Below are 57,671 nucleotides of genomic sequence, written 5' to 3'. Positions count from 1 at the left end.
TCTTACTCGTTCTTGGCATTTATGAAGTTGTGCGCGAGAGGTTGCTTGCCAGAGGTTGTGCGCAGGCCCCCTTTTATCTAGAAGTTTCTAGAGATTTTTAAGGTCGGGAGTAGTAATAGGGGGTGTGCACATTGTGAAATTACATGATTCCCGCTGGTCTTCACTGATTTCGCGCTGTGGATAACCAGTGCGTCTAACTGTGGATAACTTGGGGTGTCTGTGGATAGTGTTCGGGCTTCATCTTTCATCCACAAAATTTAGGAGTTGTCCACAGCTCTGTGCACGGAAAAACCGCAGTTAATAACAAGAATTCCGCACGCCGAACCCAAGGATTTTAAGCCGTGCCGCGAGCTCGGTCACGAATGCGTGTAGTCAGGTCGTTGACCTGGTCCTTTGAGGGCTTTTTCTCCTGAATTTCCTTAACAATCTTGCGTTCAGCGTGCAAAACCGTCGAATGGTCACGATTTCCGAACTCTCGGCCAATCGACGGCAACGAAAGCTCGGTGAAGGACCTCGTCAGGTACATAGCAATCTGGCGTGCATGAGCGACCGGGCGAGTCTTACCCGGGCCCACCAAATCCGCAACCGTTAGGTCGAAGTACTCAGCCGTGGTGGAGATGATGATCTCCGGGGTAATCTGCACCTCGATTTCGTCGGCACCGAGGATCTCCTGCGCAAACTTCAAGGTCACAGGCTCATGAATCATGGATGCGTGAGCACTAATCTGCAGGAGACGCCCCTCGAGCTCACGAATAGAAGACGAGGTGTTCTCCGCGATGTACTGGAGTACATCATGCGGAACGACCAGATCAGACAGCTGTGCCTTCTTCGACAGAATTGCGATTCGTGTCTCCAAGTCCGGGTATTGCAGATCCGGATTGAGCCCCCACTGGAAGCGGGTACGAAGGCGATCCTCCAGGGTCTTAAGTTCGCGTGGTGGGCGGTCCGACGACAGCACAATCTGGTGGTTGGACTGGTGCAGGGCATTGAACGTATGGAAGAACTCTTCCTGTGTACCTTCCTTGCCCTCCAAGAACTGGATGTCATCGATGATGAGCATGTCCAAATCGCGGTAGCGACGCTTGAAGGATTCCTGGGCGTCGTCACGCACGGAATTAATGAAGTCGTTGGTGAACTCTTCCGAGGAAACGTAACGAACCCGCAGGTTAGGGTACAAATGCTTGGCGTAGTGACCAATGCCGTGGAGCAGGTGCGTCTTGCCAAGACCCGAACCGCCGGAGATAAACAGCGGGTTGTAGGTGCGCCCCGGAGACTCTGCAACAGCGACGGCGGCTGCGGCGGCGAATTTGTTCTGCGGACCAATAACGAAGGTCTCGAAGGTGTAGTTCGGGTTGAGGGTGGGCTCCTCGAAAGGCATGCTCATCTCGGTTGGAGTGCCGTGGCTCTCGGAACGGAAAGGACTTGTGACCTGGCGCTGATCAGCAATAGTCATCGGATTCTCGGCAGATGAGTGCGAAAGCCCCTGGGCCATCGAATCTACGGCGTCCATCGATCGGCGTTGTGACTGGGCACTCTGCTGATTATGGACATTCGGCTGGTGCGTCTGCGACACCTGTGGCGTCTGCGTCGATCCCTGGTGCTGCTCGTGGAGATTGAAGTCGTTCGTATCTGCACTGGGGAACGGGTAGTTACGGCCAGACTGCTGCTGGTGCTGCTGGTTTGGCTGTTGACGCTGAGCTTGCTGCGAACGCGAAGCTGCAGATGGCATCTGCCCCGAGTGCTGTGCAGATGGTTGAGTGGTCTCTGCTGCCTGGCTATCTTCAGCGTCGTCAGCAGGATCGGCAACGGTGATGACTGTTTCCAACTCCTCGCCGGTCAGCGAGGCTAAGACGGCCTCGATAATGCCCTTGAGCTCTTCTTTTACCAGTGCCTGCACCACTGGCGATTGAGTGCTGAGCAGGAAAAAACCTGGAAAGTCACCAGTGTGCGTCACTGACCGCAGCAGTGCCTTGTGTGGCGGGCGTAGTGGTGCAATGCCCAACTCCGGCGCACCTTCTGGTGAAGTCAGGATAGAAACGACCTGCTCCCAGAGTCCACCTGGCAATTCTGGTTGTTCGCTCACTGTGTGAATGTCCTTTTACATGTTTACGTTCATCAAATTTATCGAGGCGACCTGTTTTTGTGGAGTGTTTTTGGCATGGCGAGAGCGCCATATCTGCCCATTTGGGGGCTATTTCTTGTAATTCGCCCTGTGGGGTGTTTCTACACAAGGTGCTATACGCCCCGAGCAGGACTTCCACATGTTTGTCCACACCTGTGGATAAACCTTGTCGCTAATTGACTAACAGTTTATCCACAGTTTGCCCACAATGAAAAATAGCCCCCTAGTCTGCGTTTACCTAGGTAAACACGTTATTTCCCCTGCTCGCTGTGATTCATGGTGTGGAAGTTATCCACAGCTAATGGGATAAACACCCTGTGGATTGCAGTGCATAGGTCAGTATTTCCACAGGTCAACATCGGTACCGTCGGAAAACTTGGAAAATGATTCTCCAGGTAAATCCGGCGTGTTGATTTGAATTTCTCGCTCGATTCGACGTAACCTATCTGGGTGTTTCATATCCATTGAGATATGAGTCCGAGCTTGTGCTTGGACCCGACAGAACGCATGTAGCTTTCAATCTGTCGGTAAGTAATTTTTCCGTGCATCACGGGAATGCGTCAGACGCATCGCTGCCTCGCACTCGAAGCGAGGAGTTTACTGCGGTGTGTTCAGCGTGGACTCGTGGTCGTTTGAGTTTCAAGGAGTGTCAACCGTGTCGAAGCGGACGTTCCAGCCGAATAACCGCCGTCGTGCACGCGTGCACGGCTTCCGTACCCGTATGCGTACCCGTTCCGGTCGCGCCGTTGTGGCAGCACGCCGCAGCAAGGGCCGTGCCCGCCTGTCCGCTTAAGCAAGAGGACACCGATTTCGGTGCTCCCTCAGAGCAATAAGCTGCGTTCTTCGCGTGACTTCACGGTCACCGTACGACGTGGACGCCGAATCGGACGCAAGACCTTGGTCTTGCATATTCGTGACACCGCCGCTTCTGGCGGTGAAGATAAGACCGATACGCAGATTGCCAGGTTTGGTGGTCCGCGTGTCGGTCTTGTCGTATCTAAAGCTGTGGGCAACGCCGTGACTCGTCACGCTGTATCCCGCAGGCTCCGCCATGTTATGGCCGCGGCCGCGCAGAATCTTCCGTCCACCATGGACATTGTCGTTCGCGCGCTGCCTGCATCTGCCACAGCCACCAGCCAGGAGCTGTCCCACGATGTGCAATCGGCACTCGCCACATACGAACGTCGGCGCTAATTCGCTTGACGACGGCCCCCTCGCTCAGACCCCCGGCGCACGTGTGGCTGAGAGGGCGATTCTCTTCTACCGCCGTCGTATCTCTAATCTGAAGCCCACGAGCACATGTCGTTTTGAACCGACGTGCTCCGCATATGGTCTTGAGGCTGTGCGCCGTTTCGGAGCTATTCGTGGCCTGTGGCTGACTTTCTTGCGCATCTTCCGTTGCGCACCCTGGCATCCGGGTGGCTGGGATCCAGTTCCTGCCACATTCCCCGGCCTGGGTTCGTGGTTGAGGCGAATGCACAGGTAACCTCTAGTAATGCTTAGCCTTTGACGGGGCTTTGTAGACGAAGGCGCGAGTGCGCTGTCCCCTAAAGAACGGAGTGATCTTAGACCGTGCTCAATTTCGTGTATGTGCCGATTTCGGCCATCCTGTGGTTCTGGCATAAGGCCTCAGGTTTCCTATTCGATCCCTCCTCGGGTATCTCCTGGGTGCTGGCCATTATTTTGCTTGTGGTCACCATCCGTATCCTCCTGTTTAAGCCGATGCTGAACCAGCAGCGTTCTGCCATCAAGATGCAGCAGCTCGCTCCTGAGATGCAGGCCATCAAGGAGAAGTACAAGAACGATCAGCAGGCTCAGGCTCTTGCTATGCGCCAGCTACAGAAGGAAATGGGTGTCAACCCGCTCGGCGGCTGTTTGCCGATTCTGGTTCAGATGCCTGTGTTCATTGGCCTTTTCCACGTGCTGCGTTCGTTCAACCGAACGGGTACGACGGGCAATGCGCTTCGCATGTCGGTGGAGCAGAACTGGAATACGCCTAACTACGTCTTCGGTGTAGATGAGGTGCGGTCCTTCCTGCTGGCTCGTGTGCTCAATGCTCCACTGTCCAGTTCGGTTGGTATGGGCGAGGATCAATACGCAGCCTTTACTGTGCCTGGTACGCCTGCGGACTTCACCCGCATGGACATCATGATCGTTGCCATTCCGCTGATTGTTATCGCGGCACTTGCAACGCACTTCAACGCTCGCATGTCTGTTGACCGCACGCGTGCCCGCCAGGAAGCCGGTCTGGTGAAGCGCCAGGAAGGCGTTATGGGTCAGCAGATGGACATGATGAACAAGATGATGCTTTGGTTCTTCCCAATCATGATTCTTGTTACCGGTGCTTTCTGGCACATCGGCCTTCTTGTCTACATGGTGACTAACAACGTCTGGACCTACTTCCAGCAGCGCTACATCTTCGGCAAGCTGGATGAGGAAGAGAAGGAAGCTGTCGCAGCTAAGAAGGCTGCCAAGCGCGAGGCACAGGAGAAACTCGCTCCGAAGGTTGGCCAGAAGCCAATCAATCCGAAGAAGGGTGGCAAGCGTCAGGCAGCGCAGAATGCGCAGCAGGCGCAGTCCGGTCAGGCCTCTGCAGCGAACAAGGCTTCTAGCCATCTTCCGGATGGTAATTCGGGGAAGGGACAGCAGGGCCCAGCCTCGAAGCCAGCGCCAGGACAGAAACCCGCAAATCGGAAGAACCGGAAGCGGAAAAAGAAATAGCTGAAGTGGAATCGCCCTTCGTCTACATAAGTTAATTAATCGAAACGCCCCGCAGTTGATGCGGGGCGTTTTTGCTTGCCTTGGTGCTCTATCGAGCAAACAACGTCACTGTTATTACAGGCATGTAATTTTCTCCGGGGCCTGGAGTTTGGCATCCAACTTTGATCAATGTTTCACGTGAAACATCGCTGTTGCACTGTCGTACACTAGGGGTAGTGAAAAGCTCGACGGGTGACGGCACAGCTGCCCCATTGTGCAAGAAAGGTTAGTGGAACTGTTGAGTAACCCCGAGAAGGACGTCGATAAGCAAGAAGCCTCCGCCGGTTTGGTCGATGCTGATTTGCGTTCGGTGATAGATACCGTGTTTGGAGAGAATGCCGATCGAGCATACCGCTACCATTCCTGGTTGGCTGAGGAGGCTACAGTCCGAGGTTTGATTGGGCCACGTGAAACTCCAAAGCTGTGGGATCGGCACATTATCAATTCTGCGGTAGTTGGAGAAGCGATAGGCAAGGGGCTTGTAGTTGCGGACATTGGTTCGGGGGCAGGCTTGCCCGGGATTCCGCTTGCTCTTGCACGACCAGATTTGAAGGTGGTTCTTGTAGAACCATTGCTGCGCCGTACGACTTTTTTGAACGAAGTTGTGGAAGATCTCGAGCTGGACAATGTGACCGTGGTTCGCGGCCGCGCTGAGGAGAAAGTGGTTCGCGCTGAGGTTGGCCAAGTAGATGTCGTCACTTCTCGCGCTGTTGCCCCTCTTGGGAAATTGGCGGGCTGGTCGCTTCCTTTAGTTAAATCCGGAGGCGCGATGGTTGCACTGAAGGGTGGAACTGCGCAAGAGGAGATTGATCGGGACGCAAAGCTTATTGCCAAGGCGAAGGGAACTAATCCCCGCGTTGTAGAGGTTGGCGGTTCCGTGTTGAGAACTTCGACGTACGCCGTGATTATTCAGAAGAAGTAGGTTGTAAGTCCCCCTCCCCTACTCCACTGCCGGTTCGCTTGTGTTTTGGTTTCGACATTGAGGCGCGTAGTGCCGTCGGGCTAGAGTGGGATAAGTATCGCGGTATGGCAAAGTCCTACCGGCCAAGGTGGATGTTTCACGTGAAACATTTCCACAATCGTCGGCGTCTAACGCTTGTTGGGGCTTGATGATTACGCTTTTGCAGATAGTTACTAAGTTTTTATTCGCACTCCAGTGGCCATGATTGGTGATTGCTGTGCTTGTAAGGGGAATAGTTAATGAGCCGGAAGTCCTGGCAAGACACACCCATCGCTGCGGCAGCTCAACGGGCAGCGCAAGTTAAGGCCCCGAACCGTTTATCGCTTCCACGCCCCGAACGCCCGCGCCGTATTACTATCGCCAACCAGAAGGGTGGCGTGGGCAAGACCACTTCGGCAGTCAACATCGCGTCGGCGCTCGCGCGACATGGTCTAAAGGTGCTAGTCATCGATAATGACCCGCAGGGAAATGCTTCTACGGCCCTGGGGATTGAGCATGTTTCCGGGACCCCGTCGACGTATGAGCTTCTAATTGGCGAACTACAGATTGACGATGTCATCCAGCGTTCCCCTGAATCTGAGAATCTCTTTTGTGTGCCAGCGACGTTGGACTTGGCGGGCTCCGAGATTGAGCTGGTCTCGCTCCTGAACCGTGAGCGCCGACTTCTCGATGCAGTGTCAGATCAGTACCTGATTGACAACGGCTTTGACTTTCTCATTATTGACTGCCCTCCTTCGCTCGGTCTGTTGACTCTGAATTCGATGACTGCCGCCAACGAGGTTTTGATCCCGATTCAGTGTGAGTTTTACGCCTTGGAGGGTGTGACTCAGCTGATGAATAACGTGCAGATGATTCGTCAGCATCTCAATCCGGAGCTACATATTTCTGCTGTGCTGCTCACTATGTTCGATGGCCGCACCAAGCTTTCGGAAGAAGTTGCCAATGAGGTTCGTAACTACTTCGGTGAGGTTGTGCTACGTAATCTCATCCCTCGATCCGTGAAGGTATCGGAGGCTCCGGGATATTCGCAGACCGTAATTTCCTACGATCCAGGGTCTCGGGGCGCAGTTGCTTATCTTGACGCCGCGAAGGAATTGGCAACGCGTGGCGACTATTCAGCAGTTCCGGGTGGAAGTGCGATTGGGCAAAAACCAGCTTCCTCCCCTACCCCGTCCAATTCCACTGAGACAAATTAAAGCCACTAGGAGTAGTAACCGATGTCGAATCAAAAAAAGGATCACCGCAAGGGAGGGCTCGGTCGCGGTATCGCCGCGCTGATCCCAACTGCTCCGGCGGCTAACCCCTCGGTAGGTGAGAGTGCCGCGGATATTATCTTCGGTCCCCGCCGTACCCAGGGGACGAAGCAGGCCGGAAGTAGCGGAGTTGCCGACGTACTGGGAACAGCCGCGACGGGATCCGGCACCTCGTTGACTGAAGGGAAAAACGCCGGAAAATCTGCAAAATCCGGCCAGAGCAAGCCTCATACCGACGAGGCGCAGAAACGTCACAGTGACGATAAGGCTATTGGTAAGTCTAGCGATGTTTCACGTGAAACATTGCCCTCGGCGACGTCGGGAGTAGTGGACCATAGCAGCGCGGAGCCGACCGATGTTGACGCTTCGGCCGCAAACGAGTTTGGCGCGACCTATCGCGAGATCGACTTGAAGCTGATCACGCCGAACCCGAAGCAGCCACGAGAGGTCTTCGATGAGGAGCCCCTGAATGAGCTCGCTCACTCTATTCGTGAGTTCGGTTTATTGCAGCCGATTATCGTACGACCAATCTCTGAGGATAGTCGTGCGGCCGCACTCGAGGCAGCGCGCAAGGAAGATCCGAACGCGCCGCAACCCGAGTTTGAAATCATCATGGGTGAACGGCGCTGGCGTGCTTCTCAGCGAGCTGGGGTCGACACGATTCCCGCCATCGTTCGCGATACTCCAAACCAGGACATGCTTCGCGATGCCCTACTAGAGAACATCCATCGCGTTCAGCTGAACCCACTCGAAGAGGCCGCTGCGTACCAGCAGCTACTCGAAGAGTTTGGTGTAACTCAGGCAGAGCTGGCGGATCGAATCGGTCGCTCGCGGCCCGTTATTACCAACATGATTCGACTCTTGCAGTTGCCGGTGGAGGTACAGCGACGAGTAGCGGTCGGTGTTCTGTCGGCTGGTCACGCACGTGCCTTGCTTGGAGTTAAGGCAGGTAAGGAAGAACAGCAGCGCCTCGCCGAGCGAATTGTTGCTGAAGGACTATCCGTCCGTGCGACCGAAGAAGCAGTGACATTACTCAATGCCGGCGAGCGACCGAAAAAGCAGCACCGCGAGCCCACTCCGCAGCCGGAGGTCCTTCACAATTGGGCTGACCGCCTGTCCAATTCTTTTGATACGAAGGTGACTGCCCAGATGGGCAAGCGTAAGGGCAAAATCGTTATCGAATTCGGCAACCTCGAGGACTTTGATCGCATCATGTCACTGATGCATCTCGACGAAGAGTAAACCCGGTTACTGTGACTGAAGTATTCATCGAGAAAATTTCGCTGGCCGACATCGAAGGAATCTATCCAGAGACGATGTTAAGCCTGTTTTGGGAACAGGGCATGGAGCATATCCGTACAGCAACTGCCCTACCCCAGTTCTCGACTGAGCCGCGCGAACCTAATTTGGACCCCAGCACGCCAGAAGAGGATGAAGCGCTCAACGGTGATTTAAAGCATTCGGACGGCCAACCCCCTACTCGGCCAGGCGGAGCTAGTGAAAGCCTCTTAAATGGCGATTTAAGCCCTGATTTAGCCGCCCAGGTGCGCTTGGAGAAGGAAGCATGGCTCAATACCGTCTACCTTTCCTGGGGACCGTGCGGATATTCACTACGACGAAAGCCACCGGCATCACTTATCGATGGGAAACTTGAGACCGTCGGCACGCTGCTCTTTGCTCCGCCACGCTTCTGCCCGACGACATTTTCCATGCCTTCCGGACCAATATCGCCGGATGCGATTGCGCTGACGAGTCTGCATTACAACGCTTTAGAGGTTGACGATGACATGCTCCGCGTGCTCATTGTGACCGCTCTGCACAAGCTCGCGCTGCGCGGGATTTCAGCGGTAGAAGCGTTTGGTTGCAGTGGCACGGCGGATTCTATGTCGGCATCCACGCCGTCGTCGCCAACGCCTGACGACGGTACGGAGAATCTAATCGCTGATTTCGAAGCGCAACTCGAAGAAAAGCTGAATCCAAAGCCGTGTATTTCAGATTCGTTGGCGGCGATTAACCATAACGCCGGTGATTTGATTCGTACGCGAACCCTTCTTGACTCCGGGTTTCGGGTGGTGACTCCACATCCGATTCATCCGAAACTCCGTATCGAGTTGGATGCGGAATTGGATTGGGACGAAGAAATCGGCCATGCGTTGGATCTAAGTGCGAAAGAACCCTTTATGCGCTCAAAGCTGTTCAGTCTTTAGCGCTGGGTTTCATTGGTCAGCCGTGTTTAGGCTTTTTCCTCTTCAATCAGCTGCGCAAAGCTGTAAGCGCCGGTCATTGGCTGCTGCTCTTCATCGCCCAGGTACAGACGCTTTACAGCGACAACGATAGATTCGGCAATTACGTCCCGCTGATCTGGGGAAGAAAGAATTGCGACGTCATCCTCGTTGGTCAGGTAACCAACGGCGACTTCCACCGTGGGCATCCTGGTCAGACGGAGGAGATCCCAGGTACGGGCGTGCGAGCGGCAGTCTACCAGGCTCGTACGGGCAACAATTTCTCGCTGGATAAGGCCAGAGAGCTGTTCGCCCAGAATGGAGTTGGAGCCCTTCATCGAGCCAAAGTAAAAGGTCGCAATACCGCTGGCGCGGTTGTTGTGATAGTGGTCAGCCTGCAGGGAGATGAAGACGTCAGCGCCAAATGCGTTGGCCATCTCAGCGCGATCCTCGATGGACGGATTGTCGGTACGAGGACGAGACAGAATAGTCTCTGCACCTGCCGCGACAAGGCGACCCTCAATGCGAGAGGCCAAATCCCAAAGAATCTCTTCTTCAGAAATCTGACCGTAAGGGCCGTCGACCACAATGCCGGGCTCCCCTGCCCCAAGACCTGGATCAATGACAATGCGCTTTCCAGAGAGCTTCGGCCCCATCGTGCGCAGTATTTCCTTCTCGTGGAAGGCGTTTACAGAGCCACCAGTAACCCTCCTGCCCAAGTAGCTGAGCGCCCGGAGAGTAACGGGACCACAGATACCGTCGGGCTCCAGCCCGTAATTGAGCTGGTATTCACGTACAGAGGCATCGGTCTTCGGGCCAAAGTGGCCGTCTACTCGGGCATCGTGGAAGCCGAGTTCCTGCAAGGTAGCTTGGAGAACGCCTACGTCCTCACCGGTCATTTGTGACAGTGGATCGTAGGACAGTACGCGGGTGCCCAGAGTGTACGAGGCTTCTCGCAGTAGGCGCAGGGTGCTGTCGCGGATAATCCCGTCGGCATAGACACCGCGGGACTGTTGGAACGCCAGAAGAGCGTTGCGCATGTCCTCATCAAAGAGGTCATCGTCACCAGACCACTGAGGCGAGTTCTCCTCCGCGGCTGAGCCCTCCCAATTGGGCAGAAGCCCAAGACGAGCCAGGGTAGAACGTACCTCGGCTACACGAGGTGACCTATCGCCCACCTTCAGAAACTCTGGCACGAAAACTCCCTTCCGAACTCCACAATTATGTTTAGGCCGTTGTGGGTCCTCACAACACTTAATCAGTATTACTGGCCAGTGAGCTAAACGAAACTTCAGTTAAGAAATCCCGCGCACTCTCAGAGGATATGGTCAGCAATACCTCTCAAGTTGGCGGCAACCTGGTTCCTTCACGGTATTAAGGAAGACGTAAACCGCCATTTCCAGCAAGATTACCAGGTCGCAGGCGCGAATTGATTGTTACGAGGGCGCGTCGGCTAGCCCGACGGCAGAACCCCAGGACTAACTCTAAATCACAACCACAACTTCAGTCACATCATAATGGGGTGTGTCCAACGAAGGTGGCAGTAGCGAAGTGACGGGTGGGCAGTCGTAACCTCGTATCGGATAAGGAGCAACCCCAAGTTCTTTTAAAGGTGCTTTTCGATGAGCGACGTGATTTCGCCCTTCGGGCGGACTCCGCGAATCTCTTCGACCTTCTTGCCGTCCTTGAATAGGAGCAGGCTTGGGATGGACATAATCTGGAACATGCCAGCCAGTGCACGCTCCTCATCGACGTTGACCTTGGCGATGACGGCCTTGCCATCGAGCTCGGTCGCAACCTCGTCCAAAACGGGAGCAATCTTCTTACACGGGCCACACCACTCTGCCCAGAAATCAACAAGCACCGGCTTATCGGATTCGAGGACATCGGACTTAAAGGTGTTGGCGGTGACGGTTACCGGAGCCATGAAATTCTTCTCCTTAGAATGAGCTCGTTTGAGTTCTTAGTGGTTTTGTTTTGTGGTCTTGATTCTAATTTTTCAACCTAGCTTCTTCAGCCTCGCGTACGGATTTGGCGCTCAAGGCGTCAAAAATTAGGGCTTCCGGTGGTGCGAGTGAAGTACTAAATTGTTAATTAATGGTGTTCTTGAGAACGCTGCAAGTGCTCGATGAGTACGGGGCGTACCGGGCTATAACACGTCCCGCTGCACCCTGATTGAGCTACAGCTAACAACAATTGGGCTTACCGACTATCGGATATTCCCCATAGTTGGATATCTGCAATCGTAGGGCTTATCCAACAATTGCGATACCCCAACTATTAGGTGTTTATCCAGCTAGTGCGACTGCCCTGCTGTCATCTACCGAGTAACAGTTTCCAAGTAGTGCTCAGCATCCAGCGCAGCCTTGCAGCCAGAACCAGCGGCGGTAATCGCCTGCTGGTAATGCGAGTCAACAACATCGCCCGCCGCAAAGACGCCCTTGAGAGAGGTCTGGGTGCTCGGAGCGGCTACCTGAATGTAGCCATTCTCATCGCAATCCAGCTGATTGCGAACCATCTGCGAACGTGGCTCGTGGCCAATTGCTACGAACATGGCAGTCACATCCAGGACGGACTTCTCACCAGTGACGGTGTCTTCCAGCTCGAGACCGGTAACCGAACCCTTGTCCTCACCAAGAACCTGGGACACAACCTTGTTCGTCGCAAAGCGAATCTTGTCATTGTTCTGCGCGCGCTCGACCATGATCTTCGACGCACGGAACTCATCGCGGCGATGGACAATCGTCACCGAGCGGGCGAACTTGGTAAGGAAGGTTGCCTCTTCCATTGCGGAGTCACCGCCGCCGATGACGGCGATATCGTGGTCGCGGAAGAAGAAACCATCACAGGTGGCACAGGCGCTGACACCATGACCAAGCAGCGCCTGCTCACCCGGAGCACCGACATAACGCGGAGCGGCACCGGTTGCCAGGATGACAGCGTGAGCCTTGTGCTCTTCTTCGCCAACCCAGACAGACTTGATATCGCCGGTGAGATCCATGCGATCGACAATCTCCATGCGCAGGTCAGCGCCGAAGCGCTCTGCCTGTGCGCGCATCTGATCCATCAGCTCTGGGCCCATGATGCCCTCGGAGAAACCTGGGTAGTTCTCCACATCGGTAGTCGTCATAAGCAGGCCGCCAAACTCGATGCCCTCGAACACCACAGGCTTCAGGTCGGCACGGGCTGCGTAGGTGGCAGCCGTGTAACCGGCGGGACCGGAACCGACGATGATCAGGTCGTGAACGATATCGCTCATGAAGACTCCTATAATTTTTATCTCTCACATCACATGGCGCACAGTGATGCTCAGTAGTAAGCAAATTTTTCAGCTCCGGGAAAGAAATTACCGGAACCAGCCACCTCAACCAACGTGAGGTTAGCCATCTCTATTCCCCCAGCCTCTCCCCTGCTCCGCAGTTGTTAGGCCACCTGCACTTCTTCCAATTGTCGCCGAAGCGTACGACGCGCCCGCGCCCGCCGAGACTTCAACGTCCCGCTCGGCTGCCCAATACTGCGAGAGGTCTCCTGCAGCGAATATCCAAAGATGTCCAAGTACAGCAGGGCATCCCGTTGATCCGTTGGCAGCTGCTCCAATGCGGCGGCCATAGTCACACGTAGCGGAACATCCGGGCAGGGAATCGGCTGTGAACTCATAAACGTCTCAAAATCCTCCTCCTTATCGCAGAGAGGGATCTCCCCGAAACGACCGCGGTTGTGGTCAATACACGCATTCTTCACGATGCACGTCAGCCACGTCGCCACCGTTGAACGCCCGCGAAAGCTCGCCGCCCCCGCAATTGCCCGCGCCAGACCCTCCTGTACCCCATCCAAGGGATCGAAATCATCCCGACGATAGCGCCGCGCCATTGCTACCAACTGCGGATAATAACGCCGTGCCAACACCGCGAACGCGCGACGATCCCCCGCCAGGTGCGCCTTCAATAATTCACGATCGACCTCGTCCGCAGATGCATGCTTTTGCATACCGACGACGCCACAATCCCCCAGTCGCCGACCCATGCGGGCCTTACGGTGACTGTCCCCAATTCGATTTCTTCCCCCAAAGTTCATGGCTCCTATGCAAACACGAAACCCGCGCTCTCCGCTTGGCAAAACTGCCGTGGAGACCGCGGGCTGTGGATGAATTTCAAAACGTCCCAGTAGCTGTGGATAACTTGGGACAACTTGAACTGTTGCCACCTAAGGCAAGCTCAGAGCGTTATTCCGTACCACGCACCTGAATGTCGCCAATAGCAACTGGCAGCAACGAATCCGGAGATTGCTCAGCCAGATTGCGGTCGCCGACAAGTGGGTTGTCCGCATCGGAATTCTGCGACTCAGCATCAGCATCAGCATCTGTATCAGCGTCAGTGTCTGAGTCGCTGTCGGCTACCGCTTCCGCAGCCGTCGGCAAGCCGGAGATCCAGACAACAAGGTTCTTCCACTCAGTGTCGCGGCTATCGATTTCAATGGTCGTCGTATCTGAGGTGGCAGTAGCGCTTCCGAGAACCGTTGTGTCATCCAAGTTCGTCGAGTCAGCATCTCGTAGGCCGCGAACTTCAATGTGTGCGCCCGGGGTCGCCGCGACCTTAAGTTCTCGAATGGTTGCCGGTTCATCCAGAGTGACCCGAATACCAACGCCAGGTTTGAAGTCCTCTGGACGATTGCCGAACTGGCTGAGGTAAGTCGAAGTTACCCAGAAGCTTTCCTCGTCACTATCGATGGTCAGCTCAGCCATGTCCGGATTGTCTGGACCGGCTGCCGGGTTGTCGCTGTCGGCCTGCCACTCGTTAGCGTCGGCAAGCGAAAGCGTCGTGATCGGAGCCGGGCCGCGTCGTACGGACTCGGAGTTAATCGGTGCGTCCGAGGAACGGTTAACCAGACCAAAGATGCCCGCGGCGACAAGTGCACCGACAATGACTACACCGACAACGACTGCGCCGGTGCTGAATGCGCGGGTGCGATTCTTGGTGTGGCGAGCGTTTGATTGGGCTACACCGTCGGCATCGACGGATTCGCGCGCACCGGTGTCGGGGTCGATTGCGAGAAACTCCGAAGAGTCGGGGCCGAGCGCTGCAGTGCGCAAATCCTCCGCGAGTGTGCGAGCTGGCGACTCCTGTTGGTTGAAGTTCTCCGGGCGAACCTGCTTCGCGCGGTCGATGGCAGCAGAAATATCGGAGGGGATATTTGGCACGTTGTAGAACAGCTCGTCGATGACAGAAAGCAACGCGTTGTAGTCCGAACGTTGCGAGCTATCGGGCAAAACGACGGGGAAAGCGTCGTAGATGTGGCCGTCGCTGCTGATGCGCAATTGTCCAGGCTTGTTTGTCAGGCCAAGGCAGCGCCCAGATTCGTGGGCGTCGGCGATTGTCTCGGCAAGTGATGCTATTGCGAGTGCCAGGGCATCCGGGTGGGCGGCCTGATCGAACCGCTCAATACCGATACTGCTGGTCCAGTCGGCGACGATGAGCACCTCGGTGCGTGTCTTCGCCACACTATGAATGCGGGACATCCCGGTGCCAGCCAGGTCACGCAGCTCATTGGTCGTCGTGGCAATCTTCTGGGCGGCAACCGATGGCGAAGTGTCGTAGTACGGCAGTGCAATCGTGTCGACGAAGACAAGTGCGACATCTGAGTTGTCGGGATCGCCCATATCCATGGCACGCCACAGGCGCAGACCTGGGTAGGTTGCGACTTCAGAACGCAGACGGAAACGACCACCTGAGACCATCTCGCCGGGTACATAGCGGGTTGGGCGAGAACCCTGCGTCGGCATCGGCGGCAGCAGCGGCGAAGCGGTGAAGCCCTCGTTTGCCAGACCCGTGGCCTCGCCGATCAGGTTCGACGGGGCAATCGAGAAAGCATCAGCGGCGAAGCCACGTTCGCGCTCCATATCCTCACGGTCGGCGACGGCATTGTCGGCTGCATGAGGCTGCGGAGCAAAGCGGCGTAGACCCGGGATGCGGCCGAGGAAGCCACCCAGAACGCGGACCTCTTCCAATGGAGCCTGAGCGAGCACCAGGCCGGTACCGATGAGGAAGACCACGCCGGTGACGATGGTCTGCAGCAGCACGCCGAAGGAACCGAAGAAATCGAACAGCACAAGGTCGGTCAATGCGAATGCGCCCCAGGCGACGGCGACACCGACGAGCGACGCCCCCAGTGCCCACAGCACGGTGTGGACGGTCGCCTTACTGTCCAAGTGTCCGAGAGTGCGGCGCAAGAGCAAGAAGCCAATTACCGCGCCGGCGACGAAACCGAAACCGTTGGCGGCACCGAGCAACACGACGACGGTCTCATCGTCAGAAGCCAGACGAGGAGCGAAGAACGACAGAATCACCTTGACGGTGGTAATGCCGAGGATGATGAAAGTCGGGGTCCAGGCCTCTTCACGGGCGTAGAAAACACGCAAGTGCAAAAGCACAATGGCGTATGGAATAAGCGAGAACGCCGAGAAGGACAGCGTCCAGCCGAGAATCTCTGCGGTTTCGCGGGGGAACTCCAGATACGCAAAAAGACCGACGGCGATGGGGCGGCCGAATGCGGTGAAGAATGCGACGATCGGCACCAGCGCAATCATGGTCAGGCGCGTACCGATGGACAGATCGCGGACCACTGCCCCATCATTGCCGTCGGCTGCATTGCGGGACAGTCGCGGCATGATGGCGGTCAGCAAGGTAACGCCGATGATGCCGTAGGGCACCTGCAACAGCAGCCACGCCTGCTGGTAAATCGTCGGCGCGGCCTTGGAGGCAGTCGAGGCAATATTGGTGGTGATGAAGTAACCAGCCTGGGAAATTGCCACGTAGGTAATAATCGCGACACCCATGCCGGTGAACTGTTTGATGCGGTCGTCGATACCCCACAGCGGACGCAAATCAATGCCCGCGCGCTTGAGGTAGGGAATCATGATGGCTGCCTGAATGACGACACCCAGGGTGGTACCAAGACCCAAAAGCAGGATGTGCGGATCGGAGAGTGAACCGTCCGAATCCGGACTCAATTGGCCGGGCAGGAACAGATATAGCAAGAGCGTGGCAATGGCCACGACGTTGTTGGCGACAGGTGCCCACGCACCGGGTTTAAAGATTCCCTTGGTGTTTAGCACCGCCATGAGCAGCGCAAATATGCCGTAGAAGATAATCTGCGGCAATAGTAAGAACGCAAATGACGTTGCCAGCGGAACGTTGACCTTACCGGCCTCGTTAAGGCTCAATCTGGTCAACAGTGGCGCACCTATCACCGCCAGCACCGTCACCACTGCCAACAGCGTCATAGAGACAGTCAAGAGACGTCTAATGAAGGCGGCACCGTGATCTGGATCCTCCTTCTCCGCGCGCACCAACACTGGCACCACCAGAGAAGTCAGCACTGCGCCGAGGACGATTTCCGTAATCAGGTTCGGCAGTGTGTTGGCGACGTTGAAGGCTGAAGCCACAGCCGGACCCAGCGTCGCGCCGATGAGCAGGTTTCGCAAAAAACCCGTAATGCGCGAAATCAGGGTAGCGATTGCCATCGAGCCCGTGGAGGCGACGATGTCCGAGTTCGACTGTCCCTGATTTGCGTCCGCCGTCGAGCCTGCGGAGGAATCGCTGGAAGCGGTTGCTGTCGCAGTTGCCGCCTTTGCTGGCGATGGTGATGCCGATTCCGTCATCGCGTCAGTGGCGGTATCGGCATTTGCCTTATGGCCGGATACGCGAGTTAGGTCCGGGGCCGCTTCGGCCGGCTGAGATTCAGCCGTTGGCCGCGCCGCCGGAACCGGAGCCGGTGGCGCGGGGCGACGAATGCGGCCTCGAAGTCCAGATTTATGCGCGTCTGAGTCAGTCACATGTCCTATTGTTGCTTAAAAGGGGGTCTATTTCCGAAAGTACTGTGACCGTTTTGCGGCAAAAAACCCACCAACAGTGACGATGACGAGGGTCACGATAGCCAAAACCCCAACCGAAGCGCCCGATTGCACGGAAATACTCACTGATCGGGAAATGGGCGTGCCGCCAGGTGATTCGAGCCACAGCAACAGATTGTGGGAGTTGTCTCCACTATCCCGTGGCCGGTCTCCCTCTGGAGCATTGGTTGCCGGAGTAGATTCTGCATCATCACCCGACTTCGGAGTGAACTGAACAGTCACCGATCCCTTGGCAGGGATGGCGGCCTCATACTTCTCCTCCATCACCGAATCTCCAGAGCCGACGCGCACGAACGCGGGAACCGGCAGTGGCAGACCATTGCGAGCCAGCACCGCAATTGGCGACAGCTGCGTTGCGCGGGTGTAGACACCGCCGGGAGCTACCAATGTCACTGAATTGCGCAGACGTCGAGTCATAACCAGTGCCTGGTCGCTGAGTTCTTCGCTCCGCCGCTGCACGTCAGTTGACTGCAGCTGATTTCGCCGGCCGAGAGTGGTAAACGAGCGCAGTAAGTCGTGCCGCAGGGGGCGGGTGAATTCATACCGCGTCAGCGCGACGTTGGGATCGTTGGACATGATTGTGGTCAGGTCCGTGATTTCGCGGGAGGCTATCCGAGCCTTCTCCACGAGCGCTTCACCCACCGGCGCGGGATCGGCGAACTCGGCAACTGGGGTAACCGAGCCCGCATCCAGGTCACGAGCTGCGGCGGTGATGGAGTCCATCAGCGGAGTCAGCTCAGCCAGGTTATCGTCCACGGCTTTCCGAACCGCGGCCATGAAATCTTCAGCGTCGCTAGCGCGTGGATCCCAACCGGACGGTGGTGCTGCCACCACAGCCGCGCGAGGGGCATCCGAATCAGTCAGTGATTGGAACAGAGTGCCAATCGCTGTCTGCATCCGTGCAGCCTCGGAGTCGATTCGGAAATCGTAGCGTCCGAGCAGATTCGAATACGCCACAGTCTGGGGAGACCGTCCTGTTACAGCCAGAGAGGCTGTCAGTGCCCCAGAGAGGGCGAAGGCGCGGCTACCGTCGGCAAGCACGCCACTGTGGCCAGGCCGTAGTGTCTGACCATCGGCGGTGATAGTGGTGTTGTCCGCGACTAATACGGTGGTGTCGTGCGCGGCTTCGCGTGGAGTGGGCGAGGGAGGCAGCGTCTCGCCGGTATCTACGCGGTCTTCGAATGCGCGCTCCGGGGTGGTTCCGTTCAGAGCTGTCGCCGCCGAGTACAGCGGGGCGCTTTCCGACGTTACGTATCCCTCGGCGGGCAAATAGATACCCGGCAGTGTCTGAACGTCCAAATGCTTGGCGATGGTCTGCCGACCAGCGGCGAGTGCCTCCATGGAAAGCTCTTGATCCGCCACGCGAGCTACGGCGCTGGCATCGGTGCCGCCCCACGGCAGTGACAGTGTGCATGTGTCCTGTGTGAGATCGTGCAGCCGATTAAGCCAGTCGGCGGCATTGTCGCTGGCGGGCATATGCGTGAGATTGGTGTCATCCGCGTTTCCCCAGGAATCCCGCAGTCGTGGAGAGGACTCCACAGGACTTGGGCGGCTGGTGCCAATCCAGTAGTCACGGGTCATCCGGGAGATTGCATCGAGGGTCTCCGGGTCGATGGCGATGCATGTCGATTCCCGCAATCTCTCCCCATCGGGGCCGGCAAAGCCTTTTTCCAACGAGGTGAGCAAACCGTCGAGGCGGCCACCGCGTTCGAGAGACTCGGCCAAAGAATTGTCGGTGAGGATGAGATTCGGCGACGAGGGTGCGTCACCGGTCTCACCGCCGACCACTGGCACTGGCTGGCTGATGGGCCAAATCAGCGAAAACGGCACTGGGTCACGGCGGGTGGGCGCATCGGAATTGTCGGTCTCATCGTTGTCGTTCTCATCACCGGCAGGCGGTTCCGGCTCATCACCTGCGGCTTGCGAATCCGTCACCGGTAGCAGTGCGCGTGTTTCCGCCAGCAGGCGGTCGATGTCATCTTCCGGTTGCCCGTTAGCATTGATGAGCAGCGGAAACGTGCCGGCTTCCGTGATGTCGAGTCCTTCTGGGGCCGGTGCGGAGATAGGAACACTTAGCGTAACCTCACGCGTCTCGCCCGCTTTCAGCTCGATGGGGGCACTGAAGGTACCAGCCACATCAAACACCGATTCAGGCTCAGCGAGAATCGTCCGCGCATCTGCAGAGGAAGCTAGTGCGCCGGCCCGCTGTGGGCGCAGCGCAACATTGCTGATATCCGCGTTGGAGGTGTTGTGCACCTGCACCTTGATGGTCAGTGTCGAATGTAGAGCCGCGACATGCGGAGCGAAGCTGGTTATCGAAAGCCGAAGGGGTCCCTGTTCACCGACTCGATTGGTACCACTGCCCCACAACTGCTCATCTTGCGCAAAAGCTGGGGGCGCAACGGTCGTCGGCAAGCACAGTACGAGCGCTGCGGTGGCGGCCGTGACTTTACGAACAACATTCCTTGGCAACTGCAACCTGAACATGCGCAATCACCTCGGCGTCTGCCGGCCTGCTCGCTTTTCCGCGCGGGCGAGATCGGGCAGCAGATTGTGCGCGCGCCGGGCCAGTTTGCGTTCGTCAGCGTAGGCCAACCGTTCCACCAGGGTATCCACAGGAACCCACATGACCTGGGTGACCTCGGGGTCTTCGTCGTTCAAATCGCCATCGACGTAGCGCAGAAGGTGATGGTGCACGGTCTTGTGAATCCGCGTGCCATCGGAGACAAACCAGTAGTCAATCACACCGAGCTCTTCGATGACCTCGCCGCGAATGCCCGTTTCTTCCCACACCTCACGTTCGGCGGTGGAATCGAAAGCTTCGCCGGGTTCGACATGGCCCTTAGGCATCGACCACAGCAGGCGCCCGCGACGATCGTGCCGACCAATCAGCGCGACATAAATCCGTGACAGGTTGACTTTGCCGCCATCGCCGACAGCCTCAGCAAGCCCCGAGACGACCAGTCCGCCCGCCGAAGTCTCAATCGAGGTCTGCATCGGCGCTGCATTTTGCGCGCGCGACGAGTGCGCACGGCGATTGTTTGTGCGCTTCGTCTGTGCGTGACGACGGCGATTGTTCCTATCCTGACCGTTCTTACGGCCACCGCGGTTGTTCGACTGCTTCGAGGGTCGTGCCGACTTCGGTGATTTGGAAGATTTCTTGGCGCCACCGGAGTTTGGCTTGGCCTTTTGGGGGCCATTGGCACCGGAGCCACTACGTTTCGCAGAATTTCCGCTGGTAGTAGCGTTGCTAGTGTTGGTGGACGAGGAAACGCCACCCCTTCTGCGCGGTCGCCGACGACGTCGACGGCTCTTCGCCGCCGAGTTGTCATTGCGTACCACGTTGTTCATTCCACTTAGACTACCGGGTTTATAGGTATAAGCGGGTATTGTGTCGGTCGTGACACAATCGACTCCTTCAACGACAAATGGTGACCAGCCCGGGGGGACTACACCTCGCGGCGCTACTCCGGCGGCTGCTGACGCGGACCCACAGGTGCGCAGGACGGCAATGCTGGCAGTGGCGGATCAGGCGATCGCCAAGGAGTCGGAGATCCTCGATTCGCTGGCAGCCGCGTTTAGTGCAGCTGGCCATCGCCTGTACCTCGTGGGCGGTTCTGTGCGCGATGCTCTCTTAGGGCGACTGGGCGTGGATCTCGATTTCACCACCGACGCGCGCCCGGAGGTGACACGCGCAATCCTCGATGACTGGGCGGACATTGTCTGGGATACCGGCATTGAATTCGGCACACTCTCCGCGGAACGGCATGGCCGTCAGGTGGAGATCACCACCTTCCGCGCGGATACGTATGACCAGGTCAGCCGGAATCCGGAGGTCACTTTCGGTGACACGTTGGAGGGCGATCTAATCCGCCGTGACTTCCGCTGTAACGCCATCGCCGTGGAGCTCCACGGTGACGGCACCCGCACCTTCCTTGACCCGCTCGGAGGTTTCGAGGATCTTGTCGCGGGTGTGTTGGATACCCCGGGTGCGCCGGAGGTCAGTTTTGGCGACGACCCCCTGCGGATGCTGCGTGCCTGCCGCTTCGCATCCCAGTTGGGGTTCGATGTGGCACCGCGTGTGCTCAAGGCGTTGAAGGAAATGTCCAGCGAAATTGACCGCATCACGGTCGAGCGCATCTCCACCGAGCTGAACAAGCTCATCCTGGGTGCGGACCCAAGCCGAGGTATCGACCTGATGGTGGAATCGGGGTTGGCCGACCGCGTGCTGCCGGAGATTTCCGACATGCGCATGACGCAGGATGAACACCGCCAGCACAAGGATGTCTACCAACACTCTCTGCAGGTCATGCGGCAAGCTATTGACCAGGAAGAACCCGGTGAACCGGACCTCGTACTGCGCTGGGCGGCACTGCTGCACGACTGCGGCAAACCCGCTACCCGTGCCTACAACGAGCAGGGAAACGTCACCTTTTACCAGCACGAAGTGGTTGGTGCGAAGCTGGTGCGGCGCCGCCTTCGGAAACTGAAGTTCCCGAAGAAGACCAACCACGAAATCTCGCAGTTGGTCTACCTGCACATGCGCTTCCACGGCTACGGCGAAGGCAAGTGGACGGACTCGGCGGTGCGACGTTATGTCAACGACGCCGGAGATCTGTTGGAACGACTCAACAAAATCGTGCGGGCCGACTGTACGACGAGAAACCGTCGTAAAGCAGCACGCCTCGCACGAGCCTGCGACAGCCTGGAAGCGCGAATCAAGGAGCTCGCCGAGCAGGAGGACCTCGCACGCGTCCGCCCCGACCTGGATGGCAACGAAATCATGGAAATTCTGGACCTGAAGCCCGGCAAAGAAGTCGGACAGGCCTGGAATTACCTGAAAGAGCTGCGATTGGAGTCCGGTCCGCTGGAGCGTGAAGATGCTATCTTGGCGCTGAAGAAATGGTGGTACGAGCAGTCCGGTGAGCAGGCTGAAAGCGAAAGTGAGAGCTAATGGCATCGATTAATCCGGAAAATCTCTACGGCGACCGGCTTTTTACCAGCCTTGAGCGCAACGACCCGGCTGCCGGGATGCTGCTGCTCGCAGCACCCGGCATGCTCTCGCCGGAGTTTTCCCGCTCGGTGATTTTCCTTATTGAGCACGATGAACACGGCACCCTTGGTGTCGATCTCACGCAGCGTTCGCAGACGCCGGTGCACAATGTGCTCGAGCCTTGGGCGCCGCTGATGGCCAAGCCGCCGGTGCTCTACGTCGGGGGTCCGGTCAACCAGACACAGCCAATCTGCATTGGTGTGGTGCGAAATGGTGCCACCCTCCCAGAGGAGACCGACAGTATTACCGGTGCCCCGCTGATGGAACGCATCGCTCACAGGTTTGCGCTGGTCAACCTCGGTGCGGAGCCGGAGGGCGTACGCGACCGCATAGATGGCGCGCGCATCTTCGCCGGTTACGCAGGCTGGGATCCGGGGCAGCTGGAAGACGAGCTCGAGCGCGGTGACTGGTACGTCGCCCCTGCCCTGCCCTCAGATGTACTCGCGCCTGCTGCCGCGGACATCTGGGGTGATTGCATGCGCCGTCAGCCCTGGCCGCTGCCACTGTATGGCACCTATCCCGTAGATGTACGTGACAACTAGATGAGTGAGCACATCAATACCGAAGGAAACAGGGCTGAAGGAAGTAGCGCCACAGGAAACAGCGACCGCAGCGACATAGCTGCCGGCATCCGGCAGACACTGCCTGTGGGCATGGGCCTCATTCCGCTGGGGCTCGCATTCGGCCTGCTTATTGCACAAACTGGCTTTAGCTGGTGGTGGGCACCCATCTTCTCCTTCGTGGTCTACGCGGGGTCGATGGAATTCCTCGCTGTTGGCCTGGTTATGGCGCATACGGGTCTGCTCGGCTGTGCTGTGACGTCCTTTATGGTCAACTTCCGCCACGTCTTCTATGGGCTGACGTTCCCACGCGACCGGATACAGTCTCGTCTCGGTCGCGCATACTCCACATACGCGCTTACCGACGAGTCGTATGCCATCGTCTCTGCGGCAAATGCGGACGAAAAGATGTCGGGCCACCGACTGCTGACGATTCAGATTCTCTGCCAGTTATTGTGGGTGGGCTCCGGTATTGTCGGGGCTCTAACCGGCGCAGCACTGCCCGAGGGTATCCGCGGTGCCGAGTTCGCACTGGTGGCGCTCTTTACGGTGCTGGCCATGGACGCGTTTGAGACTTCCAAGGATTGGTCACTGCCCCTGTCCGCTATCGTCTGCACGCTGGTGGGCTGGCTGATTAACCCGAACCAGATGCTGGTTATCGGACTGCTGATGTACTTCGGCCTGCTGCTGTTGCGCGTGTGGTCACCGCGGGTGGATCGGGTGATGCGCATGACGTCGGCAAGCAAGCCGCGTACGACGGAGGGAGAGCGAGCATGACTGCGTTGCCCGATTCCGGCTATGTGCTTGCCGCGCTCTTTGCGATGGGAGCGGTGACAGTTGCGCTGCGTGCGCTGCCGTTTGCGTTCGTGCGCACTCTGAAGGGGTCTCCCCTGTTCGAGTTCCTCGGCACGACCATGCCGGTTGGAGTCATGGTGGCGTTGGTTGCCTACACCGTCTTCGGGCGGCTAGGACTCAGCGGTGAGAGTGGCGACCCCGGCGCTGCCTGGGCCGTGCCCGTAGCACTGGTGGTCACCATTGGCCTGCACTGGTGGCGGCGTAACACCGTGATTTCGATTTTTGTAGGCACGGCGCTGTATATGGTCCTCGTGAACCTTGTCGCGTGAGGTGCGCTGTGTGGGCGCTGGGTGGGACGGTGCCAGCAGACCAGCGACTAGCGGCAGTGGCTAGAACTGCGACGGTACCTGACCAGTGAAGTCCGGTAGTCCCGGAATCTGGGGCAGCTGCGGAGTTTCCGGCAGATTCAGTAGTTCGCCGAGATTCGGGCTCTCGGGCAGGTTCGGGACGCTTGGGATGCCCGGCAGGCTCGGGCTGTCGGGCAGGCCAGGCAGCGATGGAGTGCCCAGCGTGCCGTCGAAGGCATTCTGAACATCGCTGGTGTGAGTTTCCTTCGTGCCGTAGGTGTTAGCAGCGACGCTGAAGTCAGGTCCAATGGATGCCGAGGCGTGAACGCTCTGGCGGTCATCGGACCAACCCCACTTTGTGCCAATCACACCCGGCAGCGTGGCGGTGCCGTAATCCTGACGGTAGCCATCCGCTGCCACAGGTGACGCGGTGCTCATAGCAACCAGCACCGGGTCAGAGGGGTTCTCGCGCTTCTTGGCCTCCAGGAACTTCACAGTGTCCGCGCTGGACGTAGTTGAATTTCCCCAGTGACCTGCATCGTGGGTGTTGCTGAGGCCGTATTCACGCGCAGTGGCGTTGATGGAATCCGGGTAACGGCCATAGAGCTCACTGGCGATATTGTCATCGGAGTAGCGAATCATCTCTGTGGCCTTCGCCTTGTCCGCTTCTGTGCCATGTTTGAAGACGTAGTCCGCAATGTAGAGCTTGACAATCGAAAGCCCCGGACGAGCTTCATTCTCGTTCGCCGTACCGTAGTGCGTGCCACTTGGGGTGTGGGTAAAGCTGATCTGGGTTCGCCCCGGAGCATCAATAGTGCCCTGCGGAGTCAGTTTTGGCTGCGGAGCCGCAGCGACGTTTCCAGCTGCCAGCGGAAGGCTGGTGACAGCGATGACACCGGTAAGACCCATGCGAATCGCGCGGGAAGGCCGTGGAGTAAGACGATGAGTCTTTTGCGAAACTACCCACCCACCTGCAACGACCCGAACCACAGCTATGGTTTCCGTCGGTTTCCGTTCCCGGTTCCGTCGGCAGGTGGGCCGGGGCGGTGTCGGAGGTGGGGGCACACCACGTGGTTCGTCCCCAGTCCTAGCCCCTATCCGCGAGAGGGACAGGATAACGCCACGACCGGAGACACACCCCGCCGCCAAAGTCACAAGCAAGTTTATGTTGCTGGAGGTCTACGCGACGTGCTTAGCGCATACGCTGTGACAGCCCATAGCGCGGAGCCAAAACCACCGCGCCCCTTGTTTAAGGAAGAGCCTGATTACTCGGGGATCTCGCTGAGTTGGGCCTCAATCCGATCCAACCGCTCGGTGATGTTGCGTAGATGCTCCACGATGAGTTGGTTGGAACCATCGATCGCCGTCGCCGTTTCGCGTCGTGCGCTGGTGACGGTGCGTACCACCCAGACGGTAAGAGCAACGAAGATCGCGAGTGGTAATGCGGCGGCGAGGATGACAAGAAATACGGTAGCGGTAAGTGTCACGAAGATTCCCTTTTCTGTTCTTGATTAATCAGGTGCCTAATGTGGTCTGGAGTTACTTCAAGCTGAAACGGAGCGACCCAGTAGTGCTTCCTCACTCGGCTCTCTCCGAGCTGTTCCAGGCCACTCTCGATGAGTCCAGCAGCTTCCAAGCGGTTGAGGTGCTGGTAGAGCAGTGGCCGAGACATCCCGAGTCGGCGGGCCAGCTCACTGACATGGGTCGAATCCGTCTCTAGGGAGGCGATAATTCGCAACCGAGGCTCACTTCCAAGAGCACTGAGCATCTGAGCGAGCCGTGCTGCGTCCATCATCCCTCCGTATCGTAATCGAACGATGTCAGGTGTAAGTATATGCTTACAGTCAGCGGTGCGCAAGTTCTGCCGGGTCTGGCGGAGACGCTGCCCGACTTAAGACGTGGCCGGTGTCCCATCACGTCCCCTCTTCACCCTCCCCAAGAAGAAACCCAGCCGCAGCACACACCACAGCTGGGTTCCTTCATGGCTTACAGCGTAGCCAGCAGCTACAGCCGCTCGATGTCTACATCGCCATCGAGAATCCTCGGCTCTACCTCCATGTGGATCCCGCGGTAGGGAAGTAGTGCGCGGATAATGTCGTGGGTGATGTCGATGCCTGGAGATGGTTCGTCCCGCAAAAGGTGGTACAGGCTAGGGCAGTAGTCCACGCCGGGAAACTCGTCCTTTGCTTCGGGAACGCACCCGTCCGGGTCAAAAGTCGTGCAGCGAATGATCAGGTCGTCGTGGACACTATAGGGCAGATTGATGGTGAGTCCTGGTGTGGTGGCAGACATGTCTGCAACCGTGGCCTCGTTTACAGACCGGGTAAGCGGGATTATCCCCTGCGAGGCGGGCAAACCGCCCTGGATTCGGGTGAGTCCTGTGCGGTTGCCGTAGGTGTCGGCCAAGGTGACAAACGTGACGCGCACCGGGGCGGTGGCTACGGACATGGAGTTAAACGCGGTGAGGACGTTGATTTCGCGCTCGGTGATACGCCCCTTTGGGCCGGTGAAGTCAAGGACGTGGTTGTAGAGCGCGGCGGTGGACATGGACAAGATGGTGTCGGCCACCTGTTTTCCCTGTTTCAGGGTTTCGGTGACTTGGGCGAGGTCGTCTACCTCAAGCTCGGCGGTGAAGTACTGGCAGTACAGTGGTGTGCTCATGTCGAGTGTGGACATGGTTCGTCCCCTTTCGTGTGCGGTGTGGACAGGCATTGGGCACAGCTTGCGGGGATGTAGATTTGCGTATCCGCAAACTGTCCGCGCGGTGGATCGGGATTGCGCCGCGCGGCACGGCACGGGTGCCATTGGGGAACTGGCCTAAATTGCGTATCCGCAAACTGTCCCAACGGTGCTCACGCTAGCCCATGGCGCACCGTGTTTTCGTAGCTGCGCAGGTCGTGGCCTGACTTACTAACCTCACACGGGGGCAGCAGATCTATATGTTGGGGTGCCAGTCGCGGCGAGGCACAAGACGGCACCACCGCGTGACTCGGGGTTGCGTCAGGAGGTCACCACGCCACATGAGCGGGGGTACTAGATATGGTGTGGCCACGTGAGAAAACACACCACATGCTGTGGAGGTTCGTTCCGCCGGTGCGCATAAAACCGCGCAGATACTGGCCATATAAACAAGACCTGCGCGGTCGGCGCTGTGGCACCACCTCCTTGCGAAATTGCGTATCCGCAAACCAGACTGGATAGCGCAAGATGCAGTCTGGCTCTCTGAGTTAAAGAACCCGCCTGCTGCATCTTGTACATCCCTAATCACTGCTGGGTTAAGGAGAAAGGGACATGACGAGTAACTACACCGCAGCTGACTTTGAGGCAATCATCGCCAACTACACACCACAGGCCGTACGCGAGGAGCACTGGAGCCAGGTTGCTGACTTCACCCGCGACTGCGTGCGAGCACTGGACATTACACCCGAGTCCACCAGCCGCGACACACTGCGCATGACGCTCAATGTCGTGGCCAAGCTATCCGCCTGGGTGTGGGTGAGCTACGGTGTGGTCTCCGTCGAAACCGTCTTCCACCCCGACATCATTGGAAACTACTTCCTGACCGGGGCGGGAGCGAAGTTAAGCCCGTCCACCGCAGGTACGCAGCGCTCGCTGCTGTACCGGGTGGGCGAGGCACTAAACGACGACTGGAACCCCGACTTTCAGCACCCGATTACCTATGAGCCTGCGCTTAAACCCTACGACCGCTACGCCACCGACCGTCTGTGGGATTGGGCTTTATCCCAGCCCACGGCTGCGCGCCGCCGCAACTTCCTAACCGTGCTGTCGCTGACACTGGGCGCGGGCTTGCGTGCAGGTGAAATCTGCACGCTTAAAGGCCAGGACGTGCGCGTAGACCAGGACGGCGTGTTGCTTTTCCCGCACGGCTACCGTGGGGCAGGCCCGCGCGAGGTGCCCCTGCTGAAAACACACATCGAGTCACTACAAGCCGTGATTAACTCCACCGCGCCAGACGACTACCTGTTTCGGCCCGGCCGCGATAATGAGCATGTGGGCCAGCTCTCGGCGTATTTGCGCCGGGTAACACCGAGCACGTCCCCGGAGATGGTGCCGGATACCCGCAGGCTGCGCAACACCTGGATCGTTGACCGGATTCTAGCCGGGGTGCCAGCTGATGTGCTGTGTGCGGCAGCGGGACTAAAGTCGCTGCATCAGTTCGAGGACTACGTGGTCGAGGCCGGGGCTAACCGCCGCCACGCCTACCGGATGCTGCTGGCAGGAGGCTCCGCCAATGGGCCAATTGTCGGCGGGCTGCACGTGCTGTAGCTAGCGCTGTACATGGGGTCTTTTTAAGGCCCGGCGTTTGCGGATATGCAAACCATATTTGCGGATACGCAAACCGGCTCGATTTCGACAAAACTGAACATGGGGACGAACCAGGCTTTGACCTGCGGGTTTAATGCGGGGTCTTAAAGCGAAGGTACCGCCACCAGTTTTGAGGTCGATGTGTGCTCATCTCTTGGGCCATGAGTACACAACGCCACCCGAAAAGCCACTTGACCAGCGTTGAAGACATGCAGTTTCCAACGCTGGGGCCACTAGATCCCGTATCGGTGGCTGCTATGGCGCGGCCACAAGGATTTGCCTGTGGTGATCTCGATATTGGCGATGACACGTCCCGTCGGGATCATCTCGCCGCGGATGATGCGGGTGATGGTGGAGGCCGGAACCCCGCAGGCCTCGGCCAGGTGCTTGGCACTGGGGTAGCTGCCGTCCACGGTGAGCTGTTGGACGTTGCGGGCGAAGTCCTGCAACTTCCGCATCACCGGGTCATGGGCCTCGATGTGGGCGTTGGGCCAGTCGGCGTAGCGCCTGACCGGAGCCTCAGCAGGAATGTCGGAAGCCACGAGCCACCTTTTCAGACAACAGAACTAAAGGACGAACCACTTAAGTCTAAATACAGTGAGGTCTATGCCGTGATCGACACACTGACTACACGTGGATCACTGCCCGCCACCACACCTGTGGCCGCAGGCAACCGCAAGCGCCAACTCGCTGCATATTTTTGCTACGTGCATAAGCGCTGGTACGTGGATTTAACCTTGGACAACTGCATCATGCTGCTTAAAGACGGCGGCTCCATCCACAACTACCTGCAATACCGCACGGATTTATCCACAACCAGCCTCGATGCCACCCGCCGCCTCCTTAACCGCTGCGCGCGCCACGTCATCGAGCACCACGGCGCGCTGGATTGGGTAGAAGATCTACCCGAAGTTATTCATCCTGCGGCGAGTCGAAGCGCCGCGCCTACACCTCCCACGAGCTGATCCGTATTACGGATTGGTTGCGCTCTAGACCGCGCCGCGAATCGCGGCGCGTGGCCTGGATCCTTGTGGCCTTAGGTCTGGGTGCTGGCATGACCACGGAGGAGATCTATCACTGCCGTTATGGTGACTTCACTGACTTCGGCACCGTGCTGGCAGTACATGCCCGCGGTGGGCGAGGCCTTACGTCGCGAACCATTCCGCTTTCCGCGCCTTATAGCGATGTCATGCGCCAAGTCCTGCGCGGTGTGGGCGCAGACCGTAAGCACGAACCACTGGTGAAACCAAACTCAGCACGCCGCCGCAACGATGCCACAGGCCCACACCTGATACCTGACTTTATCCACAAGACCAGCCAAAACCCGTCGAGTACCGGGCTTGCACCCAACATCAACAGGCTGCGCTATACCTGGATTGCTCATCATGCCGCCGAGCGCGTGGACTTTAACCAGCTGGTCTATGCCACCGGCACCATACAGCCCTTCCACGACACCTTCCACCGAATGATCGTCGAGGCCGGGGCACTAACTGAGGCCGAGTACTGGGTGTGGACTACAGGCAACAGGGACGAACCGGCTTACCCGCCGCTGCGGCTGGTGGAACCTACAGGGGAGGAGAGCTAAATGGCCCGCATATCGGTTACTCCCACCCCGCTGCTGCGCCTGGACGGAGCTAGTGTGTCCTGGGCACTGGGCATCATCGACCGCACCGACATCTGCTTTCACCTTGAGACGTGGCGGCGCGAGGAAGGATACGACCCGCAGAAAGGTGGACGACCAAAGACTGTCAGCGACCGCGCCATCCTTGCGCTGTATCTGATTCTGGCTCGCTCCGGGCAACCCATGCATCTGACCACCATGGTTGCCCTGCTAGCCAGTGAAGACACCACTGAAAAAGCCCTGGAACTCCTTGAGCTACCCAGCCGCGACAAGGCACGCCGCGTGGGCGACAATTACTTTGTTCAGCACGGCCTGTGGTACCACCGCCTATGGCGTGCGTTGCACAGGTTCTTAGAGCTGGTTGATCCTTTCGACAACATCCCGCACCACGCGCGGCTAACCCGTGCCGAGTTCAACCGGCTAATGGACGAACAAGACCCAAAGCGCCGCGAAGAAAAATGGCAGCGTGCCACCTATGTCTTCAACCAGCTGGTCATGGCCAGTACTAAAGACATGCCGGAGGAGTACCTAAACAACTGGCAGGGAGACCTCACCCTAGACGGCACACTGATTCCAGGGGTTCGCCGTGGAAACAACCGATGGACGAACCGGCCGGATGATCTTATGTCGTCTGAGCCGGAGGCAGGCTGGTACTCCCGCGACGAGCGGCAGGAAACCCACGGCGAGAACAAGCGAAGGAAGAACGCTAAGCACGTGTGGGGCTGGGAGGCCACCCTTGTGGCTGGAGTTATCCGAAATCAAGGCCCATATGCACAGCCTCACCTGATTATGGGCATGGCTTTTGACCGGCCCAGTCACAGTCCTGCTATCCGTGGGCTGCAAGCCATGAGGCACCTCACCGATGATCCGAGCACACCAAAAGGCGTGGTAGTTGGCGACCGTGCGTACTTCGCTGTGGCCAAAACCAAAGACTTCCACGAGCCACTACGTAAAAAGGGATACACGCTGGTTGGTGATTACAAGTCCAACCAGTTGGGCCAACGTGGCAGCTTTGAAACCATGAGCCTTGTGGAAGGCCACTGGTATTGCCCGGCCATGCCGAAGTCACTGATTGAGGCCACTGAGCAGTTTAGGGCTGGTCTTATTGATGAGGACACCTACAAGGCCCGTATTAACGAGCGCCGCGCTTATGCCATGCGTCGTAAAGGTGTTGATGATACCGGCGAGAGCCAAATGTTTATTTGTCCTGGTCGCGGTAGGGGAAAGACACTGGTATGTCCCTTGGTGCAAAAGGCCGAGAGGCAGGACGCTCGGGCTAAAGGTCTTCCTATTATCCCAACACCTAGTCTTGAAGCCCCGCGCAGCCAGATGGGCAAGTGCTGTACCAATAAGTCCTCTGTGACCATCCCTCACACAGAGGGTATTCGCTACCGCCAGACTGGCCCGGCGTACAAGACACCTGAGTGGCAGAAAATTTACGGTACCTGGCGCAATGTGATTGAAACCCGTAACGACTATGTGAAGAACAATCGTGGTGGTGCTGCTATTGGTGATCACACTAGGAGGCCTGTTCGTGGCTTTGCTGCGGCTTTCTTCTATACAGCCCTTGGTGTGGTTGCGGCCAATGCCTCCATGATCCGGCGCTTTCTTGGCCGGGTTGAGCGAGATGAAAAGACACCGCCACCAAAAGTACGAGAGCCGCATCCGCCGCGCGATCCGGAGCTTGCTAGCGCGCACCCGAACGCGCCGCCTGCGCAGCACGTGGCCTAAGACCAACTGAATACTTATCACACAGTTAGCTCGGAAAACCGATTTGAGGTTCCGGGCTATTAGTCGTTTTAGAGGGGACGAACCATGTTGTGTTTCTTATTGGTTAGCGCCTGGATCGCGGCGAAAACGACTAAACCCACCGCGAAAAGCGGTGGGTTTATCTATCGGAGGCAGTTTCGCAAACGATTGAAGGTCGTTTCACGAAACCGTCACGATGACGAGCGTGCATAACAAAAAACCAATCTACACGCGCAGGTGACCGACGCGCTGCCAAGCTGGATCGTAACCGGTATCGACGACATGCTCTCCCTCGGCCCACGTCTCCGCAACAGCTCGCAGACCCGCCTCCGCATCAGATGCCGGGTCAATAAAGAAGTGCATCAGAGCCATGCCATCGGATTGCTCAGTTGCGACAAAAATACCCTTGTCCTCAGCGATGGCTTCAGCGGCAGCGGTATTGAACTCGGAGAGGGATTCCTTCGATTCGTCCGTCGGCAAGCCCTTGTCGTCAATATTGCCGAGCATGAGCTGAATCAGCACATGCTGCGTCATAGTCGGGCTCACCAGCTGCGTAATCGGAGCGCGGGTGGCGACGACGAGTGGCTGGCCGTTGGCTTCGGCATCAATGGTGAGCCACTCCGGGCACTCTTCCGCGAGCTTCTCGACGACACCGCCCAGCTCCGGTAGCGGGATCGCACCTTCCGGCTCCTCGCCGGCGAAGGCAAAACCGCGTAGCCATAGGCCGAAGTCCTCCTCCCCCAGAGCCAGCTGCAGCAGCGTGAAACCGAGCTGAGCTACCAAGCGCTCACCGTCCTCCAACTGAGCAATTGCCGGGAACAGCGGGTGGAATAGACGAACGTCCACTGCCCCATGACCACTGCTAACAGCCACGCGGGCGTCTGCCGGATCGACCTCGGCCGGAGCATCGGCCTCGAGCGCACCCTGTGCAACCAACGTGGCCGCGACATCCCCCAGCGACAGCTTCATCGCCGGATCCGCCTGACGGAGGTCGGTGAAAGACCACACCGCGCCGTCGTCAGGCGCGGCCTCCAGCCAACGGCGAGCGACCGGACGCAGCTCCGGATCGCCGGCAGCGCTAACAGTCAGAAGGTGGCGAGAATACGGAGCGCCAGCCTCAAACCCCCAGATGAGCCGGTCATTAATAGCGGCGATGCGGCCGCCGACCTCCTTCTGGACATCAATAATGTCCACATCGGCGGCGTTCGGAGCACCATCGATACCGAGCTGGACACTAAACATCGAGTCGAGCGCATCGGCGCCAAAAGAGTTCCACCACGACCAGAACTCGTTGATTGCGGTCTCTTCTGCGGCGCGCTGTTCCGGGGAGAACGGAGCCGGATTCTCGTTAGCCATGCTGAATCTCACACTTTCGTTTGCTCGTTTAAAACCGAACCATATGTTGTGCGCCCCAGTATATGTGCCAAGCCGGATTCGCCCCTCGGGTCCATGCGCTAGACCGCGTTAAGCGGGTTGTGGCTCCGGCTCAGCTTCTGCTTCCTTGCCCCAGCGAGCGGCGTAGACCGCACAGATCATCAGCTGAATCTGGTGGAAAATCATCAGCGGCAAAATGTAGAGGCTGGCATCGGCACCAAAGATAACGGCAGCCATGGGCAGACCGGTGGCCAGGGACTTCTTCGAACCGCAGAACTGAATCGCAATGCGGTCCTTGCGGTCGAAGCCCATCTTATTTGCGATGAATCCGGACAACCGCAAAACGAATTCCACCAGCACGACCGAAAGCACACACAGGATGACAATGTCTCCTGCCGGCACCTTCGACCAGATGCCCTGCACCATGCCCTCGGAGAACGCCGCGTAAACGACCATTGCGATAGATAGGCGGTCAACGTTCTTAGTCGTCTTCGCGGCGGCAAACTTCAGGGTCCAACGGCGAGTGAGCTGGCCGATTGCGAATGGCAGCAGCAACTGCAGCGAGATATCCAAGAACACCGACGAATCCACATGAATGCCGCCGCCGGTGGCCATCAACAGCATCACCAGCACCGGTGTGACCACAATGCCCAGCAGGTTAGATGCCGAGGCACTGACGATTGCGCCGGCGACATTGCCCTTGGCGATGGAGGTGAAGTTCACACTCGACTGCACCGTCGACGGTGCCAGCGTCATGTACAAAATGCCCAGGTAGAGGCCAGGAGAAAGAATCCAATCCAGGGGTTTCATCAGCAGGCCGAGGATTGGGAACAGCACGAATGTGAAAGCCAGAATGGTTATGTGCAGCCGCCAATGCTTAACACCGGCCAACGCATCCTGCGGGCTCAGGCGCGCGCCATAGAGGAAGAACAAGAAGCCAATGGCGATCTTTGTGGCCCAGCTGAAAACCTCAGCGGTAGTGCCGCTTGCAGGAAAAATAATCGCCAGTATCGCTGCAGCAACGATACCGACGATGAGGGGATCTGGACGCCAATTCACAATTCGTTGCCACATGGACAAATAGCTTAGTGGGCAACCAGAGGTTGTCTTACTGTTTTGCAGAAGCTTTTCTCTGCAATAATTTTTTACTTCTTCTGCTCAGCTGCCTTGCGCAGCGCATCCTTGTCCACAGGCTTGAAAGTGGCATTCGCGGATGAGCCCTTGTCCGTGCACAGTCCTTCCAGACCACAGGAGCTGCAGCCACCGGAGACACCGCAGTCTGCTGCCGGGTTGTCGGAGCAGCAGGCATCATCAGCCGCAGTGTCGGTGGCATCAGTGGCGGCGGAGCCACAGCCACAGCCGCTGTCACCGTCGCCGCACCCACAACCGGAGCCGGACTCGGCGGAGACCTTGGCGTCGTAAAGCGCGATGGTGTGCGAGCCGATAGCCGCACCAATGCCGAGCATGGCGATACCGGCGAGCAGAGCGACGGCGTACCACAGCCACATCCAACCAGAGGCCTCCGGGCGGATGGCGAGGAAGCCGAGCATGGCGGCACCGAGGAAAGCGACAGCGGACACAGCCCACGGCGGGCCGGCAACGCGGTGCGTAATATCCCAGTTTTCCTGGGACTTTCGAGCCTCAGGCGCACGAATTCCGATCCAGTTATTACCCGGTAGCTTCGCCGACCATGCCAAACCAGCGACAACGGCTATGCAAACAGCCAGAACCAGGGTAATTACAGGGATGACAATCATGCTTCCAATTTATATAGGTGGTTGAGCACGTGCCAAACGCACCTATTAGACTGTGAGACCATGACCAACAGCGAAAAGTCCTCGTCCTCGGCAGAAGCCACCGACTACCGCTACTCCCCCGAGCTGGCGACTCAGCTAGAGGGAAAGTGGCAGGCGTATTGGAAAGATAACGGCACCTTCTACGCCCCCAACCCGGTGGGCGATTTGGCAGCTGCCGACGGCTCGACTCCGCCGAAGGACAAGCTTTTCGTCCAGGACATGTTCCCGTACCCGTCCGGTGTCGGTCTGCACGTAGGCCACCCGCTGGGATACATCGCCACCGACGTCTTCGCGCGCTTCCACCGCATGCAGGGCGCAAACGTGCTGCACACCCTGGGCTACGACGCCTTCGGCTTGCCGGCGGAGCAGTTCGCAATCCAGACCGGTACGCACCCGCGCGTGACGACGGAAACGAATATCGCCAACATGGAGCGACAGCTGGGCCGCCTGGGACTTGGCCATGACCGCCGCCGTGTTTTCGCGACCACTGACCAGGACTACTACAAGTGGACGCAGTGGATTTTCCTGCAGATTTACAACGCCTGGTTCGATGAGGATCAGAAGAAGGCCCGTCGCATCGATGAGCTGATTCCACTCTTGGAGTCGGGCGAGATGGCTACCAAGGACGGTCGCGTCTACGCTGAGCTCAGCGAGACCGAGCAGCGCGAAGCCGTGGATGAGTTCCGTCTGGTTTACCAGTCGAATTCGATGGTCAACTGGTGTCCGGGCCTCGGCACTGTGCTGTCCAACGAAGAAGTGACCGCCGAGGGCCGTTCGGAGCGCGGTAACTTCCCGGTGTTCCGCAAGCGGCTGGGCCAGTGGATGATGCGCATCACCGCTTACGCTGATCGCCTAGTCGACGACCTGGAGCTGCTGGACTGGCCGGACAAGGTCAAGTCCATGCAGCGCAACTGGATTGGCCGCTCCCGCGGTGCCGAGGTCGACTTCACAGCCGAGGTCGGCCCGAAGGTCTCCACCAAGATCAGGGTCTTCACCACTCGCCCGGACACTCTCTTCGGAGCCTCCTACATGGTGCTCGCTCCTGAGCACGAGCTGGTGGATCAGCTGGTCGAAGCCGGCAGCGGTTCCTACGAGGGCGTGGATGAGCGCTGGACCTTCGGCAAGGAAACCCCAGCCGAGGCCGTCGCCGCTTACCGCGCCGCAATTGCCTCCAAGTCCGACCTGGAACGCCAGGAGAACAAGGAAAAGACCGGTGTCTTCCTGGGCGCTTACGCCACCAACCCGGTGAGCGGTGAGCAGGTGCCGGTATTCATTTCCGACTACGTCCTGATTGGCTACGGCACCGGTGCCATCATGGCTGTCCCGGCCCACGATGAGCGCGACTACGAGTTCGCCACTGCCTTCGGTATGCCAATCCGCGAGGTCGTCGCAGGTGGTGACATTGCAAAGGAGGCGTACGTCGGTAACGGTACGTGCGTGAACTCCGCCAATGATTCCGGCCTGGACATCAATGGCCTGGACAAGGACACCGCCATCGCCACCGTCATTGAGTGGTTGGAGAAGGAAGGTGCTGGTCACGAGAAGGTCCAGTACAAGCTGCGCGACTGGCTGTTCGCCCGCCAGCGCTACTGGGGCGAGCCCTTCCCCATCGTCTACGACGAGGACGGTCACGCCCACGCGCTGCCCGAGTCCATGCTTCCGGTCGAGCTGCCAGAGGTCGAGGACTACAAGCCGGTCACCTTCGACCCGGACGACGCCGACACCGAGCCAAAGGCTCCACTGGACAAGGCCACTGACTGGGTCAATGTCGAGCTCGATCTCGGCGATGGCAAGAAGAAGTACCGCCGTGACACCAATGTCATGCCGAACTGGGCAGGTTCCTCCTGGTACCAGCTGCGCTACATCGACCCGAACAACGCTGAGGAGTTCGTTGACCTGGAAAACGAGCGCTACTGGACCGGCCCTCGCCCGGAGACTCACGGTAAGGACGACCCAGGCGGCGTCGACCTCTACGTCGGTGGCGTCGAGCACGCAGTGCTGCACCTGCTCTACTCCCGCTTCTGGCACAAGGTCCTCTTCGACCTCGGCTACGTGACCTCCAAGGAGCCGTACCGCCGTCTGTTCAACCAGGGCTACATCCAGGCCTACGCCTACACCGATGCCCGTGGTGTCTACCAGCCGGCGGATCAGGTTGTTGAGCGCGATGGTAAGTTCCTCATCCCAGGCGGCGCCGAAGACGGCTCTGACCTGGAAGTTTTCCAGGAGTACGGCAAGATGGGCAAGTCCCTGAAGAACGCCGTCTCCCCCGACGAGGTCTGCGACAACTACGGCGCTGACACCCTGCGCGTCTACGAGATGGCCATGGGTCCGCTGGACACCTCCCGCCCGTGGGCGACGAAGGATCTGGTCGGCTCGCAGCGCTTCCTCCAGCGCGCTTGGCGCCTGGTGGTCAATGAGGACTCCGGTGAGCTCGCCGTCACGGACGCAGCGCTTTCCGACGACGACCTCAAGGCCCTCAACCGCACCGTGGAAGGGGTTACCTCCGACTACGCAGAGCTGCGTGACAACACGGCCGTCGCAAAGCTCATTGAGTACGTCAACTACCTGACTAAGACCTACGGTTCGGCCGGTGCACCGCGCGCCGCCGTGGAGCCGCTGGCCCTCATGCTTGGTCCGGTCGCGCCGCATATCGCGGAGGAACTGTGGAGCCGCCTCGGCCACACCGAGTCCCTGGCACACGGCCCGTGGCCGGCAGTTGACGAGAAGTGGCTGGTCGACGACACCGTTGAGCTGCCAGTTCAGATTAACGGCAAGGTTCGCGCTCGCATTGACGTGGCTACCGATGCTTCCCGCGAGGACATCGAGGCCGTCGCGCGTGCCGACGAAAAGGTTGTCGCAGCTGTGGAAAACGCCGGTGGCAATATCGTGAAGGTCATTGTCGTTCCGGGCAAGATGGTCAACCTGGTTGTGAAGAAGTAACCAGGGAGGCTAATGCGTACAAGAAAGTGTCTGGGTTTATGACAGTTTGAGGCCTAAAATCGACTCAAATTTGTCATAAACCCAGACACTTTCTCGCTTGAGACTTTCTCGCAAAAGCCTCAAGGGGTGGCTCCGAAGCTGGCCGCCTCTTACCCCTACTTAACGCCCAGAATCAGGACACCGAATGTGGAGAGCATCCACATCAAAGTGAAGGGCATGAGCACCCAGCACATAGCGAGCCACGCGCGCCAGTTGCGGAAGTTTTTCCACTCCACGTAGGTCTGCCAAAAGCCCAAAAGGCAGCCGACCAGGGAGATTACGCCCGGGACAACGGGGAAAAGGATCTCCCAAGTGCGGGAGCAGAGGAAGCTGGACTTACCCGCATCACAGGTGGGGCCACCGACAATGGCGCCGGCGATGCCAATAATGAGGCCCGCGAGCAGCGTCGTAAGAATCACACCCGCGGTGTAGATGTAGGCGCGCTTGCCGGAATACATCTTGCGCTCAAGCTCGTCGAAGATTTCATCCTCATTGCGCCCTGGTGTACTGCGTTCCGATGAATTATCCACCTTCTGCTCCCCTCGCCTCTAAATGCCGTCTGATGTGCCTGCCATACTAGGCCGGAGTAATCAGCATTGGCACCGGGCTGTGGCGAACGATGTGGTTAGTCGACGAGCCGATGAAAATTCGCCCGAATGGGCCAAGAGTAGACGAACCCAAAACGAGCAAGTCTCCCTTTTTCCACTTGATGGACTGAATGGCCTCTTCCCAACCGTTGCCGGACGCCACTTCCGCATCAACGGAAAGGTCTGGGTAACGGGTATGTGCGCGGTCGATACCGCGGTCGAGCAGCCCCATAGCCTGCTCGCGCCACTCAATCATCAGGTCAGAGGAGGGGCCGTAGCCGTTCTCCGTTGGGTACATGGTCGCACCACGAGGCGTAAACGAGACCAGGCGCAGGGGAACTTCCCAACGGTGTGCCAGGTCAGCAGCCTTATTCAATGCATGGTGGGACTGCGGGGTGTCAATGTAGCAAATGCTGACACGGGTCACACCGTGCTTAGAAAGCTTCGCGCCGGGGATCGCCAATCCCAGCGGGATTGGCGAGTAATGCAGCAGCGCATCCGAAGTCGACCCCGCAGTAAAGCGACTGCGGTTCTTGGCGGTCCAGTCCTTGGTATTGCTTCGGCGCGTGCCAAGCAAAACCACATCGGCTTCGAATTCTTCGGCTTCGTTGCAGATAGTTGTGGATTCGCTGGAGGATTCGATAATCCGCACGGCATCGTCGTCAAGCATGCCCTTGCGCAGGCCAGCGAGCTTTAGCTCATCCTTGATGATTTTTTCAAGAGACTCGGTTTCGTGGGAAACCCAGGAGTCATTGGTGCTCAACCGAGCCAGTGAGGTCAGCGGCCAGCCGCGCGACAGTGCGCTGACAACGCGAATCTGCACCTTCGTGGTGCGAGCTAACCAAGCGGCGTAAGCAAGCGTTTCGGTGCCGTACTCGCCTGGACGCCACGCAATCATGATACGAAGCGGGCGGGAAGCCATCGCTAATCCTCCTGTGATTACTCAGAAATATCCAAGTGGTGCTTCTGGGTAATAGCCTACGTGGATAGGCGGGCATATTTAAAACGGCACCGAGGACGTGTAAAAGCTATGTATCCTGCCTGTGGGCTTAAAGAGGGCAGGGCTAGCTGGAAAAGAGACTAGACGCTTGGGTTTGTCTTTGGGTGCTCCGGGTAGTTTTCGAGGATCTTGGACAGAATCGTCTCAAGACCAGCGCCAAATTCCAGCTCTTCCTGGCTCAGCGTGCTGAACATCTCAGCCATCTGCTGATTGCGCTCTTCAGAAACACGGTGCAGCTCTTCACGGCCGCGGTCGGTCAGTTCAACGCGGACGCCACGGCGGTCTTTGCTGTCGCGGACGCGCTCCACCATGCCGGCGACCTCCAAGTGGTGCACGGCGTTGGAGGCGGTGGGCATGCGGATGGCCTCGGCCTCAGCCAACTGGCTGATACGGCAGGCGCCCAGTGCCTCCAGGGTCATCATGATGGACAGCTGCGCGCGGCTGAGCTGGGACTCCGAGGAGCGGCGGCTGTAGAGCAGCTCAGCGCGAGTCAGGAGAGGGCGAATGCGCTTAGCGAGCGACAGAGGAGTAACGGCATCAGGATTGCCAATCGAGCCCGAAGATAATGTCATAGCGACGATGTTATATGCGAACAGTGCTAGTTGCCAATACGAAATTTATTTGGGGTGCTATTTATTTTTCTACAACTGGTGATTTCGGCAATGAAATCACCAGGAATTTTCCACCAAACATCTAAAACACCAGCACAAAGTATTAAACCCATCTGCGTATAAGGTTTTTTCGGTGCTGGCAGAAACCCCCTAAAGTGTCACTTCTTCTGTACTTAGAACGTTGGACCGGAGGTAGCCATGCGGCTACTCTCGCGAACCCTTTCGGCTTGTGATATATCTCGCGGATCAACCCTCTCGGATGTATTGCTGTCAGCTTTACGACGACTGCAGCGCACGCATCCATGGCGGGGACGAGATGGGCGCAGCAGCGAGGAGGACGAGAAGGGCGTAAAAGGGACGCGGGGAGGATAGGGGAGAGAGAAGCACAAAAGCGCCAGCGGCTACCGCATGGGTAACCTGCTGGCGCTTTTCAAGGAACATGCTCTCGGAGCTGCTGGCTTGTACCTTTAAGTGCTTGTGCCTTTTAGTCTTCGCCCTTGATGAATGCTTCGAGCTGTGCTCGCGCAACATCGTCGGCAAGCTGCTTCGGCGGGGACTTCATCAGGTAGGAAGAAGCGGCGTAGACCGGGCCGCCGATGCCGCGATCCTTGGCGATCTTGGCAGCGCGAACAGCATCGATGATGATGCCAGCGGAGTTCGGGGAGTCCCAGACCTCGAGCTTGTACTCAAGGTTCAGCGGCACCTCGCCGAAGGCCTTGCCCTCGAGTCGGACGTAGGCCCACTTGCGGTCGTCCAGCCAGTCCACCCAGTCGGACGGGCCGATGTGGACGTTGCGGTCATCGATCTTGCCGGCCAGTGGACCGGTGAGATTGGAGGTGACAGCCTGGGTCTTGGAGATCTTCTTGGACTCGAGGCGGTCGCGCTCGAGCATGTTCTTGAAGTCCATGTTGCCGCCGACGTTGAGCTGCAGGGTGCGCTCGAGGCGAACACCGCGGTCCTCAAATAGCTTGGCCATGACGCGGTGGGTGATGGTTGCGCCCACCTGGCTCTTGATGTCGTCGCCGACAATCGGAACCCCTGCGTCTTCGAACTTCTTGGCCCACTCCGGGTCGGAAGCGATGAAGACCGGCAGGGCGTTGACGAAAGCTACACCAGCGTCAATGGCGCACTGTGCGTAGAACTTGTCAGCCTGTTCTGAACCGACCGGCAGGTAGGAGACCAGGACATCGACCTTGGCATCCTTCAGCGCCTGAACAACGTCGACCGGTTCAGCCGGGGATTCGTCGATGGTGTCCGCGTAGTACTTGCCAACGCCATCCAGGGTCGGGCCGCGCTGAACCTCAACGCCGAGAGTCGGGACATCGGCAATCTTGATGGTGCAGTTCTCGGAGGAAACAATGGCCTCGGAGAGGTCCTTGCCGACCTTCTTGTCGTCAACATCGAAAGCTGCGACGAACTCGACATCGGAGACGTGGTAGTCGCCGAAGACGACGTGCATGAGGCCAGGAATGGTCTCATCGGGCTTTGCATCGCGGTAGAACTCGACACCCTGCACCAGGGAGGAGGCGCAGTTGCCGACGCCGACGATAGCGACGCGAATTGAACTCATTTGGTAATTCTCCTTGAAACTATGTGCTCGGAGGCTTTGACCTCGCGCCGGGAACTCACACCGGGAACTCGCATCAGAACCTAGCATCAGAACCCGCACCAGGGCCTTACGCCAGCGGTGCGGCCGTGAGTGGGTGCACGCATTGAGGTAACGAGCGTGACGTTATACCTTTATGCGTTTTTTGCCGATGCCCGAACCGTGAGGGGGCATGTGTTTACCGATAAAGCGGGGGTGAAATCAGCCCGCACGCGCCTGCTAATCTGTCTTCGTGATGACATGGCAGGGCGAGATCGATCACTCCTTGCTCAAAAAGCAGTTATTGGAGCAGTGGCGTGCAGGGGAGATTTCACGGAAATCACTCTGTGATGCCGATGCTCGGCTGGTCGCTGCCGCGCGTTTTCACGGCAGAAAGTCCCAGGAAGAGTGCCCAGTATGTCGCAAATTCGACCTCCGACTCGTATTCTGGGTGTTCGGAGAAAACTTGGGCCGTCGTTCCGGCTCTGCTTGTACTGAAAACGAATTATCCGCAATAGTTAATGAATATGGTTCGTGCACCGTCAAAGAAGTTGAGGTGTGCCCCGACTGCAAGTGGAGTTTCCTGACCCGGACACTTCAGGCAGCTCGAGAAGAGTCAGAAAACTAGGGAGAGCACCCGTGAGCAATGATCGACCCGATAGTCCAGGCGGTCCTAACAGCCCTCACGAGGGCCAGGGTTCTAATTCATCAGGCGAGTGGTGGGATCAGCCGGATGCTGATTCCTTCAATACGCACGCACGCTCCGATGACGCATCGCTTGACGACGATTCCAGCGACAGCATTGATGCTGTTTCGGTCGGTGGCAGTGACGAGGGTCTGGCTACCGGTTCAGAGATGACGTCGGCAAGCGAGCCGGACCCGGAGAAGGGGCAGTACGCCCCAGATGACCATGAACCAGATGACCATGAAGAGGAAAGCTCGATGGCGCAAGAAGAACAGCCGACTGATAATAAGCGGCGAATTTTAGCGTGGCTCGGTCTAGCCGTGGCGCTGGTCGTGCTGTTGCCGGTAGTTGTGTTCGGTGTTGCTTATGCGACAACGGACGTGCCGGAGCCAGAGGAGTTGGCCAATAGCCAGATTGCGGTGATTTATGACCGCAGTGGTGAAAAGGAAATCACGCGCATCGTCCCCGAGGGCGGTAACCGAAGCAACATCACTATCGACAAGGTGCCGGATGCTGTACGCAATGCAGTGCTGGCAGCTGAGGATCGTGATTTCTATACCAACCCGGGTTTCTCCTTGACTGGTTATGCCCGTGCGGCTCTGGGAGTCGTGACTGGTAATTCCAGTGCCGGTGGCGGCTCGACCATTACGCAGCAGTACGTCAAGAATGCTGTGGTGGGCAATGAGCGCACGCTGACCCGTAAGGCCAAGGAATTGGTCATGTCGGCGAAGATGGCGCGGGAGTGGACTAAGGACGAAATCCTTGAGGCCTACCTCAACACGATTTACTTTGGTCGTAACGCATACGGTATCGCGGCAGCGTCGAAGGCCTACTTCGGTAAGGAAGTCGGTGAGCTGAATGCCGAAGAGGGTGCCGTGCTGGCAGCCTCGATTCAGCGTCCATCCGCACTGGATCCGTGGACTAACCGTCCAGAGGCTGAGCAGCGTTGGAACTACGTCCTCGATGGCCTGGTGGAGATGAACATCGTCTCGCCGCAGGACCGCGCGGGAATGCAGTACCCGGAGACCATCGATCCGGCGTTGGCGCCGAAGCAGGCTCCGGAGCCCGGCCCGGCTGCCATGATTAAGAATCAGGTGCTGGCTGAGTTGGAGCGCGAAGGTATCTCCGAGCAGGAGGTCAACACTGGCGGCCTTCGCATTACGACGACCATTGACCCGACGGTACAGCAGGCTGCCCTCGATGCGATGGAAACCTACGTCGACCAGTCAACGGGTTTGCGTGCCGCCATCGTTTCGGTGGAGCCGAAGACCGGTGCTGTCCGCGCCTACTACGGTGGCGACGATCCGACTGGTTGGGACTACGCAAACAGCGGTCTGCAGACTGGTTCTACTTTCAAGATTTTTGCGCTGGCAGCAGCGCTCGATCAGGGCATTCCACTGACCGCGCAGTACTCTTCGGCACCTGTCCAGTCCGGTAACGCCACTCTGTACAACGCCGGTGGTGCCGGCGGTGGTGTCCTCCCGATTTACGAGTCCCTGAAGCAGTCGCTGAACACCCCGTTTATTCGCCTGCAGCGCGACCTGAAGAACGGCCCGGATGACACCGCCAAGATGGCCCATCGGCTGGGCGTGGCCGAGTCCATCCCGGGTATTGAAAAGACTCTGATGGATGACAACGGTCACTCGCAGGACGGTATTACCTTGGGTCAGTACCTCACACGTCCGCTGGATATGGCCGTTGGTCTGGCCACGCTGACCAATGATGGTGTCTATCAGCAGACTCACTTCGTAGAGAAGGTTGAAAACTCCAAGGGCGAGATTGTTTACGAGTCCAATGCCGACAAGGGCGATCGTCGAGTCTCCAAGGCAGTCGCCACCAATGTGATATCGGCCATGGAGCCTATTGCCGGTTACAGCAACAAGCCCTTGAGTGGTGGTCGCCCGTCGGCCGCCAAGACCGGTACTACGCAGTTGGGTGACACCGGCCAGAACAAGGATGCGTGGATGATTGGTTCGACACCGCAGCTGTCGACCGCTGTGTGGGTTGGCAACGTCGATGGTTCGGCGCTCTACAATGCCTATGGTGGCATCATGTACGGTGCCCAAACCCCGGGCGATCTGTGGAAGTACACCATGGATAACGCACTGGCCAACGAGGACTTTGAGTACTTCACCAAGCCGGAACCAATCGGTGGTGTCGCAGGTGCACCGCAGTACCAGGCGCCATCGACCTCTGACTCTGGCTATGACCAGGGCTCTGCCCCGGAGACCACAGAAGAGGAGTCGGCCGAGGAGTCGACCTCTGAGTCCTCCGAGGAGCAGCCTGCACCGCTTCCGGTTCCGGGCGGCGATGGCGGCGGCGGTGGCGGCGGAATCGCTGACCTACTGCCCATCCCGATTCCGGGAGGCGGTGGTTTCGGCGGTGGCAATGAAGGCGGCGGAGACCCCGGTAACCCTGGAGGTGGACAGTAAGTGGACACGTGGGTGATTTTCACCATCGTCTGCGTCGCGATTGGCTTCCTGATGTTCGGCACGGCCTTTTGGGGCTTCATGCAGAAGTGGAAACCGGCAATCATTTGGGCTCTGTGCCTAGCAGCTTTCCTATTCGCGACAGTCATTCCGGTGATTATTGCGTTGGCACATGCTTCCTCGACATCAATGTAGGACGCAGGCCAGGTAGTCAGTTGCTAGAGCGTTAACCGCCCACAAAGCACGCGACAACTTCACAATTCAAAGAGACGCACGCAGTAGCTCTGTGTGCGTCTCTTTCTATTCGGTGCTCCGACGCCGCTTGCCAGTACTGCTTGCCGACGGCGCCTGCGATTAGGACATATACCTCTGCCTGCGGTACCCTGGCAGGGTTGCTTGACGCAACGATCCTCCTGCTGCATAGCGGTTGGCATGAAAGATAGTGCCAGCGCACCACGCTGTGTAGCCGAAATACAAGAACTAGACCATAGGAGGTGATGAGGTCCGTGCGTCACTACGAAGTAATGATTATTATCGATCCGTCTCAGGATGAGCGCACCGTAGGCCCGTCCCTGGAGAAGTACCTCGACGTTGTCCGCAAGGAGAACGGCAAGGTGGAGAAGGTGGACATCTGGGGTAAGCGCCACCTCGCCTACCCGATCGAGAAGAAGGAAGACGGCATCTACGTTGTCGTCGACCTCACCTGCGAGTCCGCATCCGTGCTGGAACTCGACCGTCGTCTGAATCTGAACGACAGCATCCTGCGCACCAAGGTGCTGCGGGTTGATCGTTAATCTGCGTCATATTTGCGTATCCAGAGTGCTCGAATGGGGCACACCGGTAGTGCGAAAGCCGTAGGATAGCGGGCGAAAGCCCCATCATCAGCTCGACAGAATACAACCGAGGAGAAGAAGCATGGCTCAGGGAGACGTACAAATCACAGTGGTTGGCAACTTGGTTGCTGACCCGGAGCTTAAGTACACCCAGAACGGCACTGCCGTGGCGAATTTCCGCGTCGCGTCGACTCCGCGGGTGTACCGAGATGGCCAGTGGGTTGACGGCGAGGGCATGTTCCTCACCTGCAGCCTGTGGCGTGAGGCAGCGGAGAACGCTGTCGAAAGTCTCTCCAAAGGCATGCGTGTCATCGTCCAGGGTCGTCTGCGCCAGCGCAGCTACGAGACCCGCGAGGGCGAGCGTCGTACCGTCTTTGAGGTTGAGGTCGATGAGGTGGGTCCGTCCCTGAAGTTCGCTCGAGCTCAGGTCACGCGCACTCCACGCAACGGCGGTGGAAACTTTGGCGGCGGTAACCGCGGCCAGGGTGGAAATGCCGGTGGTGGTTTCGGCGGTGGCTTTGGTGGAAACCAGGGCAACCAGGGTGGACAGAGCGATCGCGGTTTTGGTGGCGGAGCTCCTGCGGAAGATCCGTGGAACTCAGCTCCTCCGGCCGGTGGTGGCTTCGGCGGCGATGAGCCTCCGTTCTAAGCTCCTTCCAGCCACGGCACTACGTGACTAGTTTGCAGCAGATTTAGCATCCACAATTCTCATAGTCTTTTAAAGACATATCCAGCGAAAGGCAGGGATCATGAAGCTGATCCTCACCGCCGACGTTGACAAGCTCGGTGTCGCAGGCGACATCGTTGAGGTCAAGGCCGGCTACGGACGTAACTACCTGCTTCCTCGCGGACTGGCAATTGTTGCCACCCGCGGCGCAGAAAAGCAGATCGAGGGCATTCGTCGTGCCCAGGAGGCTCGCGCTATCCGCGACCTCGACCATGCACGTGAAGTCAAGCAGAAGATTGATTCGCTCGACAACGTCTCCGTTGCTGTGAAGGCTTCGGAAAATGGCAAGCTGTTCGGTTCCGTCACCAAGGGTGACATCGCCGATGCAGTTCGTAAGGCTTCCGGTCAGGCTATCGACAAGCGCGCAGTCGTGCTTGCTCCGAGCCAGATCAAGTCCCTTGGTAAGCACACCGTTGACATCGCGCTGCACCCGCAGATTACCGCGCATGTTTCCGTACAGGTCGTCGCCGCGTAAGTTCGCGGTTTAAAGTTTTTACTTTGACGGCGGCCGACGAGCGCCGCGCCTAAGGATGTGCGCGGGCTCTGAGGCCCAATGACAACAGCACACGTGAAGCTCTGATCTTTCGTAGTGAAAGGTCGGGGCTTTTCGTGGTTTAAGGCTGGCTTAAAGCCTTTTACGCAGGTGCTGGAAAGAGCATCTACAACTTGTCCACAGGCTAACGATGATTGCTGTGGATAAACCTGTGGGTAACTTGTCTGACTGCCGTGGATAACTTTTCTGGAGAGTGCGAGATTTTTATTAATTCATCGTTAATAATCTCCGCATGAGCAGCATCGATGCTAAAGGGGCAACAGAGGATTACATTTGTGCAGGATTAAGGCAAATATGTACTGACCTGCGTGGATAGAATATTTTCGGGTTGAAACTCTGCTACCCCCGTTAACATTCAAGCGGCGGTTTAGGGTTACGGACCGTTCACCTGGACTTTTCTTGATTGTGCACATGTTCTCCCCAGGCCTATCCACAGGAGCTGTGGATAACTTCGGGGATAAACCCCGTGGAAGATTGTTTTCTGGGGCCTTCAAGGGTACTTTTACAGGTCCGTCAATCCGCTCGAACAGGTATAACTGCGGTAGGTAGTCTGGTGTCCAGTGCTGGCGGTCGGAACAGACATATTGACTGTGACGGTCAGTCAGTAACAGGGTTGAAAAGGCACCTAAGTGGTCCAGAAGGGGAGGAGCTGCTCACGATGAGTCAGCCTGTAGGTGATGGTGGTCATTCAGGAGCAGGGGACGAGGCGTCGTCCTACTCGGTAAATTCCCACGATGATTCTTTCGATGACGTTCCGCTGCCTCCGGAACCGCCGGTAGAGGATGCGCCACCGGAGGAGTATTCCTTCTCGCAGAGCTCGGGCAAAGGATCGTCGGCAAGCGGATCTGGGGCGCGGGACTGGGAGCGAGACCGTGGTCGTGGCGCTCGTGCGAGTGCCGTCGCGGGCGCGACTTTTGAGCGCACGCCGCCGCACAATATCGAGGCAGAGCAGAGTGTGCTCGGTGCAATGTTGCTGAACTCCGAGGTCGTTGCGGATGTGTATGAGCAGCTGACACCGGAGGATTTCTACCGCCCGGCGCACCAGACGATTTACTCGGCGATTTTGCACCTCTACGGTGAGTCCTCGGAAATTGACCCCATTTTGCTGGCAGGTCGTCTGGATCGAACTGGAGACCTGGAGCGCATCGGTGGTCCGCTGTACCTGCACACCTTGGCCTCCCTGGTGCCAACGGCGGCGAATGCGCAGTTCTATGCCCGAATTGTTGCGGAGAAGGCGACAATTCGTCGCCTGGTAGAGGCCGGCACGAAGATCGCCCAGATCGGCTATGCGGGCGCGGAGGACACGGAGCCGGAGCAGCTGGTGGATGAGGCGCAGCAGCTCATCTTCAGTGTTGGACGTGAGAACACGAAGAATGACTACGTTCCCATCGCCGATGTCCTGGATGACACGCTGGAGGAACTGGATCTTATTACCCAAAACGGCGGTCTGGCGCAGGGTGTGCCGACGGGGATCACCAACCTGGACAAGCTGACAAACGGTCTTCACCCAGGTCAGATGGTGATTATTGCGGCTCGACCGGGTGTGGGTAAGTCCACGCTGGCGATGGACTTCATGCGTTCGGCCTCGATTCGCAACGGCATGACCAGCGCAATTTTCTCGTTGGAGATGTCGCGCAATGAAATCATGATGCGCATCATGTCCGCAGAGGCGAAGATCAACATGGCATCTTTGCGCTCCGGTGACCTGGATGAGCGGGACTGGACCAAGTTGGTCGAGGTCGGCGACAAGATTCGCGATGCTCCGCTGTTTATTGATGACTCGCCGAACCTGACCATGATGGAGATTCGCGCGAAGGCACGTCAGCTGAAGCAGAAGCACGATCTGAAGATGATTGTGGTCGACTACCTGCAGCTGATGAGCTCGGGTAAAAAAGTCGAGTCCAGGCAGCAAGAGGTCTCGGAGTTCTCCCGTCAGCTCAAGTTGTTGGCGAAGGAACTCGAGGTACCGCTGATTGCAATTTCGCAGCTGAACCGTGGTCCGGAAGCTCGCACAGATAAGAAGCCACAGGTCTCGGACCTGCGTGAGTCGGGCTCACTGGAGCAGGATGCCGATATCGTCATGCTGATTTACCGGCCGGACTCGCAGGAGGCTGACCATGAACGTGCTGGTGAGGCGGATATTATCGTCGCAAAGCACCGTGGTGGACCGACCGGAAGCATTGCTGTGGCCCACCAGCTGCACTACTCCAGGTTCGCCAACCTGGCGGAGGAGCCCAGCGGTTCTCTCTAGGGCCTCGCCTAGCCACCCAGAATTAGTGCAATCCGGGTGGCTAGGTAAGGTGAGTGACAGTCAATGGGGCGAGTTTTCGTGCGTTGACGGTTTTGAAGGTTTTGAGGGTTACGCGGAGTCGTCGGGAAGCGGGGAAGCACTATGTCACCAACTGCCGCTCCCGTGGCAGCGGAGACCAAAGCTAAAAGGCATAAGAGTGCGCCGAAACAGCGCGTCGGCTGGGTAGATGCGGCCAAGGGGCTGTGCATTCTATTAGTTGTGCTTGGCCATGCCATCACAGAGCTGCAAGCGCACGGTTACTACACGGCGCAGTGGGCGGGGATTAACTTCTTCCTCGGACCAATCCGTATGCCGCTGTTTTTCCTGCTATCTGGTCTGTTCGCCGGCAAGGCACTCAAGGAGTCGTGGCATAAGTTGGCCAATCGCCGAATCTGGGTGATGGTCTATCTCTACGTGATTTGGGTTCCACTGCGTGACTTCGTGCTTTTCCTCATGCCATATACGCACGTGGATGCCGATGGCATCGTGTCTCCGCCGCCGATTACGGACCACAGTGCGTGGGGGCCGCGAATTTACAACACGCTTCACGCGGGCATCGAGCCAACTTCTTACCTGTGGTTCCTGTGGGCGCTGGCGCTATTTGCAATTCTCACACGAGCATTCCGCTGGGTACATCCGGTGATTCAGCTCATCGTTTCAGGCCTCATTAGTGCATGGGCGCCTTTTGCCTCATCCAGCTGGTCGTGGGACTTTGTCAGCAAGATGCTGTTCTTCTATGTGCTGGGCATGTACGGTGCGCCCTGGATCTTCCGGATGGCACAGCGTCGCAGCGGCCTCTCACTGCTAGTGACGCTGACGGCGTTCCTGTCGGTGGCAATCTGGGTGCAGGCGACCTACGCGAGCTTTAACGAAGGCAACGTCGGCTTCACCCGCGTGTACCTGTCCACCACTGGCGCACTGGCTGCAATCAATGTTATGGCGATGCTGCAGAACACTCGCCTAGTTGTGCCCTTTGAAAAGGTTGGCGGCCGAACGCTGCCTATCTTCCTCATGCACATTCCAATGTTGGTTGTGGTCATGATTATTTGCGACCTCATCCTGCCGAAGGACCCACACTTGGTCATCATGACGCCGCTGGTGGCCATCATCGCGGCGATGCTGTGTCTCGGTCTGCACAGGTTGCTGCTTGCCATCGGTGCCGGATGGCTCTTCGTCCGTCCTGCTTGGGTAGTTCGCATGACTACGCCGGGACAGCGTGCTCTTCAGCACAGCCAGAATCTTCCCTCCCAGCCTGAAGGCGAGGCTCTGCGTCAGCCAAAGAGCGAACCTGCTTCCTAATTCAGCTCAACAAGGCGGTAGCGTGGAACCGAGAGCCGATCAGGCGGCAGAAGTGACACAGAGAATAGCCATGAAGAAATGAGAAAGCCATGCGTCTAGCAACGTTGCGATACCAGGGTGCAACCCGCGCCGCTGTTCTCGGCGACGGCGTAGCGGTCCTTTTTGATGACCACTGTCTCGGAGATGTGTTAGCGCGGCCAACGTGGCGTCGTGAAGCGGAAGAACTCTTGGCGGAGGCGGGGAACAACCCTGACAACGTCATGGCGGAGAGCACGTGGGCGTTCGCGCCGCTGATCACGCGGCCGGGCAAGATTGTTTGCGTCGGCCTGAACTATGCCGCCCACATCGATGAGATGGGACACGAGCGTCCCGAGGTGCCGACGCTATTCGCGAAGTTTGCCGATGCCGTTGCCGGTGCGAAGGATGATATCCGAGTGCCGGAGGCCTGCGCGGAAAAGCTCGATTATGAAGGCGAGCTCGCGGTTATCGTCGGCGAGACCTGCTTGCGGGTGTCGGAGGAGCAGGCACAGGACGCTATCGCTGGGTACGCGATTATGAATGACTTCACCCAGCGCGATTTCCAGTACGCCACCGCGCAGTGGCTACAGGGGAAGACGTTGCAGCGCGCCAGTGCTTTCGGCCCGTGGATGCTCACAGCAGATGCTTTCGATGCGGACTCCGCACGGGTGCGCACATATGTCGACGGAGAGCTGCGCCAGGATGCCCCGATTGCGGACCTTGTTTTCTCCCCGGCGAAGTTAATCGCCTACATCTCACAGTTCGTGCAGCTGAACCCGGGCGATGTCATCTCCACGGGAACGCCGGCGGGTGTTGGTCACGGCATGAGCCCGCAGACCTACCTTCAGGATGGTCAGGAAATGATCATCACCATCGATGGCCTGGGTAAACAGGCCAACACTGTCCGCATCAACCACTAGCACGCGCCGCTTTACGACGTCCCCGCGAACCCGGCGGGAATGAATCGACTCCCGCGTGCGTTGTGGGGAACTAACGGGTAAAAACCTACGTAAAGAACGTGAAGTTAGAACACGACGTTAAAGAGTAAGAGGAGTTAGACCCATGGCAACTGTTGATATTACGAACGAGACTTTCGCTGAGACTATTCAGAACAACGACATTGTGCTCGTTGATGCCTGGGCATCCTGGTGCGGTCCGTGCCGCCAGTTCGCCCCGATTTATGAGAAGGCTTCGGAGAAGCACCCAGAGGTAGTGTTCGCAAAGCTGGACACCGATGCCAACCAGGAGGTTTCGGCCGCCCTGGGCATTCAGTCGATTCCGACGCTGTTTGTTTTCCGCGAGGGAATCCTGCTGTTCCAGCACTCTGGTGTGCTGCCTGAGACCGCTCTGAGCGACCTGGTTGGCCAGGCTTCGGAGCTGAACATGGATGATGTCCGTGCGCAGATTGCCGAGCAGGCCGCACAGGATAGCGCTACCGAGTAAATTCTGCGGTTTAGTCCGCATACTGTGCGTTTTCCAACTTAGAGCACTGCCGCATGAGCCCCCGCGCCTCAAGCCCGCGGGGACTTTTTGTATCTAGTCCGCGCGCTGGCCACGAATGAGCCAGCCAATACCAAAGCCAGCGAGTGCCGCTACTAGTGCCCACAGGGCTGGAGCGACTTTGTTTGAGTTTTCCTCAATCGACAGTGGTGCGCTGGTGCGGGCATGCTTTGTCTCCTTCTCACCTGTTGGCAGAACCTGCCCGCTCGGGAACACGTGCTTGACAGCTTCGGTGAGGTCGTTGGCGGTCAGGTTTTTGCCCAGAACCGCGATAGCGTAACGGTCATCGTCGCCAAGGAACCCGGCAGTGGTGTGCTGCTCTTCGTACCAACCGGATTTGTTGGCAATCGTTTCCTTCGGTAGCGCTGCACGCAGACCGAAGTTCTGGTCTGCATCGCCGTAGGAGTAACGCGGCAGTGAGTACATCAGCTGACGCATGTATTTGGTCTCCGTGTCGCTCAGTCCGCCTTCTTCGCTCAGCATGCGGTCAAAGTAGGCGACCATGTCGGCTGGCGTACTAGTGGTGGCTCCCCACATAGGCGAGCCGACGGTCTTATCCGACAGGCCGTAGCGCTGCCGGACATTGTCAACGATGCGTACACCGCCGTAGGAATCCCACAGCTCGTCAGTTGCTTCATTGTTGGAGTATCGAATCATGTCGTCGCGCAGCATGGCATCAGGGTTGCCCTCAACCGGCATATCGCCCTGGCCAGCGACGATCTCGCCCTTCTTCGGCTGTGTGTAGTTGGAGTAGGCCACGACATCGGCGATGAATACCTTCATCAGGCTGGCGAGGCGAAAAACATCATCACAGTGTGCGTTGCAGATGAACTCACCGGTCTGGCGATCCAGGATGCCCATGCCGAGCATGCCGCCCTTAGCATCAAACTTCTCGGTCACCTGGTCGAGACGAGTTTGGACGCCAAGGCCCCACTGGGTATTCGCCCCTGGCACAAGTGGGGGAAACGCCTTCGGCTCACTTTTCGCAGTGCTTTCCGACGGCTCCGTTGAGGACGTTTCCGATGTCGTTGAAGAGGTTTTCTCTGCCGACTTCTCTGCCGACTGTTCCGCCCACTTCTCCGCGGTTTTCCCTGTGTGCTTCTCGGGAGCCTTTCCTGCTGGTTTTTCGGTGGTCTTCTTGGTTTTTGCGTCGGAGGGCTTAGTCGGCTCCGTTGAGGATGGAGCTGCGACGACTACCTGCGAAAATGCGCCGGTATTGGTGGAGTCAGCAGTTGCGGTGACTGTCGCGTTAGCCAGCGGCGCAGTTGCTGACAGAGTAATTACCGCGGCGAGACTCGCGGCAAGTCCGCGGTACGCGCGTTGAGGGCAATGAACCATGTTTAGAGAGTTTACAACTCTGGGGGAGTCTTGCTTGTCGGTAACCAGCTCTTTCCGTTTGCCGAGAGAGAGCGAGCTAGCTCACGTACAATTTTTTAAGAGATGGAATCTTCTCGGTTCCGATTAGTTATTCCGCATATGTTGAGGAAGGTTGGATTTGCATGGCTAATCCATTTGCCAAGGGCTGGAAGTACATGATGTCTTCGTTTGATAAGAAAATCGAGGACAATGCGGATCCGAAGGTTCAGATTGCACAGGCAGCTGAGGCCGAGCGTCAGCGCCATCAGGAGATTCAGCGTCAGGCTGCGGCTATCATCGGCAACCGCAATCAGCTGGAAATGCAGCTGGGGCGGTTGACCTCTGAGCGTGACAAGATTACCGAGAACACCCGCCAGGCACTCGCCAACGCGGATCAGGCTCGTGCCAAGGGCGATGGGGCCACTGCACAGAAGATGGAAAGCACTGCTGAGGTGTTTGCCACCCAGCTGGTGAATGTTGAAAAGGAGCTGGAAAATACTACGCAGCTCCACCAGCAGGCCGTATCTGCTGCTGAGGAGGCACAGCGTCAGGCGCAGCAGTCGCAGGCTCGCTACGAGCAGATTAAGCAGGATATCCGCAAGCTGGAGTCGCAGGCGGATCAGGCCAAGATGCAAGAGACCGCGTCGAAGACTCTCCAGAGCATGCAGGGTATTTCCGAGGATCCGAATGTGCCGACTTTGGATTCGGTCCGTGAGAAGATTGAAGGCCGCTACGCCAATGCGTTGGGCGCTCAGGAGCTCGCGGAATCCTCACAAGCAGGTCGCATGGCTGAGATCGAGACTTCGACTCGCGATGCCGCTGCCGACATGCGTCTGGCCGAAATTCGTGCCCAGATGAATAATGAAAGCGCTGCTCTCGAATCCGGTTCTGCCGCGAAGGATAACGCCGGCGAGCTGGAGGCCGCCGAGTCCGCCGAGTCCGCCGAGTCCGTTGAGGCCGTTGAGGACACCACAACGGACGCAGACGAAGCGAAGTAGCGTTCACCAGTTGCCAACAATCGTCAACAAGAAAGTGTCGGGGTTTATGTCAGTTTGAGCGGGAAAAACCACCCTAAACTGACATAAACCCCGACACTTTCTCGCACCAGCAGCGCCAGCAGCGACAGTAGCGCCAGCAGTGCTGAAGCCACCGAAACTGCCGAATCCGTGAGGCGCGCTATTACTCCAATTCGCCGTTCTTCCGCGCGAGCAGCACTCCGCGGATACCGGCGTGGAAACCATCGCGCAGATTGACGCGCTGCGTCTCCGTCAGCGTGTATTCGTGCAGGGTTTCGCACGCAAACTGCAGCAGCGGACGATCAATGTCCGGTGGCAGCCCACCACCAGAGAGCAAGTGGGCACTATCGCGCGCCTGCTCGTTCGCAATATTCTCGTACCACCAGTTCGCGTACTGCTGTCCCACATCGAACGGCGTCTGAAAACCCGCGGATGCCCACACCTCGTTCGGCAGGGGCACGTATCGACTACGCAGCTTCCTCCTTGGCGCCATCATCGAAGGATTCGGCCGCGGGCTTGGTTTCGGCGTACTCGTGTTGGCACCGTCTTCGCTTGTCGACGGCTCCGTCGCCGACCCCCCACTGCCAACTGCAGTCGACGACGCGGAATCGGGGGCAGACGCGCCTGCATTCTCGGCTCCGGTGTTGTTCGCAGTGTCGTTACCAGCCCCACTGCCAGTGTTGACTGTCGCGCCGGGCATGGCCGCTGGAGAAGGCTGTGCTGGCTGCGTTGGCTGCGTTTGCTGTGTTGGCGAGTCAGCCGAAACGCCCGAAGCAGCGGAATCCACCTGTGTAGTTTCCAAACCGCCGGTGCGCTCTACCTCAGCGCGGTGCTCAGCCTGCGCCGGGATTTCCCGGGCACCCATCTTGGCCGCGTGTTCGACCTCGTTGAACTTCGGCGAGTCGGCCTTGGCCGTCGGCGTGGCTGCGGCATTGTCTTCGCTGCGACAGTCGGAGTCGCGGTCAGCTGTGGGGGATGGCACAACGCGCTGGTCCTGCGGAACCTCCGGAGAGCCGGCCTCCGGCGAAGCAACATCACCGTCGGCAGCGGAGGGAGTGTTCTCCGTGCCGTCGTCAAGCGAGTCCTCGCCCGGAGGAGTGATGCGCGTATCCGGTACACAGGTGGCACCGAGATCTTCGATTGGTTCGGCATCGCCCAGCGGCTTATTCGTGCGGACGACCGGTGGGATTGGGCCCTCGAGGACATTGAGCTGCATGGCGTCGGCGAAGTCCTCGCGGGGATCGAGGATTGTCGTCGAATCGCAGGCATGGCGAAGTGCACCGGACATGGAGTCCCAGCCGAAGCCGTAGAGATGCACGCGCACACCGGCGGCCGAAGCCTCAGCGACGCCGGGCAGCATGTCCGCATCGCCCGAGACCAGCACGATATCGGAAACTTGGTTGCGCAGGCCGGCGACAACCATGTCTGCGACGAGTCGCGTATCGACGGCCTTCTGCGTCCGTCGGTCACCCCATTCAATGAGCTGACCTGCGCGCAGCTGCACACCATCAATCGTGCGCAGTGAGCGCTGGTAACGATGCGGCCCCGACTCCGGGATGCCGTCGTACCAAAGTTGCCGCTGAACTGGCTGGTTCAGCTGCTGGTTAATCATTCGGTCAAGGACACTAACTACTTCTCTAAGGTCGATTTCTAATTGCCCGCGGGCTCCGGTTTCCCACGAGTTGTAAAAGCTCGCCAGTAAATATGACGTATCGACGAACACCAATGTGCGTTCAAGCATGGCTCCTAATTCCTGATTCTTTATTAACTAAATAAGAAAACCGGTTACATCGACAAGGATGCCCGAATAATTCATTCTATGCGCTAAACATGTTTAACTTCAGGGACTATTCTTAATAAGCCGCATTGCTTTGACCGTTCTTCGCGGGTTGGCAGAAGTGCGAGCCGACGAGAAAGCACCGATCAATTTAGGTATTGACGTGCAAAGAAATCGCCCCGCGAAGAGTGCGACCACACAGGAGAAGGGGAGTTACAAACAGGTATGAGACGCTGGTTCGGCCTATTGGTTCTCATTACTGTGTTGGGGCAAGCGGTTTTCAACGGCGGTCGCGTGCTGCTTTCTTGGCGAGTCCTCGATTTTGGCGGTTCCGCCGCCACCGTCGGTTGGTTCACTGCCGCATTTTCACTTGTACCTCTTATTATTGCGCTTCCCGCCGGCAAGCTTGTCGACAGCCATCGTGCCACCGAAGTCATGTACTCCGGTCTCGTCGCCACCGTCATCGCTGCAGCAGTAATGTCGCTCTCGCCGAACCTACCTATTCTTCTGATCGGCTACGTGGCCCTGGGTTTTGCCCACATGACCACGCTCATCGCCGCTCAAGGCATGGTTTCGCACCTGCGTGGCGGCGTCGCCGGGCTTGATAGCCTCTTTGCATACTTCACGCTTGGAATCTCCGTCGGGCAGTTCCTCGGCATCGTCGGTGCGGGTCTGCTCACTCCCAACCACGACGGCAGCGCCATGACCGCCACCACTTCCGCGCTCTGGACGATGACGGGAATCGGTGCGGTCGCCCTGGTCATCGGCTGGCCGGTCGCAACTGCTTATCGACGGCACGAAGCAAATGCAGCCGCCGAAGTGCAAGCTGCTAGCTCAACTGAGTATTCTCCGGCGTCGACTGTTAGCGACCGCAGCCGGATGGAGGAGAGGCGGCTGGCGCAGGCCGAAGCCAGTGGCGCATCGGTCTTAAGCATCCTGCGTATCGATGGCATGTCCAGCGCTATGTCTGTCTCAATTGCGGTCATCGTAGCCATTGACCTGTTGACGGCATATGTGCCGGTGCTGGGACGTGAACTGGGCTTTAGTGTTGCCGAGGTGACGGCGATCCTTGGTGCGCGTAGTGGTCTTGCGATTATTTCCCGAGCCCTCATGCCGACTGTTTTGCGCAAAGCTAATCGCAATCGGGTCCTTATCATTGCAGTTTGTGCCGGTGTCATGCCGCTTTTGGCTATGCCGTGGCTGCAGAGTGCGTGGCTCATGGTTATTGCTGTTGGTATCTGCGGTTTGGCCTGGGGCTTTGTGATGCCCATGTCGATGACGTGGGTGAGTTCCCTGGTGGATGCCGAGGTGCGTGCTCAGGCGTTGTCCATCCGGCTAATGGGTAACCGCTTGGCGCAGGTCATCCTGCCGCCGATTGCTGGTGTGGGTGCTACCGCGATGGGTGCAGGCAGCGTGTTTCTGGGGGCGGGTGCGCTGATGGGTGTCGCATCTGCCACTGCTTGGCGACGACTCGCAGGTGACAAGGCGGCTCTGACTAAGTAATTGGTCGGTTGCTGAGTTGCTGACAAGTAGAGACCGAGCCGTAGGGCCCGACCCCCGGAAAGTGGACACATCGGG

At 58.1% G+C, this 57,671-nt stretch carries 52 protein-coding genes; 29 read left to right on the top strand and 23 right to left on the bottom strand.

Annotated features, from left to right (window positions below; all coding sequences use genetic code 11):
* Positions 1–334: 334 nt before the first annotated feature.
* Positions 335–2,083: a chromosomal replication initiator protein DnaA gene (dnaA, locus tag HMPREF3135_RS08825; protein ID WP_070439197.1), complete on the bottom strand. Its 1,749-nt coding sequence runs from the start codon at positions 2,081–2,083 to the stop codon at positions 335–337.
* A 694-nt stretch (positions 2,084–2,777) separates the two neighbouring features.
* Here dnaA and rpmH point away from each other — a divergent pair.
* The 8 genes from rpmH (at position 2,778) to HMPREF3135_RS08790 (ending at position 9,303) form a co-directional block, all read left to right on the top strand.
* A complete protein-coding gene (gene rpmH / locus HMPREF3135_RS08820) occupies positions 2,778–2,915 on the top strand; it encodes a 50S ribosomal protein L34 (RefSeq protein ID WP_005511646.1) in 138 nt (45 codons plus the stop codon).
* Positions 2,916–2,935: 20 nt separating this feature from the next.
* Positions 2,936–3,316 (top strand): ribonuclease P protein component, encoded by a 381-nt coding sequence (rnpA, locus tag HMPREF3135_RS08815; protein WP_049170110.1) that lies wholly within the window; start codon positions 2,936–2,938, stop codon positions 3,314–3,316.
* Entirely contained in the window at positions 3,276–3,608 is a 333-nt protein-coding gene (gene yidD / locus HMPREF3135_RS11225) for a membrane protein insertion efficiency factor YidD (RefSeq protein WP_080969543.1), read from the top strand. Before rnpA ends, yidD begins: the two co-directional genes overlap by 41 nt.
* 86 nt (positions 3,609–3,694) lie before the next feature.
* Positions 3,695–4,843 (top strand): membrane protein insertase YidC, encoded by a 1,149-nt coding sequence (gene yidC, locus HMPREF3135_RS08810; protein ID WP_049189412.1) that lies wholly within the window; start codon positions 3,695–3,697, stop codon positions 4,841–4,843.
* Positions 4,844–5,168: 325 nt separating this feature from the next.
* Positions 5,169–5,804 carry a 16S rRNA (guanine(527)-N(7))-methyltransferase RsmG gene (gene rsmG / locus HMPREF3135_RS08805; RefSeq protein WP_083280649.1) on the top strand — a complete coding sequence of 212 codons (636 nt, stop codon included), beginning with the start codon at positions 5,169–5,171 and terminating at the stop codon, positions 5,802–5,804.
* Between the two features lie 278 nt (positions 5,805–6,082).
* Positions 6,083–7,039 carry a ParA family protein gene (locus HMPREF3135_RS08800; RefSeq protein WP_016421734.1) on the top strand — a complete coding sequence of 319 codons (957 nt, stop codon included), beginning with the start codon at positions 6,083–6,085 and terminating at the stop codon, positions 7,037–7,039.
* A gap of 21 nt (positions 7,040–7,060) precedes the next feature.
* Complete coding sequence (locus HMPREF3135_RS08795) at positions 7,061–8,338, top strand: ParB/RepB/Spo0J family partition protein (protein WP_070439194.1); 1,278 nt, start codon at positions 7,061–7,063, stop codon at positions 8,336–8,338.
* An 11-nt stretch (positions 8,339–8,349) separates the two neighbouring features.
* Positions 8,350–9,303: a hypothetical protein gene (locus tag HMPREF3135_RS08790; protein ID WP_049170104.1), complete on the top strand. Its 954-nt coding sequence runs from the start codon at positions 8,350–8,352 to the stop codon at positions 9,301–9,303.
* A gap of 26 nt (positions 9,304–9,329) precedes the next feature.
* On the opposite strand, the gene HMPREF3135_RS08785 is transcribed toward HMPREF3135_RS08790, so the two are convergent.
* From HMPREF3135_RS08785 to HMPREF3135_RS08755, 7 genes are all read right to left on the bottom strand, one after another.
* On the bottom strand, positions 9,330–10,514 hold the full coding sequence (locus tag HMPREF3135_RS08785) for an N-acetylmuramoyl-L-alanine amidase (protein WP_048733139.1): 1,185 nt from the start codon (positions 10,512–10,514) through the stop codon (positions 9,330–9,332).
* 410 nt (positions 10,515–10,924) lie between these two features.
* A complete protein-coding gene (gene trxA / locus HMPREF3135_RS08780; protein ID WP_016421730.1) occupies positions 10,925–11,245 on the bottom strand; it encodes a thioredoxin in 321 nt (106 codons plus the stop codon).
* Between the two features lie 393 nt (positions 11,246–11,638).
* A complete protein-coding gene (gene trxB / locus HMPREF3135_RS08775) occupies positions 11,639–12,577 on the bottom strand; it encodes a thioredoxin-disulfide reductase (protein ID WP_049170102.1) in 939 nt (312 codons plus the stop codon).
* A 164-nt stretch (positions 12,578–12,741) separates the two neighbouring features.
* The gene (locus HMPREF3135_RS08770) at positions 12,742–13,305 is read right to left on the bottom strand and encodes a sigma-70 family RNA polymerase sigma factor (RefSeq protein WP_042389015.1); all 564 of its coding nucleotides are present in this window, start codon (positions 13,303–13,305) and stop codon (positions 12,742–12,744) included.
* A 235-nt stretch (positions 13,306–13,540) separates the two neighbouring features.
* A complete protein-coding gene (locus tag HMPREF3135_RS08765) occupies positions 13,541–17,149 on the bottom strand; it encodes a murein biosynthesis integral membrane protein MurJ (protein ID WP_070439191.1) in 3,609 nt (1,202 codons plus the stop codon).
* Between the two features lie 27 nt (positions 17,150–17,176).
* On the bottom strand, positions 17,177–19,714 hold the full coding sequence (locus tag HMPREF3135_RS08760) for a hypothetical protein (protein ID WP_070439341.1): 2,538 nt from the start codon (positions 19,712–19,714) through the stop codon (positions 17,177–17,179).
* 6 nt (positions 19,715–19,720) lie between these two features.
* Positions 19,721–20,578 (bottom strand): NUDIX hydrolase, encoded by an 858-nt coding sequence (locus tag HMPREF3135_RS08755; protein WP_172620226.1) that lies wholly within the window; start codon positions 20,576–20,578, stop codon positions 19,721–19,723.
* Positions 20,579–20,738: 160 nt separating this feature from the next.
* Between HMPREF3135_RS08755 and HMPREF3135_RS08750 the strand changes: the two genes are divergently transcribed.
* The 4 genes from HMPREF3135_RS08750 (at position 20,739) to HMPREF3135_RS08735 (ending at position 23,964) form a co-directional block, all read left to right on the top strand.
* The gene (locus HMPREF3135_RS08750) at positions 20,739–22,181 is read left to right on the top strand and encodes a CCA tRNA nucleotidyltransferase (RefSeq protein WP_016421726.1); all 1,443 of its coding nucleotides are present in this window, start codon (positions 20,739–20,741) and stop codon (positions 22,179–22,181) included.
* A complete protein-coding gene (locus tag HMPREF3135_RS08745; RefSeq protein WP_016421725.1) occupies positions 22,181–22,822 on the top strand; it encodes a YqgE/AlgH family protein in 642 nt (213 codons plus the stop codon). Before HMPREF3135_RS08750 ends, HMPREF3135_RS08745 begins: the two co-directional genes overlap by 1 nt.
* Positions 22,823–22,933: 111 nt before the next feature.
* The gene (locus tag HMPREF3135_RS08740; protein ID WP_049193116.1) at positions 22,934–23,617 is read left to right on the top strand and encodes an AzlC family ABC transporter permease; all 684 of its coding nucleotides are present in this window, start codon (positions 22,934–22,936) and stop codon (positions 23,615–23,617) included.
* Complete coding sequence (locus HMPREF3135_RS08735) at positions 23,614–23,964, top strand: branched-chain amino acid transporter permease (RefSeq protein ID WP_016421723.1); 351 nt, start codon at positions 23,614–23,616, stop codon at positions 23,962–23,964. Before HMPREF3135_RS08740 ends, HMPREF3135_RS08735 begins: the two co-directional genes overlap by 4 nt.
* Before the next feature lie 60 nt (positions 23,965–24,024).
* On the opposite strand, the gene HMPREF3135_RS11600 is transcribed toward HMPREF3135_RS08735, so the two are convergent.
* The 4 genes from HMPREF3135_RS11600 to HMPREF3135_RS08715 all read right to left on the bottom strand — a co-directional run bounded on the left by HMPREF3135_RS11600 (position 24,025) and on the right by HMPREF3135_RS08715 (position 26,658).
* Complete coding sequence (locus HMPREF3135_RS11600) at positions 24,025–24,972, bottom strand: hypothetical protein (RefSeq protein ID WP_246818331.1); 948 nt, start codon at positions 24,970–24,972, stop codon at positions 24,025–24,027.
* Between the two features lie 275 nt (positions 24,973–25,247).
* Positions 25,248–25,469: a hypothetical protein gene (locus HMPREF3135_RS08725; RefSeq protein WP_005323143.1), complete on the bottom strand. Its 222-nt coding sequence runs from the start codon at positions 25,467–25,469 to the stop codon at positions 25,248–25,250.
* Entirely contained in the window at positions 25,466–25,750 is a 285-nt protein-coding gene (locus tag HMPREF3135_RS08720) for an ArsR/SmtB family transcription factor (protein ID WP_230310978.1), read from the bottom strand. Before HMPREF3135_RS08720 ends, HMPREF3135_RS08725 begins: the two co-directional genes overlap by 4 nt.
* 236 nt (positions 25,751–25,986) lie before the next feature.
* Complete coding sequence (locus HMPREF3135_RS08715) at positions 25,987–26,658, bottom strand: hypothetical protein (RefSeq protein WP_070429065.1); 672 nt, start codon at positions 26,656–26,658, stop codon at positions 25,987–25,989.
* 615 nt (positions 26,659–27,273) lie between these two features.
* Here HMPREF3135_RS08715 and HMPREF3135_RS08710 point away from each other — a divergent pair.
* Complete coding sequence (locus HMPREF3135_RS08710) at positions 27,274–28,269, top strand: tyrosine-type recombinase/integrase (RefSeq protein ID WP_070429064.1); 996 nt, start codon at positions 27,274–27,276, stop codon at positions 28,267–28,269.
* A gap of 272 nt (positions 28,270–28,541) precedes the next feature.
* Here the strand turns inward: HMPREF3135_RS08710 and HMPREF3135_RS11220 are convergent, their stop codons facing one another.
* The gene (locus HMPREF3135_RS11220) at positions 28,542–28,850 is read right to left on the bottom strand and encodes a helix-turn-helix domain-containing protein (RefSeq protein ID WP_083276301.1); all 309 of its coding nucleotides are present in this window, start codon (positions 28,848–28,850) and stop codon (positions 28,542–28,544) included.
* A 69-nt stretch (positions 28,851–28,919) separates the two neighbouring features.
* On the opposite strand from HMPREF3135_RS11220, the gene HMPREF3135_RS11335 reads away from it, so the two are divergent.
* Genes HMPREF3135_RS11335 through HMPREF3135_RS08700 form a run of 3 tightly spaced genes read left to right on the top strand, consistent with a single transcriptional unit; the run spans position 28,920 to position 31,660 of the window.
* Positions 28,920–29,273: a hypothetical protein gene (locus tag HMPREF3135_RS11335; RefSeq protein WP_141739589.1), complete on the top strand. Its 354-nt coding sequence runs from the start codon at positions 28,920–28,922 to the stop codon at positions 29,271–29,273.
* Between the two features lie 50 nt (positions 29,274–29,323).
* Positions 29,324–29,893, top strand: a complete 570-nt coding sequence (locus tag HMPREF3135_RS11215; protein WP_083276299.1) for a hypothetical protein — start codon at positions 29,324–29,326, stop codon at positions 29,891–29,893.
* Entirely contained in the window at positions 29,894–31,660 is a 1,767-nt protein-coding gene (locus HMPREF3135_RS08700) for a hypothetical protein (protein ID WP_070439187.1), read from the top strand.
* A 243-nt stretch (positions 31,661–31,903) separates the two neighbouring features.
* On the opposite strand, the gene HMPREF3135_RS08695 is transcribed toward HMPREF3135_RS08700, so the two are convergent.
* The 3 genes from HMPREF3135_RS08695 to HMPREF3135_RS08685 form a co-directional block, all read right to left on the bottom strand.
* Positions 31,904–33,034 carry a DUF695 domain-containing protein gene (locus HMPREF3135_RS08695; RefSeq protein ID WP_069358893.1) on the bottom strand — a complete coding sequence of 377 codons (1,131 nt, stop codon included), beginning with the start codon at positions 33,032–33,034 and terminating at the stop codon, positions 31,904–31,906.
* A 108-nt stretch (positions 33,035–33,142) separates the two neighbouring features.
* Positions 33,143–34,126 carry a bile acid:sodium symporter family protein gene (locus tag HMPREF3135_RS08690; RefSeq protein ID WP_016421713.1) on the bottom strand — a complete coding sequence of 328 codons (984 nt, stop codon included), beginning with the start codon at positions 34,124–34,126 and terminating at the stop codon, positions 33,143–33,145.
* Positions 34,127–34,197: 71 nt separating this feature from the next.
* The gene (locus HMPREF3135_RS08685; RefSeq protein ID WP_049170086.1) at positions 34,198–34,809 is read right to left on the bottom strand and encodes an SdpI family protein; all 612 of its coding nucleotides are present in this window, start codon (positions 34,807–34,809) and stop codon (positions 34,198–34,200) included.
* Positions 34,810–34,869: 60 nt separating this feature from the next.
* Between HMPREF3135_RS08685 and leuS the strand changes: the two genes are divergently transcribed.
* Positions 34,870–37,788: a leucine--tRNA ligase gene (leuS, locus tag HMPREF3135_RS08680; RefSeq protein ID WP_070439184.1), complete on the top strand. Its 2,919-nt coding sequence runs from the start codon at positions 34,870–34,872 to the stop codon at positions 37,786–37,788.
* 155 nt (positions 37,789–37,943) lie between these two features.
* Here leuS and HMPREF3135_RS08675 read toward each other — a convergent pair whose 3' ends face one another.
* The 5 genes from HMPREF3135_RS08675 to HMPREF3135_RS08660 form a co-directional block, all read right to left on the bottom strand.
* The gene (locus tag HMPREF3135_RS08675; RefSeq protein ID WP_070439181.1) at positions 37,944–38,357 is read right to left on the bottom strand and encodes a hypothetical protein; all 414 of its coding nucleotides are present in this window, start codon (positions 38,355–38,357) and stop codon (positions 37,944–37,946) included.
* 46 nt (positions 38,358–38,403) lie between these two features.
* Entirely contained in the window at positions 38,404–39,336 is a 933-nt protein-coding gene (locus tag HMPREF3135_RS08670) for a universal stress protein (protein WP_070439178.1), read from the bottom strand.
* 158 nt (positions 39,337–39,494) lie between these two features.
* Positions 39,495–39,986: a MarR family winged helix-turn-helix transcriptional regulator gene (locus HMPREF3135_RS08665; protein ID WP_048733166.1), complete on the bottom strand. Its 492-nt coding sequence runs from the start codon at positions 39,984–39,986 to the stop codon at positions 39,495–39,497.
* Positions 39,987–40,301: 315 nt separating this feature from the next.
* A complete protein-coding gene (locus tag HMPREF3135_RS11405; protein WP_168163239.1) occupies positions 40,302–40,466 on the bottom strand; it encodes a hypothetical protein in 165 nt (54 codons plus the stop codon).
* Between the two features lie 43 nt (positions 40,467–40,509).
* The gene (locus HMPREF3135_RS08660; RefSeq protein ID WP_016421706.1) at positions 40,510–41,595 is read right to left on the bottom strand and encodes an inositol-3-phosphate synthase; all 1,086 of its coding nucleotides are present in this window, start codon (positions 41,593–41,595) and stop codon (positions 40,510–40,512) included.
* 271 nt (positions 41,596–41,866) lie between these two features.
* Here HMPREF3135_RS08660 and HMPREF3135_RS11330 point away from each other — a divergent pair, with 271 nt between their 5' ends.
* From HMPREF3135_RS11330 to trxA (HMPREF3135_RS08615), 10 genes are all read left to right on the top strand, one after another.
* Positions 41,867–42,238, top strand: coding sequence for a DUF5318 family protein (locus HMPREF3135_RS11330; RefSeq protein WP_224783765.1), 372 nt, complete (start codon positions 41,867–41,869; stop codon positions 42,236–42,238).
* A gap of 11 nt (positions 42,239–42,249) precedes the next feature.
* Complete coding sequence (locus HMPREF3135_RS08655; RefSeq protein WP_070439175.1) at positions 42,250–44,727, top strand: transglycosylase domain-containing protein; 2,478 nt, start codon at positions 42,250–42,252, stop codon at positions 44,725–44,727.
* Positions 44,728–44,919 (top strand): hypothetical protein, encoded by a 192-nt coding sequence (locus HMPREF3135_RS08650; RefSeq protein ID WP_016421704.1) that lies wholly within the window; start codon positions 44,728–44,730, stop codon positions 44,917–44,919.
* A gap of 311 nt (positions 44,920–45,230) precedes the next feature.
* Positions 45,231–45,518, top strand: coding sequence for a 30S ribosomal protein S6 (gene rpsF / locus HMPREF3135_RS08645; RefSeq protein WP_070439172.1), 288 nt, complete (start codon positions 45,231–45,233; stop codon positions 45,516–45,518).
* Between the two features lie 121 nt (positions 45,519–45,639).
* Positions 45,640–46,206: a single-stranded DNA-binding protein gene (locus HMPREF3135_RS08640; protein WP_005511984.1), complete on the top strand. Its 567-nt coding sequence runs from the start codon at positions 45,640–45,642 to the stop codon at positions 46,204–46,206.
* 100 nt (positions 46,207–46,306) lie between these two features.
* Complete coding sequence (gene rplI, locus HMPREF3135_RS08635) at positions 46,307–46,759, top strand: 50S ribosomal protein L9 (protein ID WP_005511982.1); 453 nt, start codon at positions 46,307–46,309, stop codon at positions 46,757–46,759.
* A gap of 736 nt (positions 46,760–47,495) precedes the next feature.
* A complete protein-coding gene (dnaB, locus tag HMPREF3135_RS08630) occupies positions 47,496–49,088 on the top strand; it encodes a replicative DNA helicase (RefSeq protein ID WP_070439169.1) in 1,593 nt (530 codons plus the stop codon).
* A gap of 141 nt (positions 49,089–49,229) precedes the next feature.
* Entirely contained in the window at positions 49,230–50,426 is a 1,197-nt protein-coding gene (locus HMPREF3135_RS08625) for an acyltransferase family protein (RefSeq protein WP_070439166.1), read from the top strand.
* 89 nt (positions 50,427–50,515) lie between these two features.
* Complete coding sequence (locus HMPREF3135_RS08620) at positions 50,516–51,364, top strand: fumarylacetoacetate hydrolase family protein (RefSeq protein ID WP_070429056.1); 849 nt, start codon at positions 50,516–50,518, stop codon at positions 51,362–51,364.
* 142 nt (positions 51,365–51,506) lie between these two features.
* Positions 51,507–51,887: a thioredoxin gene (gene trxA, locus HMPREF3135_RS08615; RefSeq protein ID WP_070429055.1), complete on the top strand. Its 381-nt coding sequence runs from the start codon at positions 51,507–51,509 to the stop codon at positions 51,885–51,887.
* Between the two features lie 93 nt (positions 51,888–51,980).
* Here the strand turns inward: trxA (HMPREF3135_RS08615) and HMPREF3135_RS08610 are convergent, their stop codons facing one another.
* Positions 51,981–53,282, bottom strand: coding sequence for a serine hydrolase (locus HMPREF3135_RS08610; protein WP_070429054.1), 1,302 nt, complete (start codon positions 53,280–53,282; stop codon positions 51,981–51,983).
* Between the two features lie 161 nt (positions 53,283–53,443).
* Between HMPREF3135_RS08610 and HMPREF3135_RS08605 the strand changes: the two genes are divergently transcribed.
* Complete coding sequence (locus HMPREF3135_RS08605; RefSeq protein ID WP_070439163.1) at positions 53,444–54,298, top strand: PspA/IM30 family protein; 855 nt, start codon at positions 53,444–53,446, stop codon at positions 54,296–54,298.
* Positions 54,299–54,479: 181 nt separating this feature from the next.
* Here the strand turns inward: HMPREF3135_RS08605 and HMPREF3135_RS08600 are convergent, their stop codons facing one another.
* Positions 54,480–56,057 carry an NYN domain-containing protein gene (locus HMPREF3135_RS08600; RefSeq protein WP_070429052.1) on the bottom strand — a complete coding sequence of 526 codons (1,578 nt, stop codon included), beginning with the start codon at positions 56,055–56,057 and terminating at the stop codon, positions 54,480–54,482.
* 261 nt (positions 56,058–56,318) lie between these two features.
* Here HMPREF3135_RS08600 and HMPREF3135_RS08595 point away from each other — a divergent pair, with 261 nt between their 5' ends.
* Positions 56,319–57,596, top strand: a complete 1,278-nt coding sequence (locus HMPREF3135_RS08595; RefSeq protein ID WP_070429051.1) for an MFS transporter — start codon at positions 56,319–56,321, stop codon at positions 57,594–57,596.
* Positions 57,597–57,671 lie beyond the last annotated feature (75 nt).

It is taken from the genome of Corynebacterium sp. HMSC14H10 (genome assembly GCF_001807105.1).
Taxonomy (GTDB): domain Bacteria; phylum Actinomycetota; class Actinomycetes; order Mycobacteriales; family Mycobacteriaceae; genus Corynebacterium; species Corynebacterium jeikeium_D.
Note: the sequence above shows the minus strand (reverse complement) of the source record. Positions and strands in the feature narration are given on the sequence as shown.

Excerpts from the sequence above, each read along its gene's own strand:
- rplI (WP_005511982.1), top strand. The coding sequence starts at position 46,307 with ATGAAGCTGATCCTCACCGCCGACGTTGACAAGCTCGGTGTCGCAGGC.
- trxA (WP_016421730.1), bottom strand. The coding sequence starts at position 11,245 with ATGGCTCCGGTAACCGTCACCGCCAACACCTTTAAGTCCGATGTCCTC.
- HMPREF3135_RS08605 (WP_070439163.1), top strand. The coding sequence starts at position 53,444 with ATGGCTAATCCATTTGCCAAGGGCTGGAAGTACATGATGTCTTCGTTT.
- HMPREF3135_RS08690 (WP_016421713.1), bottom strand. The coding sequence starts at position 34,126 with ATGTGGCAACGAATTGTGAATTGGCGTCCAGATCCCCTCATCGTCGGT.
- HMPREF3135_RS08755 (WP_172620226.1), bottom strand. The coding sequence starts at position 20,578 with ATGAACAACGTGGTACGCAATGACAACTCGGCGGCGAAGAGCCGTCGA.
- HMPREF3135_RS08610 (WP_070429054.1), bottom strand. The coding sequence starts at position 53,282 with ATGGTTCATTGCCCTCAACGCGCGTACCGCGGACTTGCCGCGAGTCTC.
- HMPREF3135_RS08620 (WP_070429056.1), top strand. The coding sequence starts at position 50,516 with ATGCGTCTAGCAACGTTGCGATACCAGGGTGCAACCCGCGCCGCTGTT.
- HMPREF3135_RS11330 (WP_224783765.1), top strand. The coding sequence starts at position 41,867 with ATGACATGGCAGGGCGAGATCGATCACTCCTTGCTCAAAAAGCAGTTA.
- trxB (WP_049170102.1), bottom strand. The coding sequence starts at position 12,577 with ATGAGCGATATCGTTCACGACCTGATCATCGTCGGTTCCGGTCCCGCC.
- HMPREF3135_RS08735 (WP_016421723.1), top strand. The coding sequence starts at position 23,614 with ATGACTGCGTTGCCCGATTCCGGCTATGTGCTTGCCGCGCTCTTTGCG.
- HMPREF3135_RS08720 (WP_230310978.1), bottom strand. The coding sequence starts at position 25,750 with ATGCTCAGTGCTCTTGGAAGTGAGCCTCGGTTGCGAATTATCGCCTCC.
- HMPREF3135_RS11405 (WP_168163239.1), bottom strand. The coding sequence starts at position 40,466 with ATGTTCCTTGAAAAGCGCCAGCAGGTTACCCATGCGGTAGCCGCTGGC.
- leuS (WP_070439184.1), top strand. The coding sequence starts at position 34,870 with ATGACCAACAGCGAAAAGTCCTCGTCCTCGGCAGAAGCCACCGACTAC.
- HMPREF3135_RS08750 (WP_016421726.1), top strand. The coding sequence starts at position 20,739 with ATGCTGGCAGTGGCGGATCAGGCGATCGCCAAGGAGTCGGAGATCCTC.
- trxA (WP_070429055.1), top strand. The coding sequence starts at position 51,507 with ATGGCAACTGTTGATATTACGAACGAGACTTTCGCTGAGACTATTCAG.
- HMPREF3135_RS08660 (WP_016421706.1), bottom strand. The coding sequence starts at position 41,595 with ATGAGTTCAATTCGCGTCGCTATCGTCGGCGTCGGCAACTGCGCCTCC.
- HMPREF3135_RS08760 (WP_070439341.1), bottom strand. The coding sequence starts at position 19,714 with ATGTTCAGGTTGCAGTTGCCAAGGAATGTTGTTCGTAAAGTCACGGCC.
- HMPREF3135_RS08770 (WP_042389015.1), bottom strand. The coding sequence starts at position 13,305 with ATGCAAAAGCATGCATCTGCGGACGAGGTCGATCGTGAATTATTGAAG.
- HMPREF3135_RS08700 (WP_070439187.1), top strand. The coding sequence starts at position 29,894 with ATGGCCCGCATATCGGTTACTCCCACCCCGCTGCTGCGCCTGGACGGA.
- dnaB (WP_070439169.1), top strand. The coding sequence starts at position 47,496 with ATGAGTCAGCCTGTAGGTGATGGTGGTCATTCAGGAGCAGGGGACGAG.
- HMPREF3135_RS08795 (WP_070439194.1), top strand. The coding sequence starts at position 7,061 with ATGTCGAATCAAAAAAAGGATCACCGCAAGGGAGGGCTCGGTCGCGGT.
- HMPREF3135_RS08600 (WP_070429052.1), bottom strand. The coding sequence starts at position 56,057 with ATGCTTGAACGCACATTGGTGTTCGTCGATACGTCATATTTACTGGCG.
- HMPREF3135_RS08640 (WP_005511984.1), top strand. The coding sequence starts at position 45,640 with ATGGCTCAGGGAGACGTACAAATCACAGTGGTTGGCAACTTGGTTGCT.
- HMPREF3135_RS08695 (WP_069358893.1), bottom strand. The coding sequence starts at position 33,034 with ATGGCTAACGAGAATCCGGCTCCGTTCTCCCCGGAACAGCGCGCCGCA.
- HMPREF3135_RS08800 (WP_016421734.1), top strand. The coding sequence starts at position 6,083 with ATGAGCCGGAAGTCCTGGCAAGACACACCCATCGCTGCGGCAGCTCAA.
- HMPREF3135_RS08710 (WP_070429064.1), top strand. The coding sequence starts at position 27,274 with ATGACGAGTAACTACACCGCAGCTGACTTTGAGGCAATCATCGCCAAC.
- HMPREF3135_RS08625 (WP_070439166.1), top strand. The coding sequence starts at position 49,230 with ATGTCACCAACTGCCGCTCCCGTGGCAGCGGAGACCAAAGCTAAAAGG.
- HMPREF3135_RS08665 (WP_048733166.1), bottom strand. The coding sequence starts at position 39,986 with ATGACATTATCTTCGGGCTCGATTGGCAATCCTGATGCCGTTACTCCT.
- HMPREF3135_RS08685 (WP_049170086.1), bottom strand. The coding sequence starts at position 34,809 with ATGATTGTCATCCCTGTAATTACCCTGGTTCTGGCTGTTTGCATAGCC.
- HMPREF3135_RS08670 (WP_070439178.1), bottom strand. The coding sequence starts at position 39,336 with ATGGCTTCCCGCCCGCTTCGTATCATGATTGCGTGGCGTCCAGGCGAG.
- HMPREF3135_RS08715 (WP_070429065.1), bottom strand. The coding sequence starts at position 26,658 with ATGTCCACACTCGACATGAGCACACCACTGTACTGCCAGTACTTCACC.
- HMPREF3135_RS08740 (WP_049193116.1), top strand. The coding sequence starts at position 22,934 with ATGGGCCTCATTCCGCTGGGGCTCGCATTCGGCCTGCTTATTGCACAA.
- HMPREF3135_RS08745 (WP_016421725.1), top strand. The coding sequence starts at position 22,181 with ATGGCATCGATTAATCCGGAAAATCTCTACGGCGACCGGCTTTTTACC.
- yidD (WP_080969543.1), top strand. The coding sequence starts at position 3,276 with ATGTGCAATCGGCACTCGCCACATACGAACGTCGGCGCTAATTCGCTT.
- HMPREF3135_RS08595 (WP_070429051.1), top strand. The coding sequence starts at position 56,319 with ATGAGACGCTGGTTCGGCCTATTGGTTCTCATTACTGTGTTGGGGCAA.